The sequence below is a fragment of the Capillibacterium thermochitinicola genome, from assembly GCF_013664685.1.
Classification (GTDB): Bacteria; Bacillota; UBA4882; order UBA10575; family UBA10575; genus Capillibacterium; species Capillibacterium thermochitinicola.
Genome location: NZ_JAAKDE010000013.1, coordinates 1 through 57,671, shown reverse-complemented (window position 1 = coordinate 57,671; position 57,671 = coordinate 1). Strand labels below are relative to the sequence as shown.

The following is a 57,671-nucleotide window of genomic DNA, read 5'->3' as shown; positions in this document are numbered from 1 at the left end:
AGTCCACCGTATCATGGCACCGCAGACACTCGCGCTTGACCGATTGACGGCAATAGGGACAGAAAGCCAATACATTATGGATCTTTTTACCGCAGTGGGGACACTTCAATAGATCCCCTTTGGGCCGTGTGAGCCGGTACAGAACTAAAATAAGGAGCAAAGTCATGATGGAACCGGTAAAACCGGCGGTAAAGACGGCAATTATGGGAGTAAAAGTCCACATAAACCAGGTGTAATCCCGGGCGCGCGCATCCCGATAGAGCACAAACATTAACCCCCCAGTCAGCACCAGTTTTATGATAAACAGCACAATTGCAGTGGTATCCATAAAATCACTCCCTCTAGTCAAGTGTTTTATATATTCCCGTTTTACCTACCGTTTCCTGCCTCAAGAATCAATTTTTAACTGCTTCAAGATGGAAGCCAAGGCGATCTTGGCGTGGAGATAGGAAAGGCTGCCCTGAAAATAGAGGCTATACGGAGGTCTGAACGGAGCATCGGCCGTTAACTCACTGGTAGACCCATTAATAAAGGTTCCGGCGGCCATCACCACCCGATCCTGGTAACCAGGCATCGCGGCGGGCTCCGGAGTCAAATAACTGTCCACCGGCGAGATCGCTTGAATACTCCGGCAGACCGCCAGGAGCCGTTCGGGGGTGCCAAAGTCGATCCGTTGAATCACATCCGTCCGCGGTTCCGTCGCCGTCGGGGCCACCGTAAACCCCAGCTCGGCAAAGACCCAGGCAAACAGGGCGGCCGCCTTTAACATCTCATAGACGCGGTGGGGAGCATCAAAAAGTCCCTGGAAAAACAGCCGGAGATTCATCAACGACGGGCCAACCTCCCCACCCAGCCCGGGAGCGTAGAGCCGTGCAGCAACCAGGTCAATCAGTTCTTTTTTCCCCGCCAGATAACCGCCGGAGGGGACCCAACCGCCCCCCGGGTTTTTAATCAAAGACCCGGCGATCAGGTCTGCGCCCACCGCCAAAGGTTCTTCCTTCTCCACAAATTCACCGTAACAATTGTCCACAAAAATAATGGGCGCCTTGGGCAACTGGCGTAACGCCGCAAAGACAGGTGCCAGTTGCTTTATCATAAAGGAACGCCGGTTTTCGTAACCGCAGGACCGTTGGAAAGCCACCATCCGGGTCCGGTCGGTCAGGGCACCGAGCAAGCGTTCCTGGTCGATCTGTCCTTCCGGTAAAAGTGGGATTACCTTGATCTTAACCCCGTATTCCTGGAGATTGCCGGGAACGTTTCCTTCCAGTCCACAGACGGTGCGTAGGGTGGCGTAGGGCAGACCGGTGGCAAAAACCAATTCGTCCCCGGGGCGCAGGAGGCCGGAAAGACCAAGGTTGATGGCGTGGGTTCCGGAGACGATCTGCTGGCGGACCAAAGCCGCCTCCGCCCCGAAGGCGCGGGCAAAGACCCGTTCCAGCGTTTCCCGGCCAACGTCACCATAACCGTATCCGGTTGAGGTGGTAAAATGATGGGCACCAACCTTCTCGGCTTTGAAGGCCGCCAGCACCTTCTCCTGGTTGTAGAGGGCGAGCTCTTCAAAACGGGCAAAAACCGGGGCCAGACTTTCTTCTGCTTGTTTAATGAGGGCTAATCCTGATGTTTTGGTAATCGACAAAGAAGCGTGCCTCCTTTACTCCATCCACACAACATTAAAAAAAGGGCAGGCTATGCCACCCCTTTTTCCTTTTTTTCAAAACTCGTTAGAATCCGGAATTTACGCTAACTCCTCGTCCTTCGGATCGCCACTAAACTCACGTAACGGCCGGGACGGAATAATCGTTGAAATCGCGTGTTTATAGATGAGTTCCGGTTTTCCCTCGCTGTCCATGATCAAGGTAAAGTTGTCAAATCCCTTGATCAAACCCCGGACTTGAAAACCATTCACCAGGTAAACAGTGACCGGAACACTCTCTTTCCGTACCTGGTTTAAAAATCCATCCTGTAAATTGATGACGGGCTTAGTCATAACATTTCACCTCCATAATACAACAACAAACCCTTCTCCTGAAAAAAAGAATACTAGTTAAATCTATTCGACAAACAGTTAATTCTCCCTTCTAAAAATGCCAAGATCTTTTGGTAAGTTTTCTCCTCTTCCCCCGCCCGCAGGAGAAACCACTTCTCCACCGGTTCCCGGCGAAACCAGGTTTCTTGCCGCTTGGCATAATGGCGTGTTCTTTTCTTGAGCAGCTCGACGGCCTCGGCCAAGGAAGTACGCCCTTGCACCACCGGGATCAGTTCTTTATAACCCAAGCCCTGCATCGACTGTAAATCGGGGCCGTAACCCTGCGCCAAAAGGGAGGCTACTTCCTCAACCAAACCGGCGGCGATCATCCGGTCGACGCGGCGGTTAATCCGGTCGTACAGCTCGGCTCGTTCGCGGTGCAGACCAATGTATACAACATCGCGCGGAAGGGTGCGGCGCTCCGCCTGTTGTTGGGCGGAAAAGGGCCGTCCCGTGGCCAGAATCACTTCCAAAGCGCGCAGGGTTCGTTTCAGATCGTTGGGATGAATCTTCCGGGCCGCTTCCGGGTCCAGTGCTTGCAGCCGGCGGTAGACCGCTTCATGGCCGCGGCTTTCCGCTTCCTGTTTAAGCGCCGCCCGCAACTGCGGATCAGGGGGCGGGACCGGGAAAATAAAGCCTTGGGTGACCGCCCGGATGTAGAGCCCGGTTCCCCCGGTGAGCAGCGGGAGGATCCCTTCCTTCGCCAAACGGCTCCTAACCTGGTTGTAGTGTTCCTGGTAATCAACGACGGTAAACGGCTGGTCAGGAGGGACCAGATCGATTAAGTGGTGGGGAACACCCTTCCGCTCCTCAAGCGTGGGCTTGGCGGTCCCAATATCCATGCCCTGGTAAATCTGCATTGAATCGGCGGAAATGATCTGGGCTCCAAAGTGTAAAGCCAGATTGACAGCCAGTTCCGTCTTGCCAACGGCGGTTGGACCGACCAGCACAATCAGCGGTCCCATTTTTCTACCTCCGCTTAAACATCTTCTCCAACTCTGCTCTAGTGATCGCCACCATTGTCGGTCGCCCGTGGGGACAGGTCTGCGGCACTTTGGCCTGGCGCAGGTTCCGGATCAAAGCCGTTGCTTCCTGCAGTGAAAGCCGTTCTCCGGCTTTAACCGCCTGCCGGCAAGCCATCAATCTTAACAAACGCTCCTGCGGGTCAACTTGCCGCCCCTCGCCGCCCGCGCCCAGTTCATTAAGGAGACTAAGAAACAGGTCTTCAGCCTCTGCCGCCGAAAAATCCTGGGGCCCCGCCCGAAGAATAAGCGCTTCCCCGCCGAAGGCCTCAAATTCCCAACCGATCGCCCGGAGCAGATCCCCGGCTTCGTGAATCGTTTGCATCTGGGCCGGGGTCAGCTCGACCGTCAGCGGCGCCAAAAAATACTGCATATTCACCCGCGAACCCGAGCGCAGGCGGTCATAGAGAATACGCTCGTGGGCGGCATGCTGGTCCACCAGCACTAAAGCGTCGTTCTCCTCCCACAGGAGATAGGTATCAAAGAGGGAAAAGACCCGGAGACCGTCCACTTCCGGCGGGGCGGCCGGCGCCGGGTTCCCCGTTCCGGTCGAAGGCGCGGCGGCGGTCGATGCCGCAGTCCCCGTTTCAGCCGAAGGCGCCGCGGCCGGCGGCACTGCCGAAAAGGGCGCGGTGCTCTCCTTAACGTTAGTCACGAAAGGAGCCGCCTGGGTGCGCTCAATCCGGGTTGCCGCCGCTTCCTCCCCCTTGGCTTCGAACAAACTGGCGGGCATCGCCGGCTGTTTCCGGCCGATCACCGTGGCCGGCTTGTACTGCGGTCGCCATTGGGTGGTGAGCACATTTGCCTCCAAAGCCCCACGGATAATGTGGAGGATGCCACGGAAGATCTCGTTTTCGTCCCGGAATTTAACCTCCATCTTCGTCGGGTGGACATTGATATCCACCAGTTCCGGCGGTAACTCCAGATTGAGTAATAAAAAGGGAAAACGGGCCACCGGTAACAAGGTATCGTAAGCGCGTTCGGCGGCGGCCGCCACCAAACGGGAACGGAACAACCGGCGGTTTAAAAAGAAATACTGTTGTCCCCGGTTCCCCCGGGCGACATTGGGACGGCCCAAAAATCCGGTGATCTTGAGCGGTCCGTAACAGCCGTCCACCGGAAAGAGCTCCTGACAAATATTGGGGCTGAAGATCTGGGCCAAAGTTTGTTCATAATCGCCCGTCCCCAGGGTATGGACCAGCTTCATCTCGTGGTGGAGCAGGCGAAAGGAGATCTCCGGATACCCCAGGGCCATACTGGTGACTATCTCTTTCACCTGCGCCACTTCCGAGGGAATACTGCGCATAAACTTCAACCGGGCCGGCGTGTTAAAAAAAAAGATTCTCCACACTGATATTGGTTCCCCGCGGGGCCCCGACCGGTTCCACCGCCTGGACCACCCCGCCTTCCACCCGAACCCTTGTCCCCGGAACCGCCGGATCTACCGCCGTCTGTAAAGTCAGGCGGGATACCGCGGCGATACTGGCCAGCGCTTCCCCGCGAAACCCCAAGGTACTGCTGTGTTGCAAATCTTCGAACTTCCTGATTTTACTGGTCGCATGGCGCTCCACCGCCAGCAGGGCATCTTCCCGGTCCATCCCCGCGCCGTCATCCACCACCTGGATCTTCTGCCGGCCGCCGTTGGTCAAATAGATCTCAATCTTTTTCGCACCGGCATCGATCGCGTTCTCCACCAGTTCCTTCACGACGGACGACGGTCTTTCCACCACTTCACCGGCGGCAATTTGGTTGATGGTCATTTCATCAAGGTGAATGATCTTCCCCATCTTTACTCCCTCTTCTGCTTCAGGCTTCTTTTTTCTGTTTCAACCGCTGCTGCCACTGGAAGAGCAGTTTGAGCGCCTCCAGGGGCGAGATATTGTTCAAATCAAGCTGACGGAGCTCATCATAGATATGGGCTTCGTCAACCGTAAATAGCGTTAGTTGCATGGGTTTGGTCGGTAGCGCCACGGTTTGGGACCGTTCCTTTAACCCTTTCGCCTCAAGTTCGGCCAAGATCTCCGCCGCCCGCGCCAAAACCACTTCCGGGATCCCGGCCAAGCGCGCCACTTCAATCCCGTAGCTCCGATCACTGGCCCCGGGCAGGATCTTATGGAGAAAGATCACCCCGTCGCCTTCCTTTGCCACCGCCACATTCAGGTTCTCCACCCCGTCCAACCGAGCGGCTAAAGTGGTCAACTCGTGATAATGGGTGGCAAAAAGGGTGCGCGCCCCCATCTGCCGTGGATTCCAAAGGTATTCCAGGACCCCCCAGGCAATGCTTAACCCGTCAAAAGTGCTGGTCCCCCGGCCGATTTCGTCCAGGATCAACAGGCTGTCCGCGGTGGCATGGTGCAGGATGTTCGCCAGTTCGCTCATCTCCACCATAAAGGTGCTCTGCCCGCCGGCCAGATTATCGGCGGCGCCTACCCGCGTAAAGATCCGGTCCACTAAACCGATCCGGGCATAGCTGGCCGGCACGAAGGAACCAATCTGCGCCATAAGAACGATCAAAGCCACCTGCCGCATATAGGTAGATTTTCCGGCCATGTTCGGCCCGGTGATAATCTGCAGGCGGTGCTGGTCGTCATCGAGCAGGGTATCGTTCGGCACAAACTGACCGGGGGGTAAGACCCGTTCCACCACCGGATGGCGGCCTTCCCGGATCAAGATCTTCTTATCTTCATGGATCTCGGGGCGGACATAATGGTTCTGCACCGCCGTCTCGGCCAACGCAGCGTAAACATCCAACTGGGCCAGGATCTCGGCCAACCGTTTCAACTCCGGCAGCCGCGCGAGGACCTGCCCGCGCAGGTCTAAAAAGAGCTGGTACTCCAAGGCCGCCCGTTTTTCCTCCGCCCCCAGGATCAACTCTTCATACTTCTTTAATTCCGGGGTGACGTAGCGTTCCGCGTTGGCCAGGGTCTGTTTGCGGATATAATCCGCGGGCACCAGGGCCAAATTCGCTTTCGTCACCTCCAGGTAATAACCGAAAACTTGGTTGTAGCCGACCTTTAAGGATTTAATCCCCGTCCGCTCCCGCTCCGCTTGCTCGAGGCCGGCAATCCACTGTTTCCCTTCGCGTGTCGCGCGGATGAGCGTATCCAATTCCTGGTTATAGCCTTCCCGGAAGATATTCCCTTCCGTCACACTGACCGGCGGATCTTCCCGCAGCGCCGTGGTCAACAACGCCGTCAAATCCGGCAAGGGGTTAATCTCCGCCGCCAGCGCGGCCACCGGACCCAGCTCTTCATGCTGAAGCGCCTGGCGGATCTCGGGCAGGAGAGCCAGGGTTGTCCTGAGCGCCAACAAATCCCGGGGGTTCACCGTTTGGCAGGCCAGTTTGGCCAAAAGACGCTGAAGGTCACAGGTCCGCCGGAGTAAACCCCGGGTGGTCTGCCGGATCCCATGTTGATGAAAGAAACCGTCCACTTTCGCCAACCGGTCTTCAATCTCCGCCCGGCGGCGAAGCGGCTGCTCCAGCCATTTTTTGAGCAGCCTCCCCCCCGCCGCTGTCACCGTCCGGTCCAGCACCCAAAGCAAAGAACCCTGGGTTTTATGGTCCCGCAGCGTCGTTACCAATTCCAGATTGCGCCGGGTGTACTGGTCCAGATGCATGAAATCGCCGAGATGATAAGTACGGAGGGAGAGGATATGTTCGAGCTGGCTTTTTTGGGTTTCATAAAAATAGGCCAAAACAGCGCCGGCGGCACCAACGGCCGCCTTCAACTCCTGACAACCATAACCCTCCAAAGAAACAACCTGAAAGTGGGAAAGGAGCCGCTCCTGCGCCCTTGCCCACTGGAAATCATGGGGCGGCCGGGGAGTAAATAAAACGTTAATCCGCTGTTTAAGTACGGACCAGATGGCAAGCTGGTCCTCGGCCACTAAAATCTCCTTTGGCTGCCAATGGCAAAGCTCATCAAGGAGCAGGGCTTCATCCGCTGCAAACTGGGTCACCATAAAGTCCCCGGTGGAAAGATCGGCCACGGCCAAACCGTATTCGGCTTCCCTCTGCACCAAAGCCACCAAATAGTTGTTGACCTTTTCTTCCAGGTATTGCTCGTCAATCAAGGTACCGGGGGTAATGACCCGGACAACTTCCCGTTTGACCAGGCCCTTCGCCTTTTTCGGATCCTCCACCTGTTCACAGATGGCCACCTTAAAACCCTTGGCGAGCAGGCGGGCGATGTAACTGGTGGCGGCATGGTAAGGGATTCCGCACATCGGGATCCGCTTGCCCTTCCCCGCCTCCCGGGAAGTAAGGACAATTTCCAAGACTTCCGCGGCTTTTTCGGCATCCTCCAGAAACATCTCATAAAAATCGCCGAGACGAAAAAGGAGGATGGCATCAGCGTACTCCTGCTTAATCCGTTTATACTGCTTCAGCATGGGAGTATCCTGAACCAAATCAGAACACCTCCCGATCGACGACTTCCCCTTGTAAGGTGTAGGTTAAGCCCTTCTTGATTTTAACTTTGATCTCCGTCCCGATCAGGTCCGGACCGGAGGACGGCGGGGTAAAAAGCACCAGTTTATTACCACGGGTCCGCCCGCAAAAGATCTCCTTCCGCTTCGGGCTGGGACCTTCCACCAGAATTGTTTCGACCTTTCCCTCCAGGCGCTGGTTGGCCGCTTTGGCCTGCTTATTCACCACCTCGATCAACCGGTACAGGCGATCCATCTTTTCTTCCTCCGGTACCTGGTTCTCCATCTTGGCGGCCTGGGTACCGACTCGTGGCGAATAGGCAAAGGTAAAGGCGGCATCAAAGCCTACTTTTTCCACCATCTCCAGGGTGTCCTGGAAGTCCGCCTCTTCCTCCCCGGGAAAACCGACAATCAGGTCGGTGGTGAGCGCCAAATCGGGAATCCGGGTGCGTAACTTGTCCACCAGCCGTAAATAGTCATCCCGGGTGTATTTCCGGTTCATCATCCGCAAAATTTTATCGCTCCCGGCTTGAAGCGGCAGGTGAAGATGCTCGCAGACCTTTTCCGCCTCCGCCATCTGCCGGATTAGTTTATCTGAAAGGTCCTTGGGATGGGAGGTTTGGAACCGGATGCGGGTAATCCCTTCGACCTGATTGATCAGGCCTAAAAGATCGGCAAAATCCGTCCGCTCGGCCGCGGGAAAATCCAACCCGTAACTGTTGACGTTTTGCCCAAGGAGGGTAACCTCTTTGATCCCTTCGGCCGCCAGACGGCGGACCTCGGCCAGGATCTTCTCCGGACGACGGCTTTTTTCCCGGCCGCGAACATAAGGAACAATACAATATGTACAAAAATTATTACACCCGTAAATCACCGTGACCCAGGCACGGAAGGAACTTTCCCTGGTCACCGGGAGATCTTCTTGGATCTCGCCGTCCCCCGGCACCTCCAGGATCCGGCTACCGGTCTCCCTGATCCGCATGATTAGATCCGGAAGCTGGTGGAGGTTGAAGGCCCCAAAAAGCAGATCAATATGGGGGTGATACTCCGCAATCTTTTCCCGCACCGAAGGAAGCTGCGCCATACAACCGCCCACTCCGATAATCAGCTCCGGATTCTTTTGTTTTAAGGGTTTTAAATTACCAAGATGCCCGTATAAACGGTTCTCGGCATTTTCACGGACACAACAAGTAATCAAGAGAATCACATCGGCCTCTTCCGCTGTGTCCGCTTTCGTAAAACCCATTTTCTCCAGAATTCCGGCAGTTTTTTCCGCATCATGAAAGTTCATCTGGCACCCAAATATTTCCAGATGGTATTTTTGATTCCAGCAGTTTTCCAACATAATCACCCTTATTATAGGATAACGCAAAAAGAAACTTTTAGCAATTGTCTTTGGTAGCGGCGCATATAAAAAAGGCCGTTTCCGGCCTTACTGTAACCTATTGTTTGGCATCCTCCCGTTCCTGTTTGAGCGCTTCCTTCCCTTTCTCGACGAGCTTCTTTACCATATTACCGCCGATTTTTCCCGCTTCGCGCACCGACAGCTCGTCACCGCCTTGCGCGAGATCATCATCCAAACCAAAAAGATCAGCCACTTCCCATTTCAGGTTCTCCAACTCACTTTTTCTTTTATTGGGAGGCCGTTTCCGCTTGGCCACCGTGCCACCTCCAAATGTCTCCGGCAAGTCCGGGTTTTCGTCGTTCTTAGGTTACCCAAACCCGCTACAAAAAATAAATTCCATAAAAAAACCGGCGTGGCCGGTTTTAGAAGTATTTCTTGGAATCCAGATACTCCTGGACGATCTGGAGGGCTTCCCCAAAACGTTGGAAATGGACAATCTCCCTTTCCCGTAAAAACTTAAGCGTATCATTTAAGTCCGGATCATCGGAGAGGTTAATTAGCCAATCATAGGTCGCCCGGGCTTTCTCCTCCGCCGCCATATCTTCATGGAGATCGGCGATGGGATCGCCTTTCGATTGGATGTAAGCTGCCGTCCACGGCACCCCTTCCCCATTAACGTAATAGAGTCCCCGGTCATGATCCGCATAGTAAGCGCCCAAATCGGCGGCTTTAATCTCTTCGATGGATGCCCGGTCCATCAGTTTATACACCAAAGTTCCGATTATTTCCAGATGGGCCAGCTCTTCCGTGCCGATATCCGTTAAGATCCCTTTGGCTTGGGGGGTGGGCATATGGTAGCGTTGGGTCAGATAACGCATCGAAGCGGCCAATTCTCCATCAGGCCCACCATACTGGGTGATCAGGTATTTCGCCATTTTCACATTAGCCCGCCCAACCTTAGCCGGATACTGTAACTTTTTTTCATATATCCACATTTATGATTACCCCCTATTCGTAACAGATTTCCCAGGGCCAGGGCTCATTGATCCATTGCCAGGGATAAGCACTTGGTTCCTGCCAGGTCAAAGGGCCGTAACGGTCCTGATACTGTCGTTTAAGCACTGATAATTGCTGAACAAGGGAATTGTATTCCATCAACGCCCGCTGGTCGGTCGGGTGCGTATCCAGATAAAGATGGAATTCCAAGACCGCAAACTCAAGCGCCATTAACTCTTTAAGCATAGACAGCTGTTCCCGATCCATCGTGTAAGCTCCTTTCACCTTTTATCTTTTCGGTATGGAAAGTATAGCTCGGGGAAGATTGTTCCCTTCAGCAAACCCTCCATAGGCTCCCAGCGTTTGGAGAAGATTTGGAATGGAACATATGCCCTAGCCAAACGCATATGGTCATTGGATGTGTACATCTGCACAATCCCTCCTTTGTGTACTCCAGAACAAGCGCCAACTGTGGTTTTGGATTACTATATCCTATTCCTGACCGCGGTTAATGGCACCCCTTGTACCAGGAAAATGCCCGTGTCCTACGAACCGTCCCGGTCGTCCCGAATAATACAGAAATGCCTTTGTCTGTAACAGACAAAGGCATTTGGTCAACCCGTAATTTAAACAGTTTTATCGGGAGATTAAGGCGAATTTATGGGAAGGATTTCCAGCTTAAATGGATAACTAATATGTTTGTGTGTGGCAAACAGGATTTTTACGCTTCTTTTTGGGGCCCATAACAACAAGATACTTCTCAAGCCTTTGGGGCTCATCACGCTCGTCCACCCGGGCTCCCGCCGGCAAATGAAAATTCGTCGCCAGGTGGACGACCGACCCCAAAGGCGGACAGTAACAGGTCTTGGCCGTAGGAACCTATGGTTCCGCTTCCATGACCGATTAATATTTTCTTAGGGGAGAGGTGATCCCAAGTGTCCCGTTCCCGTTACAAGCACCGCCATTATCAATACGCGCTGGATTTGGTCCCCAGCACAATTACCCATCTCAACGCCAGGGTTAAACTGAACGAATTTGACGAGCTTTGGGTAAAGACCTTCTTTGCCGATCTGAACCGTTCAAAGAAAGATCCGTTCTGGGTCACCATCGCCAACGGGGATTTTATCTAGTCCGGCAATAAAAGGTTTTCCAGTGAGCGACCACCCAGAACCTTGTTTAAATAGATGGACAGAAGGGTAAAACGGTCGGTAAAAAGCAGAATCCCAACAACGATCAGGAGTAAGCCGGAGAGGAATGTAATTATCGCGGTATAGCGACTTATTTTTTTTGACCAAAGATAGAACCGGCGGTAGGCCAGTGCCATTAAGAAAAAGGGTGTCGCCAACCCCAGCGCGTAAACGAAGAGCAGTAGGACACCGGTGGTGATCTGCCCCGCACTCCCGGCCAGCGTCAAAATCATCCCGAGGATCGGCCCGACGCAGGGTGTCCACCCAAAAGCAAAAGTGATCCCCGCCAGCAACCAACCGGCAACCCCGGCCAGCGGTTTCTTCAGCTGAAAGCGGTATTCCTGTTGCAAAGGGAAGAAACGAAAGATTCCCCATTGCCACAGCCCCAGAAGAATGAGGAGCCCGCCGCCGACTTTAAGAAAGGCCACCCGTAACCCGGAAAGGTACTGCCCCAGAGCCGAAAAGGCCGCCCCCAACAACACAAAGACCAGGGAGAAGCCGAGGATAAAAGTGGCCGCCGCTTTCACCATCAACCGCTGATCATGCTTCTCATCGGTTGGAAGGGCTCCGGTTAACACGGCCAGGTAACCGGGGGCCATGGCCAGAACACACGGGGAGAAAAAGGAGAGTAAGCCCGCTATAAACGAAAGGAAAAAACCTGGGGTCTCCATAGCTGGTCCTCCTTTTATTATTTCTTTTGGCCTGCTCCGTTACGGCAGATAACGTTCAAGCCTGGTCTGTAGTTGTCCGTAACTGAGCGCCCCGACAAAGATCTCGTGAATACGTCCGTCGCGGTTGATAAAGACCGTCGTGGGTATCCCCCGGACCTGGTATTTGGCCGCAGCATCTTCCTTGACGTCCCGGAGAATCGGAAACTCCATCCCCGCCGCCGCCACGAAGTCCTGCAGTTGCTCCAGGGTACTGTTTTCCCATACGTTCACCGCCAAAATTTCCAAACCCCGCGCCCGGTATTCCCGGTAGATACGGACAAATTCAGGGATCTCTATTCGGCACGGCGGGCACCAAGTCGCCCAGAAATTAACCATTGTCAGTTGGTTTTTCCGGTAAATATCCTTTAATTCCACCATTTCCCCGGAGAGGTTTTCCAACTGGAAATTGGGGGCTAGTGCGCCTACCCGCGCCACTTCCCCTTCTTTTTTCCCACCCAGACTGAAACCAAAGCCCACCAGGAGGAGAGCCACCACCAGCAAACCCGCAATGAACAGACCTTTTTTCCGCATTAACCATAACCTCCCTTATATACGGTACTGGGTATACTATATATCAAATCAAATCCTTTGTCAATCTTTCCTTACAGGCACTCAAGGCCAGCTGAAATCATATCTATAACCCGGGAGGGGATAAAATTGAAAACAGGCCGCATCCGTCATTTTTTCGCCGGTGGAAATACCGGCGTTGGTTTCTATTCGTTTTATGATCAAGTAGTCGGTCCCGAGCCGTACCGTCGTTATATTCTAAAAGGTGGCCCGGGTACAGGGAAGTCAACTTTCATGAAGCAAATTGGCGAGGAACTGCTGACGCGCGGTTTTGACCTTGAGTATCTTCATTGTTCATCGGATCATAATTCCCTTGATGGACTGCTGATTCCTGCTTTAAAAACCGCTTTTCTTGATGGTACTGCGCCCCATACCATCGATCCGGTCTATCCGGGGGCGGTCGATGAAATTATCGACCTCGGTGCCTTCTGGAACCTTAAATCCTTAAAAGCAAAACAAAGCCCGATCATGGAAACCGGGAAAAAAAAGAAAGCCTGTTTCGAACGGGCTTATGTTTATTTAAATGCCGCCCTCGGTATTTACCGGCATTGGCGGAAAACCAACTATTCCCGTTTAGACCAGCAGGCTTGGTTGACGGCGCTGTATGAAATAAAGGCAGACCTCTTGTCCAACTGTCAACCAACAGGGCAAAAAGGACACCTTCGTCACCTTTTTGCCAGTGCCATTACCGCCGATGGCCCCGTTCATTTTTTAGAATCCCTTGGCAGTGCGGCAACACGCTTATATATCCTGGACGGGCCGCCGGGGACGGGCCGGGACGAAATCTTAAAGCGCCTGGTCACGGCCGCGGTTGACCTTGGCCTCGATGTTGAAGTTTTCCACTGCGCCCTTGATCCGACCAAATACGATCACCTGTGGCTCCCGGACTTGAAGACCGCCGTCTTCACCTCGACTTGGCCCCATCAATACAGGCCCAATGACGACCGCCGGTGCCGTTATATCGCAACCGATCCTTTCCTCAAGCCAGAACTGGGCCCGGACAGCGATACCCTGAAAGAATTCCGCCTTGTTTTCTCAACCCTTTGGGAAAGAGCCGTCGGATGGCTGCGCCAAGCAAAAAAATTTCACCAGGAACTGGAAGAGCTTTACGTCGACAGTATGGATTTTAACCAAATAACACAACTGCGCAACAGCATTTTATACCGCATAATCCCGCGTTGACCCGGTCCCCATCACTTCATATTTCCAAATAAAGAAAGAACAAGCAGGAAAAAGAAGATGACCCACGAATAAATTGCAGGATATTATTATGTACAGAACGAGGTGCATAGTTCATGGACTTATTTAAAAAATGTTATGATTATACTATGGCAAAAGAGGCGATGGCCGCCGGGTTGTATCCTTACTTCCATGCCCTCCAAACGGGCCAGGATACGATCGTAACGATGAGCAACAAAGAAAATGTCCTCATGATCGGTTCCAACAATTATCTGGGGCTGACCAACGATCCGCGGGTCATCCAAGCCGCCGTCGAGGCGACCACCAAATACGGCTCGGGCTGTTCCGGTTCCCGGTTCCTCAACGGGACCCTCGATCTCCATATCACGCTGGAAGAACGCCTGGCCAAATTTATGCGGAAGGAGAAAGCTCTCCTCTTCTCAGCCGGTTTTCTTGCGAATTTGGGGATCATCTCCGCCATTGCCGGGCGCGGCGACTATATCCTTTGCGACCGGGCAAACCACGCCAGTATCTATGACGGTTGTCGTTTATCCTTCGCCAAAATGTACAAATACGAACATAACGACATGGACGATCTGGAAAATCTCCTGAAAAAACTGGGAAAAGACGCGCCGAAACTGATTATCACCGATGGCGTCTTCAGTATGGAAGGCGATCTGGCCAACTTGCCGGAGATTGTCCGCTTGGCCCGGAAATACAACGCCCGTATTTTAGTGGACGACGCCCACGGCATTGGTGTCCTCGGTGCCAACGGGCGGGGTACTGCCGAGTATTTTGGCCTGGAAGACGAAGTGGACATGATTATGGGGACCTTCAGTAAATCCTTTGCTTCCCTCGGTGGTTTCCTTGTCGCTTCGGAGCCGGTCTGCCACTACGTGCAGCATGTCTCCCGGCCGCTGATCTTTACGGCCAGCATGACCCCGGCCGCCACCGGCGCCGCCCTGAAAGCCCTGGAGATCATCGAAACCGAACCCGAACGCCGCAAGCATCTGCTGTCCCTCGCCAATGACTTCCGGACCCGTCTGAAAGAGCATGGTTTTATCGTGCGTGACGGAGTGACCCCCATCATTCCCATCCTGGTTGGGGACATGCAAAAAACGTTCCTGTTCTGCAAGGTCCTTTTTGAGCACGGAGTCTACGTCAACCCGGTCGTCGCCCCCGCCGTCCCGGCGGATGCCACCTTGATCCGGACCAGCCTCACCGCCACCCACACCAAGGAACAGATCGACCGTGCCCTGCAGACCTTGGTCAAAGTCGGTAAAGAATTGGCGGTCATCCCCGCCTAACGAAGCCCCGCACCACAGCGCAAAAAAAGCCTCCTGACCGTTGGCGGTCAGGAGGCTTTTTTACTGATTAATTTTCGTTAATCACCCCGCGGTTCCAGAAGGGGCCTATGTAAACAGTTTTGTCCCCCACATTTACCCGTTTGTTATTCAAAATCAATTCCGTAAAATTTCCGGATTAACTTCTCCTTGAACCGTTGGGAGACTAACCGGGCCAGAAACGGGAATTTCGTCGACAGGAAATCGCCGGCCACGTAATACGGACGGGGGTTCTGCTGCCTGATGATCCTGAGCACCTGTGCCGCCACCACCCGGGGCGAGGGGGATTTTTCCATATTAACATCGATCACCCGCCAACAGGGTTCCGTCCATTTTTTGTATGGCGAGTCTTCCTTAAACCCGAATTCGGTAACGTTATTAAAGTTTGTTTTAATATCGCCCGGTTCAACCGCAACCACCTTCACCCCGAAGGGGCGCAGTTCCTGGCGCAACCCCTCGGTCAGCGCCGACAGGGCAAATTTGGTCGCCGAATAGTGAACCTGAAAGGGAATGACAAAACGGGCGGCCAGCGAAGTAATATTGATGATTAGCCCATTGCGTTGTTCCCGCATGACCGGCACCAATGCTTGAATCAAACGCAAGGCCCCGAAGTAGTTGGTTTCAAAGATCGCTTTCGCCTTGGCCAAGGGGAACTCCTCGAGCGGCCCGAAGACCCCAAACCCGGCGTTGTTAATCAGGACGTCGATGCCCCCGGCTTCCGCCAGAAAGCGGTCTACGCCGGCCCGGACCGAATGGTCGTCGTTGACATCCATGGCCAGGAATTTCACCTTCCGGCGCAACGGTTCGGGGAGAGACGCCACCTTGTCGAGATTACGGGTCGTCCCCCAAACCTGACACCCCGCGTCCGCCAGTGCTTCTGCAATGGCGGCACCAATTCCGGAAGAAGCTCCGGTAATAAGAACCTTTTTCCCTGACAAGCTCATTGCCATCAAAAAAACGCTCCTTTACGTTTACTGTCCATCGCCGGACCCTTCCGCCAGCGGATCCGGCCGGGGATCCTTCCCGCCTAAAAAGATCCAAACCCGCTGCCAAAAAGTCAATCCCCACTTGTCCCAGGTTTTAAGGACTTGATCGGTGACATCTTCCCCACCCACCTGGAAACCGCCTTTGAGGAGAATACAATCGTACTTTTCCTTCTTCGCCACATGGGCGACAACCGCCTTCAACTCCTCCAGCACGGCCTCTTCTTGCCGCCGGTAACTTTCCTCCAACTCCTGCCTCTTCTGATCAAGGCGGGCCTGGGTGGCCAGGGCTAGTTCCCGGCTGCGGCTAAAATCATCCGGACTTAACGTCTGAATCTGCTGTTGGTGTTCGGCTAAAACCTGGGCGGTAAACTCCTCCAGGATCCGGCGGTTGTTTTTTGCCCGTTGCTCCAACGCAATAAAGTGGGGAGCCTTCTTTTTAATCCTGTCCAGATCTAGAAGCCCGATTTTGGGTTCGGGTACTTTTGTATTCGCTTCAACCGTCCGGTGTGGCCCGGCATACGCTAAGACCAGAAGGAGTAGGCCAACGGTTAAAGTCAAAAAGAGGAAAAATCGTTTTGCCATCTTCTACTGCTCCTCCCCGGAAGTATTAAAGACCGAGACAAATGGTCGGTCCGGCGCTAACACAGGAGATATTCAACCCGCCGTGGCAATCTCCTGCCGGGAATAATTAACGTCCCGGCTAAAGAATAACCCGCCACCCGGCGGGTCTGTTTTGCAACGGACAAAAGGTAGTGAAGTTAGTATTTTACCCTTTTTCCGGTATGGAGCAGGATTGTTTCTTCCCCAATATTGGTGGCGTGGTCGGCAATCCGTTCCAAAAAACGGGCGATCATGTTAAACCGGACCGTTTGCCGGATGGAACGGGGTTGTCCTTCGGCCAATTCCCCGCTGGTCAACTCCTTATAAATGATGTCACAAAGATTATCGGCCTCTTCGTCTTTACGGCAGACCGCTTCGGCCAGATCGGGATTACCATCAACAAAAGCCCTTAATGCCACTTCAAGCATATTAAGGGCTAAAGAGGCCAGTTTGGGGATATGGGTTAAAGGTTCTATGTATTCTTCATTTTTGAACTCCAGAACGATCTCCGCAATGTTCGTCGCGTAATCGGCGATCCGTTCCAGATCTTTAGCCATCTTAAAAATGGAAAGACTGTTACGCAGTTCTTTCCCGTGGGGGTTCTTTTCCGCAAGAAACCGGGTAATCTTGTCTTCAAAGACGATCAGTTCGTTATCAAAAAGGTCATCCTCTCTGATAATCTCCAAGGCGGTCTCCGGATTTTTTTCCACCAAGGCATTGATCGACCGCTGGACCCGCTCTTTAACTGCATCCCCCATCTTCTTGATCTCCGACATCAACTGTTCAAGCTGGTTCAAAGCAACCACACCTTTCTCGTAAATATACTTGGCCCTCTACCTTTTACTAACGTCCGGTTTCGCAAAAAATTCCCGGTAACATTAATATTAGTTACAAAAGGGTAAAATCCTCCTGCCACTTGTCATACACTTTCTTTCGCCCTCTTCCCGCTCACCACCAAAGAGCGGGGAGGATTTAACCTGAAATTAGCGAAGTTATTAGTGACTGGCCAATCGTGACTTAAAACAAGGAGGTGACCATAAAGGATCCCGACGGACCTCTTAACCCCGGTATCATCATTTGATTTATCTTCTTTTCCTTACTGAACAACTTGCTACAAGATACGGAAAATTACCCTTTGGGAGGAGTTTTGCAATGTCGATCAAAATCGTCACCGATTCCACGGCTGACCTCTCACCGGAATTAAAAAGCCGCTACGGTATTGAGGTGATTCCCCTTACGGTCCATTTTGGCGAGGAGGTTTACTATGATGGGATCGACCTTACGCAGGACGAGTTCTTAGAAAAAGTCAACACTTCCCCCCATTTCCCCAAGACCGGCCAGGCCACACCGGCCGCCTTTCTAGAACTTTTCCGGCGCCTCCTCGCGGAAGGTCATGAAATTTTGTATGTCGGAATCTCGTCCGACCTGTCCGGTACTTACGCCTCCGCCTGTCTGGCGGCGCAAGAATTGGCCGACGCCCCCATTGCCACCGTCGATTCCCGTAATCTATCAATGGGCATCGGGGTTTTGGCTTTGCATGCGGCCGAAATGGCCGAGCAAGGTACCTCTCTCCAAGCGATTGCCGACCGGCTCAGGGCCATGACCGCACGGGTAAGAACCTCCTTTATCGTCGATACGCTAGACTTTTTATATAAAGGAGGAAGACTAACCCGGGCGCAAGCGCTGATCGGCAACGTTCTCCAGATTCATCCGCGTATTGAGGTTGTCGACGGCAAGATGTGCGTCCCGGAAAAAATCCGGGGAAGTAAAAGCAAAGCCAAAACCCGCCTCTTAGAATGGGCCACCGCCAACAAAGAACGGATCGACGACAACTGGATCGCCGTAACCCACTGTCGTGACGAAGAGGCGGCCAATGATCTCGCCGCGCAGTTCCGGGAGATGGAGCTGGCCCGCAATGTCGTTATTACCAAAGCCGGGGCCGTGATCTCAACCCACTGCGGACCGGGAACCGTGGGCATTATTTATGTGGAAAAAGAAGCATAAATGAAGAAAGGGGACCGCAAAGGTCCCCTTGGCGTTTATAGATTTATCGATTCCAAACGCGCACCACTTGCCATGATCTCCAGAAAAACCTGGACAATCTCCGGATCCAGTTTCTTCCCGGCTTCCTCCTTGAGGGCTGCCAGGGCGGCGTCCGGGGAAAGCGGTTCTCGGCCGAAAGCCCCGTAGCGCAATTTATCGTAGTAATTGGCCACGGCAATAATCCTGGCCGTCCTTGGGATCTCCCGCCCCCGCAGGCCTTTGGGATAACCACTCCCATCCCAGTTTTCATGGTGGCTGAGCAGATACCTGGCTACCTCCATCGTCTGGGGCGAAGCGTTGGCAATCCGGTACCCGGCCACCGGGTGCTCCTTTAACTTTCGCCATTTCTCTTCGGTCAGCGGCTCCTCCGTCGCCAGTAAGGCCTCCTCCAAGACGATTTTCCCCAAGTCGTGAAGGTAACCCGCCTGTTTTAGCCGGTTCAAGTTCGACGGGGACAGCTTCATCGCCTTCCCGAGTTCTACACATAGTTTACTTACCCTTTGGGCGTGCTCCTCCTCCCGGGGGAATCGTTCGTGAAAGGATTTGACAATTCTTTGGATCGCATCGTTGTTAAACCGTTCGCTGTCGATCGCTTTTTCCAAATACATCCGCTCTTCGGCATTACGGATGGTTTGGGCGAGGTCTTCCGTCGTAACGGTTTTGGTGTCAACACCCAAGGAGATACTTCCCGGCAGGCCATTGATCCGTTCTTGGGCAAACTGCTCTTTGACCGCCATCCGGAGTTTTTCCCCCTCTTCCCCGGTGGTGCGGGGTAAAAACAGAATAAACTCATCCCCGCCCCAACGCGCGATAACCGCATCTCCTTTTTGACAAACCATCCTTAAAATTTCCGCCACCTTCTTTAGCAGAAGATCGCCCGCCTGATGCCCGAAGATATCATTGGTGATTTTCAGTCCGTTGACATCACCAATGATCACTGTAAGGGGAAGATTGGCCTCCACATCCAGCTTTGTATACTCATTTTCGACGTATCGCCGGTTATACAGTCCGGTTAAAGGATCATGAAAACTGAGGTAAATCAGCTCCTTTTTGTTGTTGTATTCTTCGGTGATATCCCGTACGTAGGCACCGACGCCGTACCGGCCGCTGACGAGTTTAACCGGAAACCTGGTGGCGGCAAAAACCCGGTTGCGCCAGACTAATTCTTCCTCGACTACCGTTTTGGTGGCCAAAACCTTTAGCTCGGTCCTCGTGCTGAGAGCAGCAAACCCCGGATCGGCAAAGGCGAAATCATCCCGCCCAATAATTTCACGCACTTCTTTGTTGTAGAAATCAGCCAAGGCTTTGTTAACCAGAAGATAGCGGAGATTTTCGTCTTTTAAGTATATATAACTCTGGTTGGCGTTGATATAAGTCTCCCATATCTCGTTTAAAATGATATTCTCCTGATAATTTGCTTTTAACCGGCGGTAGCTTAGGAACAAGATTAGACTAAGCACGAACAACAAAAGCACAGCCGCAGAAAGGACCAGAATAAGACCGTGGTAATACTGGCCGGTATTGGCACGGTCCGGAGAAAAGAATAAAAGGACAACGAGGATCATAATGGTAATAATGGCTTTTCGCATTTAAGATCCCTCTCCGCACATCTTGACCTTTTGGTGCTTAACTGATCAATAAAGGATGATAAAAAAACAACACCCTTCGGCAGCCCGGCTGTCTTGGTTTAAACGTGAGTTAAACTTTAGACCCGCAGCTTTGCGCCCCCGGCTTTCGCCGGATTTGCCTTTTCGCGATCCGTTGTTTCGCCAGATTTCAATTAAAAAGACAGATTATTATAAGAATAGTAACATGATCCAGACACTAAAGCAACTATTAAATCATGTTTTTGCCGGTTTTTGCCCTTTTTTGCCCTTTTTTCTTGGTTTTTATTCTAATTCATTTGTTGCATTTGTAAATGTAAATATAAAATGTGAAAAAGAGGAAATTGGCGGGATGTCAAAAATTAGTACTACATAGATCACTTATGTCAAGGAGGGTCCAAGATGTACAACTTAGACCAACTCCTCTCTTATCTTGTGTTTATTGCCGTGATTACCTTCATTGTCGAACGAATCATTGAGAATTTACTCATGCCGTTGCTTCCCCCGGTGCCGAAGAAAGGGGAGCATCCGGACCAAAACATCGCCAAAATAGTTGCCTTCCGTACTTATCTGACTTTGCTTCTGACCTTTGCCTTCGGTTTTGGGTTGGCCCTGGCGAATCCCCGCTTCCGTCTCCTGGCGGGCGGATTGGGAATGGAAACAGCACCCTTGATCGACAGCCTTTTTACGGCGGCGCTGATGGCAGGGGGCTCGCAACCGCTCCACTCCATCATTGAGCAGGCCAGAACCAAAAAAAAGTAATGTTTTTATCGCCACAAAAACTTGTAAAAAACTTAATCCAGATTGCTTTTTCCGTCAAAACCTAGTACTTTATAATTAAGCCACATGTAATACACTGATTCGGAAATAGAGGATCTTTAACCAAAGGAGAAGAAGTATGAAGTACAAATTAGTAGCAGTCGATGTCGACGGCACCCTCCTGGACAGCAATAGCAACCTTACACCGGAGACCATAAAAGCAATCCAAGAAACCATCGCGGCCGGGGTGATCGTGACCATCTGCACCGGCCGGCCAATCCAAGGAGTCGAACCGTTGATTGAGCAACTGGGTCTGGATCTGCCCTTTATCACCTACAACGGTGCCATGATCGTAATGGGAAAATCAAGAAAGATCCTTTACGCCCAAACAATGCGGGGCGAAGACGTGAAAACCGTGTACAAACTCGGCACAAACCTCAAAACCACGGTTGTCATTTGGGCCGACAACAAACTCTATGTCCAGCCGTTTGGCCCGGAAGCAACCGCCTACTCCGACCTGTCAAGGACGAAACCGGAGCCCATTACCGATCTGGAAGCGCTCATCGCCCAAGGGGTGACAAAAGTCCTTTTTTACGACACAGTAGAAGCGATCCGCCATTTTGAAAAACAGGTTGCGCCCGCGGTCCCCCCGACGGTGAATTACTGTACTTCCCAGCCGTTCCTTCTGGAATTTTTCGACCAAAAAGTCTCGAAAGCCAATGCTTTGGCCCAATTGAGCGCTTATTACGGCTTCTCCCGGGAGGAAATCATCGCGATCGGGGACGGGTTTAATGATCTGTCAATGATCAAATATGCCGGACTCGGCATTGCCATGGCCAATGCCGATGCGGCAATCAAACAACACGCCGACTATGTGACGCTCTCCAATGACGAAAACGGTGTCGCCCATGCCCTCTACCGCTTCTGTTTGAATAAAGCACTGTAAGCTTATGATGCCATCTTGTCTTTGTTTCCGGGGAAACAAGGACAGTTACTTTTACCGTTCAGATGAAAATAAGGAGGGGAAATTTTGAACATCACAAAGATACCCTATGGAATGGTTGGCGGGAAGGAAGTCTTTCAGTTTACCCTCAAAAACAAACATGATATGACAGTGAAGATCATTAATTTCGGGGGGATTGTCACATCGCTTCTGGTCCCGGATAAAACCGGCAAACTTGACGATGTGGTCCTCGGTTTTGACAATTTAGCCGACTATTTAGCCGAGCACCCCTATTTCGGCGCGCTCATCGGTCGTTACGCAAACCGCATTGCCAAGGGCCGCTTTGTTCTGAACGGTAAAGAGTACCAGTTGGCCCTGAATGACGGTAAAAACCACCTTCACGGCGGGAATATCGGTTTCAACAAGGTGGTCTGGGATGCTGTCGAGTTTTGTAACGCAGAAGGGGCTGGGGTGGAGCTCAATTATTTATCCAAAGACGGGGAGGAAAACTACCCGGGGAACTTATCCACCACTGTCCGTTACCTCCTGAATGACCAAAATGAACTGGTCATTAAATATCTGGCTACCACCGATCAGCCAACCATCGTCAACCTCACCCACCACGGTTACTTCAATTTAAAGGGGGAAGGTTGTGGCGATATCCTGGACCATGAAATCATGATCAACGCCGACCGTTATACGGCCGTTGATGAAGAATTGATTCCCACCGGGGAATTAATTCCGGTGCACAATACCCCCTTGGACTTCACCACTTGGCAACCGATTGGAGCGCGGATCAAAAAGCTCCCCGGCGGCTATGACCATAATTATGTTTTAAACCGCAAGGGACCTGAACTAACTTTGGCCGCCAGCGTCCGCGAACCGAAAAGTGGCCGGGTAATGACGGTCTACACCACTGAACCGGGAATGCAGTTTTACACCGGAAATTTCCTCGACGGGACCTTGACCGGAAAACGCGGTGTAAAATACGGAAAACACAGCGGGTTCTGTCTGGAAACCCAACACTTCCCCGATTCCCCCAATCACCCCGCGTTTCCTTCCACAGTCTTAAACCCGGGGGAAGTTTACCAACAGACCACCATATACCAGTTTACCATTGAACAATAAAAACCAGTGGTCATAAAAACAAGTGGTCCGGGTCATTTCATGACCCGGACCACTTTTAATTGACCATTTTCAATCACAAGCCGGTCGATATTTACTTTCCGGTCGCCACTAGGCTGCTCCGGATTGGTATGGGTATGGTAAACAATCAAAAGGCTCCCGTCGGGGGAACGGGTTACACAGTTATGTCCCGGGCCGGAAAACCCCGCCGCTAAATCTTTGGCCAGGAGCGGATTGCCGTCCGCCTTTTGCCAAGGCCCCAACGGGGAAGTGGCCACGGCATACCCGATGGCGTAGTCACTGGAAGCATAGCAATTGGCGGAATACATTAAATAGTACACCCCGCGGTCCTTCAGGACAAAAGGGCCTTCATTCCACTGCCAATCCCGGTCAATCCCCTCCCAGGGTTGGCTGGGCTCGACCGCTAAAACCGGTTCCCCCAACAAAGTCAGAAGGTCGGCACTGACTTCTTGCACAAAAATTTGGCTGATATGTTTACCATCGATTATATTTTCCGAACAATCCTGAACATAATAGAGATAAATTTTCCCGTCGTCATCAAAAAAGAAATGCCCGTCGATAAAGGACTTGCCCCGGTCGAAGAGGGGTGCTTTCCGGTTGCGAAAAGGGCCCAAGGGGTGTGTCGCCGTGGCCAAGGCCAGCTTCAGCGAACCGTCCCGGTCCCGGGCGCTGTAAATCATATAGTAATTCCCCTGGTAATAAGTGACTTCGGGCGCCCAAAAATCGCCGACGCCCCATTGGTTACCCTCTTCCCGTGCATCCAAAGCTAATCCCCGTTCTTGCCAGGCGGCCAGATCGGGAGATTCCCACACCTTAAACCCATAGGGGGAGGAAGTGGCATACAGGTAATATTTTCCCCGGTCCCGCAGGACATAAGGGTCACCGATCTGGGTGATCTCCCCGCATTTTAAGGTTCGGGTCAACTCCATCCTCTCCCCGCTCTTAGCATTAATTGGTTTAACATTAAAGTCCCGATCGGTTGTTGGTTATAGCTGGCACCCAAACGTAAGGTGGTAATCCATATACGCCCGGACTCCAGTGGAAGCTCGACCAAAAAACCGTCAAGGTTTCCCAACCAGCCTTGGAACATCCCGCCATACACCCTTACCCCTGGTAAGGTATCCAGGTTGGTGACAAGCGTAGCCGGATAAAGACCGGCCATTTCCCAACCGGGTACTTTTGCCACCGGTACCCCGGGGAAAAGTGAGGGGTCAAGAAAATTAACCGCTGCCGCCCGGTCCCAGTTTTCCCCTTCCACCAGTTTCTTGAGGGTGAATCCATCTCCCGTCATCTGGCTTTCCGCCAGCCAAAGCACGTGCCCCCCGGCCTCCAAGTGGGCCCTAACCTCCGGCGTCAAGGCCGTAGTCAGGCAAAGTCCCGCCGCTTTCCCGTCCGGAGCGAGCTTAAATCCGTTTTTAACCAATTCGGTGATAAAGGCCGGAGGCAGACCCACCGGATAAACAACCGGGCCGTTGACCACCCGGGCGGCCGGCGGGGTAATGGTGAGTTCTTCTTCATTTTGGCAAATAACCCGCTCCCCACAGCGCAATTCATAGCGGAGGCAAAGCCGCTGCGGCGTATCGACGTTGGGCAACGGAAGCAAAACTTCATGGCCGGGGGTAACCGCAGAGGCAAGAACGGTAAGGGGCGTCTTCTCCGAAAGCCTTGTCCCGTTCAGGTTCCAAACGATTTCCCCTTGAAAATCTTGATCCGTGTTATTGACCACCACCGGCCGGACCCGGAGCGTTTCCCCGCACCAAAAGTTTCTTTTGTTCAGGTCGGCGCTGATGATGGTTTCCCCGTTAAAATAAGGGGCTTTCGCAAAACCGGCCTTCAGCTGGCGGTTATAGGTCAAGAACCCATTGGTTTCCCATTCGATATCGGTTAGTTCTGTGACCACGTAACCGGCAAGCTCCGGCCTTTTCCGGATCTCCTCGATGATAAATTTTACACCCCGGAATTCCCGTTCTTGCGCTGCCCGTGCCAATTCATTCAAGTTGGAAAAAATCCGGTCCAAACCGTATTTCCGGAAATTGCGGGCGGCCGTCGCCGGAATCTTAAACTCCTCCTTAAAGATTCGGGCACTTCCCTGCCACCACGGAACCGCATCCAAATCTTCACCGGTAATCTGATCGGTCTCCGGAAGCCCCCACATTCCGAATTCGGAGATCAAAATCGGCTCCCCCCAGTGATTGGCGGGCAGGGCGTAATTCTCTTCCGGATGCTCGACAATGCGGGTCAAATCAGCCCGCCACTCCTCGGCGAGCTCGGGAACGGCAAAGTAACGGTGATAGTCATTCAGATCGGTGCAGACATGGGCCCAGCCTGAATTATCACAAACCAGACGGGTTGGATCGGCCTTTTTTACCTCCCGGTATAATTCATTCACCCACAGCTGTTTTTCCCGGTCATTGCGGAGTCGCCATTCCAATCCCCATTCTTCATTATAGATACTCCAGATAATAATGGAAGGGTGATTATAATCCCGCTCAATTAAAGCAAACAATTCCTTTTTAAACCGGGCCTTGGCCAGTTCCGACCATTTGGCGCAGTTGGGTGGTTCCGCCCAGATGAGCATCCCCATGCGGTCAGCCCAGTACAGGTAACGGGGATCTTCTGTTTTGATGTGTTTCCGGAGCAGGTTAAAACCCATGTCCCTTGCTTTTTTGATCTCCTCCTGAATCAGGCTTTCGCTGGGGGCATAATAGATCGTTTCCGGCCAGAACCCCTGGTCCAAGGCACCGCGGAGATAGAAAGGCCGGTTGTTCAAAAAGAGGCGCCCCGCTTCCCAATGAATTTTACGTAACCCGAAATAAGTAACCATCCGGTCTCTGGGAATGGTCCCGTCTTTAAGAATAATCTCGGTATGGTAGAGCCAGGGCGAGGACGGGCTCCAGTAGCACGGGTCCGTCAGGCCGAGACTGTAAGTATGGTCGTCCCGGTAAGGAAAGGACCGTTTTTCGATCATCCGGCCGCGGTCTTCTGCGGCATAGATCATAATCTCCACGTTTGGATCAATTAGGTTATTCACTCCATCACATAGCACCGTAAAATGGACGGTGTCCTGATCCAGATCGGGCGTGATCTTGACCTTTTCAATAAAGGCTTCGTTATAGATCAGCAGCCTGACATCCTGCCAAATACCGCTGACCCGGCTGTACCAGCTCCCCTGTTTGCCGTGGGGAAGCTCTTGATTCTCCTCCGGGTCAAAGACACACACGACCAATAAATTGGCCTCTCCGCCACGGACCAGATCGGTGACCTCAAAGCGGAACGGGGTATATCCACCTTCGTGCATACCCAATTTTTTCCCGTTCAGCCAAACATCCGCCCGGAAATCAACGGCGGCAAACTCTATAAATATGCGTTTGCCACGGAGCTCCGGCTCAAGCGTGAATTCCCGGCTGTACCAGGTATATCCCGTATAGCTGTATAACTCTTTACGGTAGGTTTGCCATACCCCCGGCACCGGATACCGGTCACCGGCGGGCAGACCGCAATACCATTTTTCTTCCTCGCCCCGCCCCCGGGGATCGATGGTGAAGGTCCATAATCCGTTCAGGGTCCGGATCTCACCCATGCCCATCCCTCCCCTTGGCTAGCCTTGCCCCGTTCTCATCTTTTACCTTTGGTATGACGATCATCTTTGTTCTTCCTCCGTTCGTAAGGTCATGACGATAATAAGATCCTTTTCAAAGGCGGGGGTTTGGATGGTAACCCCCTCGGTCCAGGTCAGGCGTTCCTCCTGCAACCAACATGAACGCCACGGATCCCAGTACTTCACTTCATACTCCCCGGGCTCCAGCCCTTCAATGGTGAGTTTCTCCCGTTCTTCCCCCTTCCGGGCTTCCGCTTTCCGGACCAACCATGCCATCATCCTCCGCCCGTCCCCAATGGCGCACGCGAGGATCCCCTCCTCCGTTCCCAGGTCGCCGGAGATATGATCAGGAACAAACCCTTGCCAGTCAACGGCGGCAATAAATTTACTCACCCGCTGTAAAGCTTCAAGCATCCCGGTGGATAAGATATGGGGTACCCGGTACGGCCAGCGCATGCCCGTCCCGGCTCCCCCGCTGAAGAGATGGGCGAAGGAGACATTATGTAAAAATTCCGCATCCATTCGGGGATCGCACTACCGTCGGGTTATAAGTGCCGAGCGGATCTTCAAGCAAACCCAGGGGGGTCTCGGCATACTCAATCATCACGCGGACGGTGTTTACCCCGTGGGCGACCAAATTTTCAAGGTAAGCTTCGACCGCCCCGGGGGAAAGCCCATTCAAGAGCGGAGAAAGTCCCGGCCAGGTCAGCGCATCATTCAACCCGACAACCAGGAAAGGCTGACCATCCTTCTCAAAGTAGCGACCATGTTCCGCCACCTTAATATAGCCGGCTTCCACCGGTGACCTTTGACCCGAAATGACAAGGAGGACCAAAAGACAAAGCGGAAACCGGAGAAATTTACGCCAGTTTTTTCCTTTCATTACCATCTGCCTTCCCACCTTCACGTTTTCATCCCAGTCATGACGATGCCTTTCACAAAGTAACGCTGGACCGCCACAAACAGAATAATCGCCGGTAAAGCGGTTAAGAAGGCTCCGGCCATCATCTTCCCGTAATAATGGATATACCGTCCCTGCAAGGTCAGAATCCCCACCGGGAGGGTCCGCATTCTCGGCGCGTACGTAACAATCAAAGCCCACAGATAATCATTCCAGTTGGCCAGGAAACTCATCAGGCCGTAGGTTAATAAAACCGGCTTTGATAAGGGAAGCACAATTTTGAGGAAGACCCAGAAACGGCCGGCCCCGTCCATCCAGGCCGCCTCCTGGAGAGATTTGGGGATGGTCAGGAAAAACTGGCGCATTAAAAAGACCCCGGTTGCGCCAGACAGCCCCGGTAAGATTAGGGCCAGATAGGTATCAACCCATCCTAATCGATTCACCAATAAATAGTTGGGGATCAGAAAGATAATCCCGGGGATGATGAATGAGGTAATCAGGGCCCAAAAATAAACTTCCCGTCCCGGAAAATCCAGGCAAGCCAAAGCATAAGCCGCCAAAGAACATACAAATACAGGAAAGAATGGTATAACCCGACGCGGCGACCAAACTATTGAAAAACCAGCGGAAGACCGGAGTATCGACGGTATTGCTCACAATGGCCTTATAATTCTCCAAGGTCAAATCGGTGGGAAATAGTTTGGGCGGCCAAACCGTGGTCATCACTTCCGGCCGGAGGGAAGTGATGAACATCCAGTAAATGGGGAACAAGAAAATAACCGCCAGGATCGACGCGATCACAAACTGGAGATTCAGCCGGAATTTATGTTCCGTTTTCAACTTTCGCCCCCCCTTCTAATCATCAGCCCGCTGGGCAAAGAGTTTGCTTTGGAAGACGGTGAAAACAATCATAATCAAGGCGGTGAGATAGGACATGGCGCCCGCCGGTCCCATCCGGTAGTTCGCCCAGGCCTCCGTATAAATCTGCATCATGACAGGCAAGGTTGACCGGGCAGGACCGCCGCCGGTCATCAGTTGGGGTTGACCGAAAAGATTAAAGGAGGCAATCACGGTGGTAATACAGACAAACAAGAGCACCGGCCGTAAACACGGCAAGGTGATATAAAGTAGACGTTGCCATGCATTGGCCCCGTCAATCTTACTGGCCTCATAGATCTCCTCCGGTACCCCGTTAATCCCGTTGATCAAGAGGATCATATTCCACCCAACAGTCCACCAAACCGTGGCGATGGTAATGGAAATCCAAGCCCAAGGTTGGCTGGTCAACCAAGGTACACCCTTGATTCCCACCTTTTCAAGGAGAAAATTGACAAATCCATGGTCCACATTGAGGAGCCACCGCCAGATTACCGCCACCACCGAGACGGTTAAGGCGGTTGGCATGAAAAAAATCGTCCGAAAAACACTCCGCCCGGAAAGCCTGGAAGTTAAGAGTAAAGCCAAACCCAAAGCCACTAACACCAAGAGCGGTACACTAATTACGACAAAAATTAGGGTATTCCTTAATGCTTGCCAAAAATAGACATTTTGAATGGCGGCCGGATCAAAGAGGAGACGGTAATTTCCCAGACCGATAAAACGTCCGGAGTTGGCGAAAATGTCCCATTCGGTCAAGCTAATGTAAAAGCCTTTAAAGATCGGATAAACGAGAAACATAAAGAAAAAAACGGCATGGGGTAACAAATAAAAGTAGGGACGGAGCAGTCCGTTACTTCCGAACCACCGACGGAATCTCCCTTTGGGCTTCTCTTTCATTACTAAAGTAGCCACCTCTTCACCTTCCCTCGTCATGGATGGAAGAGGGGGAATCCCCCTCTTCCTTACGCAAGAGAACTAGTTTCCGGCCAAAATCTTGTTGGACAGATCCTTTGCCCGGTCCAAGGCTTCCTTCGGAGTACTTTTCCTGAGTAAAGCAGCATTAACCGCATCCCAGATCGGGCCAACCGCTTCACCGTACTTGGCAAAGAAGGGCGGGAAGTAAACGTAATCAGCCATCTCCGCAATACGGCCGAAATAGGGATCTTGCCTGAATTCGGGACTGTTCAAAACGGACAGTTTCGCCGGTAATTGACCGCCGAAGCCCCAGTCGAGGCTATGATCACCAAACCATTTGATGAACTCAATAGCGGCATTAATCCGGTTGCGGTCAACCCGCCGTTGTTTGGGGAGGACAAACTGGTGGGAACCACCCCATACCGCTTTTTGGCTGCCAAACTGCGGAACCGGCCCGGCGCCAAATTCGAGGTTCGGTTGATTAAGGTAATCGGCCATCATCCAGATCCCGTTAAAGGTGATGCCCAATTCTCCCCGTTTAAAGGCTTCATGTTCCGAGTCAACCTGAACGTTATCGGGGGAGATTTTATGTACATAGATACAGTCCACCAGGAATTGGAGGGCGTCGACCCCGGCTTTACTGTTGAACAATGCTTGGCTATTGTCAGCGTTAAATAGGGTCCCGCCGTTTTGGTGGAAAATAGTGTACCAGTACTGGAAGTTAGGCCAACCGACCGAAAGCATCGTCCCCCACTGGTCAATCTTGCCATCACCGTTTTTATCCTTAGTCAAGGCTTTACAGACTTTGATAAAGCTTTCTGCGTCCGTAGGCGGTTTTTCCGGATCAAGGCCCGCTTCACGGAAGAGTTTTTTGTTCCAGTACATGACCAAGGGATGGGTATCAAGGGGAATGGCGTAACGTTTTCCTTGCCAAATACCCCCGTTCCACAGAGGTTCGGCATAATCCGAACCTTTGAGGCCCAATGCTTCAACGTATTCATCAAGGGGTAATAAAATCCCCCGTGAGGTAAACTCGGCTAAACGGTCCACATGCATGATACAAAAATCCGGAGCTTGATTGCTGACCACCGCGGAAATAATTTTTTCGTAGAAGTTGCCCGCAGGCATGACCGACATTTGGACCTCGATTTTGCCTTTGTATTCCTGGTTAAAACGATCAACCAGCCTCTGCATGGTCTGTCCGTTGGGACCGGTAAAGATCGTCCAATACTCCAACTTTATCGGAGCGGCCTCCAGAGTGAGGCTAAAGAAGCAGCAAACCAGGAGCAGGCCAAGTAAGACATAACGAAAACGTTTCATGGCTTTCTCTCCTCCTTTTATAAACTAAATAGGGTTGTAATAAGGAATTTATCTCCGCCGCGCTACCACCTCCTAACCCCGGGCTTTCAGGGGTTTAAATGACTAATGGATGGCAATATGGATTACGTATTAATTTAACTATTAAGATAAGTTGTTATTATTTCTTTTCCTTTGCGTGTCATTTTCGTTATTTAGGCCCTTATAAATAAATTATTCAACTATTGGACACTAATTCCTTCTAAGTTTCCTTAATTATTAAATTAAGTTTTTAAAAAATTTTTAGCTAATGGGCGTGACCCACTCGATGCCCGAAATGGTAAATAAACCTTCAATCACTAAGGCCGCCCCGCCTAAAGGTCCTGCCATATCTCCCAACTCGGAGACTTCAACCTTGACCGGGACCAAAAGTTGCTTTTCGGTTACTTCTCTAATCACCGGCAACAGAATGGGATGGGCATTGCTGACCCCGCCATTAAGAATGATAATATCGGGATTAAACAAAGTAGCTAAAATCGCAATTCCTTGTCCAAGATAACGGCCGGCTTGGGTCAGAACTTCCCGGGCAACTTCATCCCCTTCCCAGGCGGCCTGGTCGATCATTTCCCCGGTGATTGCATTTAAGTCTCCTTGGCACATATCGATCAGTTTGGTGCTGACTCCTTGCTGAATCAACCGGCTGGCATGGCGGACGATGGCCGGACCGGAAGCCACCGCTTCCAAACATCCATACTTCCCGCAACTACAACGTTGCCCCGTATCGGCGACCATAATGTGGCCAATTTCCCCGGCGGCTTCATCGGTTCCCCGGTACAGTTTGTCACCTAAGATTAAGCCGGCGCCCACCCCGGTCCCGATATACATCGTAATCACGTTTTCTTTTCCCTGGCCTTTCCCCCACCATTTCTCCCCGAGGGTACCCAGGCGAACGGAATTTTCAAGCAAAACGGGAAGCCCAACCCGGGCTTGGATTAACTCTCTGACCGGGAGATCTTTCCACCCAAGATTTGGGGAAAAGACAGCTTTTCCAGCTTTCGTATTGACAAATCCCGGTACGCCGACGCCAATGCCGAGGAAAGAATGGCGGGGAAGGCCCGATTCGGCAATGGCCTTTTCGATCAAGCGGCAAACCTCCGCCACCTGTTGCTCGGCATCCCATGCCCTGTTTAATTTACCATCAACCCGGCAAGCCACTTTGGCTTCCAAATCAGTAACCACCGATACCACTTTGGTGTTCCCGATATTAACCCCCACCACGTGCCAGGCATTGGAATTAATCGCAAGATAAAGGGGACGACGCCCGCCAATGGATTTTCCGGTCCCCACTTCTTTGATTATATTGGCTTTCAGTAGTTCCGCCGTTAAATTTGAGATGGTTCCGGAGGTCAATTTCGTCAATTTAACCAAGTCGGTCCGGGTAACCGGCCCGTGTTTCCGGATGGCTTGCAAAATCAGGGAGCGGTTGATTATTTTAATGGTTTTCGCATTACCTGTTAATTTATTCACAAGCTACCCTCCAATAAACGTTTCTGTCGTTCTTTTCTTATTCATTAATAAAAGTACTAAGTAAACCTCTTAAAAATATTCGAAACGGAGACCGTAAATCCTCTTTTCTCCGCTCCTCTCAGTTATTAACCGGAGCTTGTTCTTGAGCCGATTTGGCCGCCGGTGTTAAGGGGTCCCCATAATTCAGGTGATAAAAGAAGGGCCAGCATTAAAGCTGGCCACAGAGGAGTGATTAACAGTTGGCGTCAAGGCCACCGGTAACGCTGGGTGCCATTCACTGGCGCAGGCAATTATCCATTGGCTTGATTTATGATGCTGGTCTCCAACAAAACAATCTGCATCCTGATTTTATCCAGCAATTCCACAATAACGGCTTCTTTCGTCACGAACCGGACAATCCCATAGCAGTGCTCATCAAAAGTATCATAGATCCGACCGGCACTATGGCAGCCCCGGGGGACGGTCGCCGTACTGTTGGCCACATAACCGACTTGGCCAACCGGCTCCAGCTCAACCCGGATTGCTTCATCATCATAAGCATTCTCGGGTTCTTTGACCAGTTTTACGATCTGATCCGGTTTAAAAATCTTCCGGCCGTAAAATTGACCAAACCCGACCACCGCAACATATCTTTCCGCCGGCACCCCCATAACCGCCTTTCCTTTTTCTTAATTTTATTTTACCACAGGGACAGGACCAAAGGTAGTTGTTTTCTTCTTAAATTCCTGAATCAACTCCCCATAGCGCGCCGCCACCTCGTCAATAATCTGTTCCCAGTGCCGGTAAATCGTACGTTGGGCTTCCTCGCCCACCTTGACTAACCGCTCCGGGTCGCGGATAATGTCCTGGATCCGCTGGGCCAGACTTTCCGGATCATTCTCCGTGAGAAAACCGTTCACATTATCAATGATTCCTTCCGCGCTGTTCGAACCGGCCACCACCACGGCCGGACACTTCGCCGCCGCCGCCTCCCGGATCACAATCGGAGCATTGTCGTACACCGAAGGGAACAAAAGCAGATCGGCCCGGGCATAAAGGGATTTCAACCGGTCGCGGTCCAGGACACACCCCAGAAAATTAACCTTTTCCGCCAGGCCAACCTCCTCGACCAGCTCTTTCATCTCCGCTTCGGCATATCCCGTCCCGGCAAAGATCATCCGGAAGGCAACCCCCCGTTGGTGCAATAACTGTAACGCTTGGATAATCATCCGCACGTTTTTTTGCCAAATATGCTGCCCGACAAAGAGAAAGACCGGTTCCGTCGGGACAAGGCCAAGCTGCTGATTGATGGCCTCCCGGCGCGCCTCCCGGTCCGCCGGAGGTTCAAACTCGGTCCCATTGTGGACAATATCGACCCGTCCCCGGTATCCATACTCCCGCAACGTTTTTGCGGTTCCCTCGTTCACCGTCCAGACGGCGTCAACTTGGGAAAAAAACTTGATTACTTGTTTTACCCCGAACCAGGCGAGGTTTTCTGCTTTGACCACCGCTTTAAAATCATCATAGAACTTGGAATGAAAGGTCGCCACCAGTGGAATTCCCTTTTGCCGGGCAATCTTTAGGGCCAGCTGTCCCGAAGAGAACGGCGAATGGGTATGGATCAGGTCGAAGGGGATCTCCTTCAAGCGCCGTTGCACTTTAAGATCGATCTGGGGACAGCCCAGCCGGTATGGCGGGCGGAAGACCAGCGGTAAAGAGGAATAGCGAATCACCGGGAAAGGATCTTGGTCACGATAACCAGGAAACGCTGGGGTTACGACATAACATTGGCCGTATTTTTTGTGTAACCAGTAGGCGTAATTCTTGGTCACATTAGCGACTCCGTCCATCACCGGAGGGTAGGAGTCGTTAAACTGCCCAATGACCATCTGCTGCTCCATGTAAACACCCCCAAATCTAGAAAATACGATTCGTCATTCGTTACTGGTCACGCACGGGTATATTACCTCGGCCCGCAATTGCCCGGCCGGGTAGAGGCGCGCACCACGGCAACCCCCCCACCCATAAAAAAAAGCCAAGCGTCGAGAAGAAGCTTCACTCTTGAACATAATTATATATCAAATCGCAGCAAACGCAATCGGTTTGCGCCAAATTTCGCTTCGCCCTCGTTACACTTGACTATTTTAAAAATAAGATAGAATTTGGCTATAGGGTTGAAATCCCCCTCCTAGTCTAATAACGCGGCAGCCTCTTGGTCCAGGAGCAAGGTGACATCCGGATGGGTTTGAAGGAAAGAGGAAGGACACTCGGTCGTCACCATTCCCTGCACGGTCTTTTTGATGGCTTCCGCCTTACTATTCCCGCTGGCCAACAAGATAATCCGGCGGGCTTTTAAAATCGTCCCCATCCCCATGGTCAACGCCTGCCGGGGTACCTCGGCCTCCGACTGGAAAAAGCGGCTGTTGGCCTTGATGGTTTCTTGCTTTAAATCCACCAAATGCGTGCGGGAACTAAGGCCCGGATTCGGTTCATTAAACCCGATATGCCCATTGACGCCGATCCCCAACACCTGGAGATCGATCCCGCCCGCCTCCGCAATCAGCCGTTCGTAATTGTTGCATTCTTCTTCAACCGGATCGGCCATTCCGTTTGGGAGATGAATCCTGTTCGGATCAATATTAATATGGTTGAACAAGTTCTGGTACATAAAGTAGTGGTAACTTTGGGGATGATCCGGCATGATCGGATAATACTCATCCAAATTAAAGGTGGTTACCTTGGAAAAATCAACTTCTCCCCGTTCGTACATGGCGATCAGTTCACGGTACAGCCCCAAGGGCGTACTACCCGTCGCCAAACCCAAAACACAGTCAGGTTTCAATACTACTTGAGCAGCAACGATTAATGCCGCCTTTTTGCTGATTTCCGCATAGTCTTTTCCAATTATAATCCGCATTGTTGCCCGTGTCCCCTTTTATGCCAATAATGCCAAACAAATTGATGTTCTTCTATAGTTTATTGCAAACTCCTGCTTCACAGTAAAGATTTTTCGCAGCCAAACAAAAACCTCATCCTTTAACGGCACCCGCCGATACACCTTCGGTGATCTTATTCCGGAACGCCAGATAGAAGAGGAGCAAGGGAAGCAAACCGATTACTAAGGCCGCGAACTGTTTTCCATAGTCCGACGATAAAGCACTGGAAAACTTCATAATCCCCACCGGTAACGATTTAAGGGCTTCGCGGGAGACAAGAATATTGATCATCATAAATTCATTCCAAACACTTAAGACATTCAAGATCGCCAGGGTTGAAATGACCGGTTTCGACATGGGGAAAACAATCCTTGCCAAGATCTGGAAATAACCGGCCCCGTCGATCCGTGCCGATTCGATAATCGAATCATGAATGCCTTTAATAAATTCCGTACACAGATAAATCCCGATGGGAAGGCCCAGACCGGTATAGGGAATCAAAACACCTAAACGGGTATCAAGCAAATGTACCGTGTTGGCCATTAAAAACAAAGGCACCATAATCGATTGGATCGTCAGCAAAATCCCAATGACAAAACTGCCATATAAAATGGGTGTGGCTTTCGATTTAATCTTGGCAAAGGCAAAAGCGGCCGCCACCGACAGGACAATGACCGCAAGGGTGGAAACCGTAGTGTAAATTACGCTGTTGACAATCAAGGTCCCCATGTTGCCAATCTCCCACGCCATGGGATAGTTTTTGAAAAACCACCTGGCGGGCAGCCACAACCGGTTCATCTGAAACTCCTGCGTCGTCTTGAAGGAGCTTAGGGTGACCCAGACCAACGGTGCGATGGACAATACCGCAAAAAGGAAAAGGATCAGGCGAAAGAAGAGACGGGAAATCAAGCCGGTTTCTTCTTGTAGCGAGTTGCGATAGCCATTTTTTTTCATTCTTGGCTTCTTACGCATTGGGTCCTCAATCGTCAGCGGAATATTCTTCATTCTTCTTTCCCCCCAAATCTCTTCTCCACAAGTTTAGTAATGATGATCAGAAGGAAACTAAAGGCCATCATAAAGGTGGAAACAGCATTCGCCCGCGGATAATTGGGCGCGCCCCGGAATGCGGTATCATACATGTAAAGCGCTAAAACCGATGTGCGCCGCGCCGGGTTACCTTGGGTCATGGCAAAGATTAAATCAAAACTCTTCAGTGAACCGGAGATCGCCAGAATTGACGAGGTGACAATGACCCCGGACAAGGCCGGAAGAATCACATGGCGCAGGCTTTGCCATTCCGTGGCTCCATCAATCTTCGCCGCTTCAATTATTTCTTTATCAATTTTTTGCAGGTTGGCAAGGAAAATGATAAAATAGGTTCCGGTGTAATACCAAAGCATTACTAAAAGCACAGGAACGATTGCCGTCCGCGGATTTACCATCAGGGTGTTTTGCCAGTCCGGTTTAAAGAAACGCATGATCTCGGTAATCGGCCCGTAGGGCGAAAAAATGGTCTGCCAAAGGATACCGACGATAACCGATGAAATAACGCATGGCAAGTAAATAACGGTTTGGAAAAATCCTTTCCCTCGGATCATATTACGGTGCAGGGCATAGGCCAGAATAAAGCCAAGCGGAATCTGGCCAAAAATTGAGATCAAGACAATATACACGTTATTCGTTAAAGAGATCCAAAAATAGCGGTCATTCCACATCCGGACGTAGTTCGAAAAACCGGCAAATTTGACTGGTGTCGTACCACCAAAAATTTGACCCCCGGAATAATCACTCACGCTGATCCAGAGTGAAAAGACCATTGGAAAGGCAACCACGGCAATGTAAATAAGGACTGCGGGCAAAACCATAAGAAGGTAGGCGCGGCGTTCTTCAGAAAAGATACGGCGTGTTTTCATCTATACTACCTCCCAAAATAAAGTGGCCAGGGGTATTTACTGGTGCATCTTCGCGCGTCTAACCGGCCGATCCACACGAAGGTTTTTCATGACAGGACGGGGAGAAACCTTGCGGGGCACGCCGAAACGTGCCCGCAAGGTTACAAGTATGTTCCGTTAAGGTTTACTTATTGCTCTTCGCCCACTCTTCATAGGCGGCTTGGACGCTCCGGGCTACCTCAACCGGAGTAGCTAAGCCGAGACCGATCTCTTGCAAACCGATGTTGATCTTGGTGAAGATTTCCGGCGGAAGCTTGTCGTCCAAGACATAGGTGCCGGTAACTTTGCCGTAGAACTCCGCTCTTTCTTGGGCGATGGGCTCAAGTTTGTCACTGGTGACGCCTTTCCGGGAGGGGAAGGCCGCGCCGGATTCTAACCGGATCCTTTGCACCTCGGCCGAGTTCAGCCAGGAGATCAGGCGCCAGGCGGCTTTTTCCTCAGGAGAATTGTCTTTCACATGCGAGCTGATGGCAAAACCGGTTGCCGGAACGATCGAAGTGGTCCCCTTGTTGACCTCGCCCGGAATCTGCGGGAACACCGTCAACACGATATCCTTCTGTTTTTCCGGCGGGATGAGGGCAACCCCGGTCGACTGGTCGGTAATGAAAGCACCGGTTCTCCAGTCACCGTCGATCATGAACGGCGCCTTCCCGGCGGCAAACAAGGCCGGCGCTTCACCGTACGGTGTCTGCATGGCGTTCCGGTTGATCACACCGTCTTTGAAGAGTTGTTCGTAGAACCGCAGCGAATCAACGAATTCTTTATCGGTAAATTTGGCTTTACCATCGAGGAAGGCAAGCAGTTTTTCGTCGCCGACCATACGGCCGAAGATCATGCTGTACAGAACAGACTGCATTACCCAGTCATCCTGGGCACCGACGATGATGCAATCTTTGCCGGCCTTCTTTAACGGTTCAACCATCGCCTTGAGGTCGGCATAGGTCTTCGGCATTTCAAGGCCAAGTTCTTTCAACAGGGCCGTGTTTACGAACATAACATGGGTAGCGGTCAGCCCAATCGGCACCATTGCGAGATACCCACCCGCCTGGGGTTGCAGGGCAGCCTCGCTAAACTCATTCCGCTCATCCCCTAACAGCCGGGTGATATCTTTCAGCAGGCCTTTCTGATGGAGGGTAGCCGAACGCCCGCCAGGCCAGACATAGAGCACTTCGGGGAGTTTGCCGGCCGCGGCGTAGGCTTCGGTTTTTTGGTGGAAAGGCTCGCCAAATTGATCTTCCCTGATCACGAGGATGTCCGGATTTTCTTGCTCAAAGCGCTGCCAGATCTGCGTGACCTCGGCAGCGGCATTCGGGCTGCTGGCATCCAGGTAATTCAAAACCCGGATGGTGACCGGCTCCGCCGCAATCAGCGTCGGGACTAACGCAAACAACAGAAGCAAAGCCATCCACATTGTCGACTTCCGAAAACTCATCCTACAAAAAACCTCCTTTGAATATTAAATTTTCATTTGTGACATTCTGCTGCCCTCTCGAGACGGGAAAACCTTGTTGCCGAAAGAAAATATTACGCTTTTCCTGTCGTCCAATCGGCAACAGCTGATTTTTTAGCCGATAACCACCTCCTTTTGTCTTGCCATACCCCGTTTATGTAAGGATGGACACCGCGGGAATTTTGTTTCACATTGAAATTATGTCCCGAAAAAAGAACCTTGTTAGGGCTCGCGGTACAAAAACCCGGGGTAAAGTGGATTTTTGTTAATCTATTTTTTACAGTTTTATCTTAACACATTAAATTTCACCTGTCAATAGCAAGGTCAAATCCTTATCTTTCACGCCGTTCAGTATGGCGGTTTTTCCTTCTTTAAGCTGGTATTTTGGTTGAGGAAGATTATGTATCTTGACAATTTGTATTGAACTATAGTAAGCTAAAGATGAATATTTCATAGTGTAATAAAGCAAATGATAATGAGGGCGAGTCAATGGAGAGAGAAAGACGCGGTTTAAGCAGTACAAGTTTAATACGATCCTACAATGTGGTTTCCGTTTTGCAAACCCTTTACCGCGAAGGTGCTTGTTCGCGGGCCAGGTTGGCAAAGGTAACCAAAATGAGCCCGGCCACGATCACCCGTATTGTCAGTGAGCTCCTGAGCCAAGGCATCATTACCGAACACGGCATTGGTAAATCAAACGGTGGTCGTAAACCGATCCTTTTAAAACTCAGTTACGAAAAACTCTTCATTATTGGGATCCAAATTCGCCGGGATCAAGTGGCGCTGGGTTTGGCCGACCTTAAAGGAAAGTTAATGCGGAAAACCAGCTACTCGCCCTATTCTCTCGAACCCGACACCTTAATCCGCGAATTGGTCCAGGAATTACAAAACCTCATGCAAAACGCCAACGTGAAAAAGGAACACATCCTGGGCGTCGGAGTGGCGATCTCCGGCATCGTCGAGAGTGAACGCGGAATCCTTTTACAGTCGGTTAACCTCGGGTGGCGTGATGTTCCCGTTGCGGAGATGCTCGAGAAGTACTTGGACTTTCCTGTTGTGGTGGAAAACGACGCCAACGCCGCCGCCCTTGCCGAGTTGTGGTTTGGCAATCCCAAGAACGTGGCGAATTTTCTTTTACTAAAAACCAGTACCGGCGTTGGCGCCGGAATTATTTATAACCGAAAACTCCTCACCGGTCCGCGCGGGATGGCCGGGGAGATTGGGCATATCCCTTTGAAAAAGGACGGACAACCTTGCCGGTGCGGTCAGCAAGGATGCCTTGAAACCTATTTGTACTTTCCGGACGTCCTCAAACGTTACCAAAGTGAGACCGGCAAAGAGCTCAAAGACTGGCTTGAGCTTTATACCAAAGTCTTGAACCGCGACCCGGTCGCCTGCCAAATCCTGGAGGACCTAATCGAAATCCTGTCCATCGCCATTTCCCTCTGCGGCGGACTGCTGGACTTAGACATGGTAATTATCAGCGGAATCTGGGCCAATTTCAAAGAGCTGTTGATTGAACGCCTTGAACGGAAGTTCCAGACCACCTTGGAACTAAGCGGGCTGAAAAAGAAAATCTCGGTCCACTGCTCCACCTTGGGGGAAGACTCGGATCTCTTAGGCGCGGTCGGTCTCTTCACCCAAAAATGGTTCACCCCTCCGATTTAACTGTTAACAATTATAAGTAAAAAAAGAAGGACGCAACAACCAAAGACTAGATATCCGGTAAATAGCCAAAGACTGACCCAATCTGTAAAGGAGGAAGAGCATGATTAAATTTGGAACCGGCGGCTGGCGCGCGATCATCGGTGAGGATTTTACCAAGGACAATGTTTGCCTTTTGGCACAGGGGATTGCCGATCTGGTAAGAGAAAATGCCACCAGGACTGGAAAGGACAATCCCTATTTTGTCCTCGGTTACGACCGTAGATTTTTATCGGACAAAGCCGCAAAATGGCTGGCCGAAGTATTAGCCGGTAATGATATAAAAGTTTACTTTATTAAACAGGTCGCCCCCACCCCTCTGGTAATGTACACCGTGAAAAAGATGGAGGCGCCCTTTGGGGCAACCATTACCGCCAGCCACAATCCGGCCGATTACAACGGGGTTAAACTTTTTACCGCCGGCGGGCGGGATGCCAAGGAAGAAGTAACCAGTCACCTCGAAAGCCTGGTCGCGAAGGTCGATCCCGCGGCTATCCGCCGTCTAGCTTTTGAAGAAGCCCTCAATCAGAACCGGATTGAAATCATCGATCCATTTAATGACTATATCGATACCATCCTGGGCATGATCGACACCGAAGCGATCAAAAGGAGAAAACTCCGCATCGTCCTTGATCCCATGTACGGGGTTTCAAAAACCTCCCTCCAAACCATTCTCGTCACCACCCGTTGCGAGGTGATGGTAATCCACGACCGCCACGACACCTTGTTCGGCGGCCGCTTACCCTCCCCGACCACCCACACCCTTCACCGTTTAAGAAATACGGTTGTAGAAAACGGTTTCGACCTGGGGATTGGTACCGACGGCGATGCCGACCGGATCGGGATCATTAATGAACAGGGCGATTTTATCGCGCCCAACCAGATCCTCGCCCTCCTCTATTATTATTTACTGCGTTACAAAGGTTGGACCGGGCCGGTCGTCCGAAACCTCTCCACCACCCATCTGCTGGACGCGATCGCCCGTGATTTTGGCGAAGAATGCTACGAAGTTCCGGTGGGCTTCAAGTACATCAGCGCCAAAATGGAAGAGACCAACGCCCTGATCGGCGGGGAAAGCAGCGGCGGTTTAACCATCCGGGGCCATATCCCCGGTAAAGACGGGATCTTTGCCGCCAGTCTCCTCATCGAAGCCCTTAGTATTACCGGAAAAAGCATTTCCGAATTGTTGGCGGAAATTGAAACGAAATATGGTACCTATCGCATGGCCGAAAAGAACATCTCCTTCCCCCCGGCCCAAAAAACCGCCCTCACCGAGAAGATCTTTAGCCGGCAAAATTGGCCTGATTTCGGCTTGAAAATCGCCCGCGTCGGTGATTTCGACGGCTTGAAGATCTACTTCGCAACGGGCGAATGGCTGAGCGTCCGCTTCTCCGGGACGGAGCCCCTTTTACGCATCTATGCCGAGGCCACCAGCGAAAAAGCGGCCACCGACCTTTGTGAAATCATGGCCACTTACTTGGGAGTCAAATAATTAACCACAATAAACTAATAAAAAAGGAGAAATGAAATTGCGATACGGATACTTTGATAACCAAAATCGGGAATATGTAATTGAACGCCCGGACACACCGGTCTCATGGACTAATTACTTAGGTGTCAAAGATCTATGCACTGTGATCTCCAACAATGCCGGCGGTTACTCCTTTTACCGCCAGGCTCAACACCACCGGATCACCCGTTTTCGCCCCAATGGTGTCCCCATGGATCGGCCTGGCCACTACGTTTACCTGCGGGACGATGAAACGGGCGACTACTGGTCCGTCTCGTGGCAACCGGTGGGCAAAGATTTAAATAAAGCGAATTACCAGTGCCGGCACGGCCTTTCCTATTCCAAGTTCCTCTGTACATACCAAGGGATTGAAGCGGAACAACTCCTGTTCATCCCCATCAATGATGATGTGGAGCTCTGGGATGTGCGGATTAAAAACAGCTCCAACCAGCCCCGGAAGCTCAGTGTCTTCTCTTATGTTGAATTCTCCTTCCACCACATTGACATCGACAACCAAAATTTCCAAATGAGTCTCTACGCCAGTGGTTCCAGTTACCAGGATGGGGTAATCGAATATGACTTCTTCTATGAACCATGGACTTTCCACTATTTCACCGCCAGTTTTGAGCCGGACAGCTATGATAGTCTCCGTGACCGTTTCCTCGGGGCCTACCGCACGGAAACCAATCCGATCGCCGTGGAACGCGGCTATTGTTCCAACATGAGCGAACTTGGGGGCAATCATTGCGGCGCCCTCCATAAGCGGATCACTTTAGCCCCGGGTGAAGAAAAACGCCTCATCTTTCTGCTCGGGGTGGGCAACCGGGAAGCCGGCCAGCAAATGCGGGCCAAATACAAAGACTTTACTAATGTGGATGCCGCCTTCCGGGAACTGAAGGAGTACTGGGAACGTAAATTGGCCAAACTGCAGTGTCGCACCCCGCATGAAGGGTTCAACACCATGATCAACACCTGGAACCCTTACCAGGCCGAGACCTGCGTCGTCTGGTCCCGGTTCGCCTCCTTTATTGAAGTGGGTGGCCGCACCGGACTGGGTTACCGCGACACCGCCCAGGATGTGATGAGCGTTCCCCATACCAACCCGGAAAAAGTACGCCAACGCATCATCGAGCTTTTGCGGGCCCAAGTGAGTAGCGGATATGGTTTGCACCTGTTCGAACCCGAACACTTTGACCCTAACCGTCCACCGGCCCCGAAATTCAAATCTCCAACGGTCGTGCCGGAACCGAAACCGGAATCGCTCATCCACGGGCTGGAGGACACCTGTTCCGATGACCACCTATGGCTGGTTCCTTCCGTCTGCCAATATGTAAAAGAGACCGGTGACCTCGCTTTCCTCGATGAAATCGTTACCTTTGCCGATGGCGGCGAAGCTTCCGTCTACGAACACCTGAAACGTGCTTTGGATTTCTCCACGGAACATGTCGGGCCCCATGGAATCTGCAAAGGGCTGCGGGCCGACTGGAATGACTGCCTTAACCTCGGCGGCGGCGAGAGCGCCATGGTTTCGTTCCTGCACTACTGGGCCTTACAAGCCTTTATTGAAGCCGCTGCTTTCCTGGGGCGCCAGGAAGACGTGGAAAAATACAGCGCCATCGCCGAAAAAGTGCGCAATGCTTGTGAATCGGTCCTTTGGGATGGCCGCTGGTACATCCGGGGGATTACCGCCAACGGCCGGAAGATTGGCTCCCATGAGAATGAGGAAGGCAAAGTCCATCTGGAGTCGAACAGTCTGGCGGTCCTCTCCGGAGCCGCCTCCGCCGAACGAGGCCGGCTCTGTATGGACGCGGTTGACCAATACCTTTACTCCGAATGGGGTATCCACCTGGTCTGGCCTTGTTACACCAAGCCCGATGATGAGATCGGGTTTGTCACCCGTGTCTACCCGGGCCTCAAAGAAAACGGGGCTATTTTCAGCCACCCCAACCCTTGGGCCATTGTGGCCGAATGCCGGTTGGGCCGGGGTAACCGCGCAATGAAATACTATGATGCCCTCCTGCCTTACAACCAAAACGATAAAATCCATATCCGGGAAGCCGAACCCTACTCCTACTGTCAGTTTATCGTCGGCCGGGACCACACGGCTTTCGGCCGGGCCCGCCATCCGTGGCTGACCGGAAGCTCCGGTTGGATGTACACGGCGGCCACCCAGTGGATCTTGGGCATCCGGCTTACTTTTGACGGCCTCATCATTGATCCCTGTATCCCGGAGGACTGGGAGGAATTCCAGGTCACCCGCCAGTGGCGGGGTGCCACCTTCCACATTACCGTCAAGAACCCGGACCGGGTGCAAAAAGGGGTTAAAAGCATCACTTTAAATGGAAAGCCGGTCCAAGGGACAATCCCGCCGCAAGCACCCGGCACCACCCACGATGTGGTCGTAATCATGGGTTAGGGAGGAACGACTCCAACTCCTCACGGCGGACCAAAACGGCCCCTTTTTCCCGGCGGTCCGGATTGCTGACCAACCCCGCTTTCCCTGGCGGGGCTTATTAATCGACTGCGCCCGGCACTTTCAGCCGGTCAATGTGATCAAACGCAATCTGGACGGCATGGCCGCCGTCAAGTTAAACGTCTTACATTGGCATTTAACCGACGATCAGGGCTTCCGGGTGGAAAGCAAGGTCTTCCCCCGCCTTCACCAGGAAGGGGCCAACGGGCAGTATTATACCCAGGAGCAGATCCGGGAAATAATCGCTTACGCCGACCGGCGCGGGATCAGGGTGGTTCCCGAATTTGACCTCCCCGGCCACACCAGCAGTTGGGTCCTGGGCTACCCGGAACTGGCAAGCGCTCCTGGTCCCCACCACCCTGAAATCGGCTTCGGCGTGAAAGATACCGTCCTGAATCCGGTACGGGAGGAAACCTATGCTTTTTTGGAAGCCTTTTTCCAGGAAATGGCCGCCCTCTTCCCCGACGAGTATATTCATATCGGCGGTGATGAGAACAACGGAAAACAATGGGCGGCCAACCCTGAGATCCAGGCGTTTATGCACGCCCGCGGCCTTCCGGACACCCATTCCTTGCAAGCATATTTTAACCGCCGGTTACACGCGATTTTAACCAAGCTCAAAAAGAAGATGGTGGGTTGGGACGAGATCCTCGCCCCTGACCTGCCCGCCTCCACCATTGTCATCCAGGCCTGGCGGAACAAGGAAAGCCTGTGGCAAGCCGCCAAAATGGGCTACAAAAGAATTCTCTCCCACAATTACTACCTTGACCTCATGCTGCCCGCCGCTTTCCATTACCAGAACGACCCGCTGGCCCAAGCGGACCACATTACAAAATTAAGCCCCTTTCTTTCATTTTTGTTGCATCTTCCCCATTCACCACAATTCTGTACTATAATTATAACGATTGATACCCACCACACTCGCCATTGGTGATGTAAGGAGGAAACAAGATGAAGAAAGAGCGAACACCTACCCCGTCCATGTTCTCCGGGGCTCGCAACCGGGTCAGTTTTCGGGTCCGGTACGCCGAAACGGACGCCATGGGGGTGGTGCACCATTCGCGTTATTTGCCCTGGATGGAGCTGGGACGCACCGAATTTCTTCGGCAATACGGCTTTTCCTACCGGCAGTGTGAAGAAGAAGGGTATTTCTTCCCCCTGCTCTCCGCCACCTGCCATTACCACGCCCCGGCCAGATATGATGATTTGGTCACGGTGGAGACCTGGATCAAAGCGATCCACCCGCCCTATTTAGAGTTTGCCTATAAAATCACCCGCGAACCCGATGGCCTGCTGCTGGTCACCGGGGAAACAAAACAGATCTGTATCACGAAGGACGGCAAACCCCGCCGCGAACCGGTCAAACGATTGGAGGCCTTCTTTAAAGAACAGGCCTGATCCCCGAAATCCATCCCTTCTCCACGGCAAACCTCCTTTCCCGTGGAGAAAATCCCTCTCAAGAAGAGAAAAAGAAAGCCGGAGTTTCTTCCTCCGGCTCCTTTTCACTTTTCAATCATTAAACTCAATATCCGGCACGTCCCAATCCCCCTTGAGCTCGGGGGTTTTAATAATTTTCGCCTGATTAAACGGCCAATAGACGAGAATCGCTCTCCCCACCACATTTTCCAACGGGACGAAGCCCACATTGCGCTCGTCCCGGCTGTCCATACTCCGGTTGCGGTTATCGCCCATGACAAAAACAGTGCCCCGGGGAATGATCGTCCACTCGAAATCATCGTACATCTCTTCCATGATATAGGGTTCATGGACGGGCAGGCCGTTAATCCGTAAAGTTCCGTTGCTGATCTGGAGGTTCTGCCCTTCGGTGGCGATCACCCGTTTGACAAATTTCTTGGTCGGATCCTTCGGTTTAATCACCACCACTTCGCCGGGCTTCGGCGGGCGAAAACGATAGGTTATCTTGTCCACGATCAGCCTTTGCCCTTCGTACAGGTTAGGCTCCATGGACTTACCTTCCACTTTGTAGGTTTGAAAGATAAAGACCATAATAAAGAGGGCGGTCAACACCGAACTGGCGATTGATTCGATCCACTCCCTGAGTTCTGACTTGTTAAACTCCAATGGACTAACCTCCTCAACGACTGTCTTTCTTCCCCTGATTCTTCTCCCGACTCTAACTTTAACGCTTTAAAATGGTTAAAGTTCCCTTTGGTTCTCCCGGTCGAAAATCCGCCAAAATCCGCCGGCGGCCAAGCCATTATGGCTTCGCCCCGGCGGACAGTTTTGCATAGCAGGTTAGTCCTCCCTGGAGAGTTCCGCCAGGCGGTTTTGGATTTTTTCGTAGTCGATTTCAAGAGCAGCCAGTTTCTTCCGCTCCTTCTCCACCACCGCCGGGGGCGCTTTGCTGACAAACTGTTCATTCGCCAGTTTCGCCGTGAGCCGTTTTCTCTCCTCTTCCAAAGTTGACAACTCTTTCTGCAACCGTTTCAGCTCCAACTCGAAGTCAACCATCCCGGCCAGTGGTAAAAAGACCTCCACCCCTTCCACCACGGCGGTCATCGCCTTGGCCGGCTTTGCGCTGGCACTGTCGTGCACCTCCATCTTGCTTAAGCCCGCCAGTGTCTCCAGATACAAACGGTTTGCGTTTAGGACGGCCTGTTTGGCAGCGTCCGTTAAGAAGATGGCCTCCACCTTCCGGCCCGGTTCGACCCCGACTTCGGCGCGGATATTCCGGATCGCCCGGGTCAGATTCATGATCAAGCTCATCTCCGCTTCCGCCTGTTCGTCCAGGAGCCTTTCGTCCACTGCCGGCCACGGGGCCAACATGAGGGTTTCGCCCTGGTGGGGCAGGGCCTGCCAGATCTCCTCCGTAATAAAGGGCATATAGGGGTGGAGTAAAGCCATGGTCTGCCGCAATACGGTTACCAAGACCGTCTGAGTGGTACGCCTGACCTCCCCTTCCAGGCGGAGCGCGGGTTTGGCCATCTCAATATACCAATCGCAGAATTCGCTCCAGATGAAATCATAGAGCACGTTGGCAAAACCACCCAAGTCATACCGGTTCAACATGGTTTCGGCGGCCGCGATCACCCGCTGCAGACGGGACAAGATGTACCGGTCGGCCAGGGAAAGGGCGGAGAGATTCAGTTCTTCCTCCTCCGCCGGGTAATCCTCCAGGTTCATCAGGACAAAGCGAGCCGCGTTCCAGATCTTATTGGAAAAATTGCGGATCCCGTCGATCTTTTCCATCTGGAACCGCTGGTCTTGGCCGAGGGTCGTCCCGGTCGCCAGGGTGAAACGTAAAGTATCGGCCCCGTATTTCTCGATCACGTCCAAAGGATCAACATTCGTCTCGGGCCGGGACTTACTCATCTTTTTCCCGTCCTTATCCAGGACCAGACCATGGATCAGCACTTCATGGAAGGGTTTCTCCCCCATAAACTCCAGGCCCATGAAGATCATGCGGGCGACCCAGAAGAAGATAATGTCCCGGGCCGTCACCAGCACAGCCGTGGGATAAAAATGCTTGAGCTCCGCCGTCTCTTCCGGCCAGCCCATGGTCGAGAAGGGCCACAAAGCCGAAGAAAACCAAGTGTCAAGGACATCCGGATCCTGTTCCAGGTGGGAATGGCCGCATTTCGGACAGGTCTGCGGTTCCTCCCGGGCCGCGAACTCAGCCCCGCAGTCCTGGCAATACCAGATGGGAATCCGGTGTCCCCACCAGAGCTGCCGGGAGATACACCAGTCACGGATATTCTCCATCCAGTTCAAATAGATCTTGGTGAAGCGCTCGGGGACAAAACGGATCTTCCCGTCTTGGACCGCTTTAATCGCCGGGGCGGCCAGCGGTTTCATCTTGACAAACCACTGTTTGGAGATGAGCGGTTCGATCACCGTGTCACAGCGGTAACAGGTCCCGACCGCATGGGTGATAGTCTCTTCCCCGGCCAGGTAACCCCCGGCCTCCAGTTCCGCGAGGATTTGTTTCCGGCATTCATCCCGGTCCATCCCGGCATACTTCCCGGCGGCCTTGGTCATCTTGGCGTCAAAACCGATCACGGTAATCTGTTCCAAATTATGGCGTAAACCGACTTCAAAGTCGTTGATATCGTGGGCAGGGGTGACTTTCACCGCGCCGGTGCCAAACTCGGGATCAACCATCTCGTCGGCGATAATCGGAATCTCCCGGTTCACGATGGGCAGGATCACCGTTTTCCCGACCAAATGCCGGTAGCGTTCATCTTCCGGGTGGACGGCCACCGCCGTATCCCCCAGCATGGTCTCCGGGCGGGTGGTGGCCACCTGAATGTACCCGTCGCCGCTGGACAGCGGGTAGCGCAGATGCCACAGGCGTCCGGTTAGCTCCTCGTGTTCCACTTCGATGTCGGAGAGGGTGGTCGCACACTGCGGACACCAGTTGATCAAATAACTCCCCCGGTAGATCAGGCCCTTTTCGTAAAGGCGGATAAAGACCTCCCGCACCGCTTGGGAACACTTTTCATCCATGGTGAAACGCTCCCGCTGCCAATCACAGGAGGAGCCCAGCTTCTTTAACTGGCGGATAATCGTCCCGCCGTATTCTTCCTTCCACTGCCAAACCCGCTCCAGGAACTTCTCCCGCCCGAGTTGGTGCCGGTTAAGCCCTTCTTTCGCCAACTCCTCTTCCACGCGAACCTGGGTCGCGATGCCGGCATGGTCGGTCCCGGGGATCCACATCGTGTTATCCCCTTTCATGCGGTGGTAACGAACGAGGATATCCTGGAGCGTGTTGTTGAGCGCGTGGCCCAAATGGAGCCGCCCCGTGACGTTCGGCGGCGGAATGACAATGGCGTAAGGTTTCCGGTCCGGATCCACCTCAGCATGGAAACAGTTGTGCTCCAGCCAGAAACGGTACCATTTCTCTTCGACCGTCTTCGGGTCATAGGCCTTTGGTAACAGACGATTCATGGCAATTCCTCTCCTTTGTCTCTTCAACCTGGTTAAGGGCTAGCCGTCAGGCAAGGCCCTATCCTATAAAGAAAAACCTTTCATCCTTAAGGACGAAAGGTTTCTTTTCGTGGTACCACCTTATTTCCCCTGCCGACAAAATGGCAGGGGCACTCAAAGGCGATAACGGGCACACCGCTGCGCTCTATTAAGGCAAACGCCTTTTCGACCGCAGAACTCACGGACGACCTTCACCATGGAAGTGTCCGCGGGGTCTTCCAGCCTCCGAACCCCTTCTCTGTCGGCGTTCCATGGTTACTCCTTCCGCTCATCGTTTCGATCAAATGCTTTTTCCCTATAATACCTGTTTTCTTTTACGCTTGTCAAGACATATAGAGCTTTTTCATCTCTTCGAGACCCCAGTTGGGAACATCGGCCGCGCGCCCCGCCGCCCCGAAGGCTTCAATCTTCTTCTTGACTTCAGCGGCAATGGCTTCACGGGCTTTGGTGTTATACTCCCGCGGGTCAAAGGCAGCGGGGTGCTCCACAAAGAACTTCCGGATCGCGCCGGTGGCGGCCAGACGGCTGTCGGTATCGACGTTGATCTTGTTTATCCCACAAGTGATCGCTTTCTGCAGCGCGGGGATGGGCACACCTTTCGCCGCCTCCATTTTTCCACCGTACTGGTTGATGATGTCAATGAGTTCCTGTGGTACACTGGAGGAACCATGAGAGACCAGATAGGTGTTGGGGAGTTTTTTCCGGATCTCTTCAATAATATCGAAGGCTAATTTCGGTTCGCCCTTAAATTTGTAGGCCCCGTGGGAGGTTCCGATCGAGATCGCCAGGGCATCCACACCGGTCTTTTCCACAAACTCAACCGCCTGGTCCGGATCGGTCAAGACCGTCTTCCCGGAACCGACCCCGTCTTCAATCCCGCCAAGGGTCCCCAGTTCACCTTCGACCGTCACGCCACGGTCGTGGGCATACTTGACCACTTCCGCGGTAACCTTCACGTTATACTCAAAAGTGGAAGGAGTCTTCCCGTCTTCCATTAACGAACCGTCGATCATGACCGAGGTGAAACCTAAATCGATTGCCCGTTTCACCGTCTCAAAACTGTTCCCATGGTCCAGATGGATGGCCAACGGCACCTCCGGGTTGAGTTCGGCTCCGGCTTTAATAATATTGACAAGGTACAGATCCTGGGCATACTTTAAGGCCCCTCTACTGACCTGCACAATAACGGGGGCTTTGGTCTCCTGGGCCGCCATCATAATACCCTGCATCTGCTCCATGTTATTCACGTTAAAAGCACCGACGGCAAAAGGCTTACCTTCTTTGTAAGCTTTAAGACTTGTTTCCAAGATCGCCTTCATCGTAACAATCATTGCACTCTCTCCTCTTCTCCTGTAATTTTAATCGACACCGTCCACCAAGGCGTGAACGTTGGTTTTAATTATCATCCCTCATTTTTTACCGCAACTATCACCCACCTTCTTCCCCATCCTCATTTAGTTCGGCTGGACGGTCAGGTGTATTTTCTTCCGCGCTTGCTTCTTCTGTTTCGCCTTCTTCTGCTATGCTTTCTGCTTCCGTGCTTTCCCCAATATGTACTTCCGTTTCTTGGCTAAAATCAGTGTCAAGTCTATCTAGACGGTTCTGAAGGGCAGTCACTGCTTCCTCCAGCCGCTTGAGGCGGTATTCACAGTCGCTTTTCAGGAGCAGGGTGTACCCCCACGCGTAGATCAGAAAATAAGCCAGAAAATTCTGCGGCTCAAAACCATCAAAGAAAAAAGCATATATTATTGAAGCCGACGCCGCAACCAGCAGTAACAAGCCAAAATAATAATTGCCGTCCCGCTCAAACTTAAAGTTAAATTTCATCCGTTTTCCCCTCCTCATTACTCCTCAATCGGCGGTTAAATCAATCTGCAATTGCTGATTAAGAATCCAGTCATCGACAATGGGCAATTCATCCAGACTTTTCAAACCGAAATACTTGAGAAATTTCTTGGTGGTTCCATAAAGAATCGGGCGGCCGGGACCGTCTTTCCGCCCCGCTTCCTCAATCAGCCCGCGCTCCAAAAGCGTCGTCAGCGAGCTGTCCACTCGCACCCCGCGGATGGTTTCAATCTCCGCGCGGGTAATCGGTTGCTTATAGGCAATAATCGCCAACGTCTCGAGGGCAGCCTGTGAAAGGGGGGACGGCCGGGGGACCTTCTTCAATTTTTCCAGGTAGTCGGCGTACTCCGGCTTGGTGACAAACTGGAAACCACCGGCCACTTCCTTTATTTGAATCCCCCGCTGCTCGTCGAGGTATTCCTCGTTTAACTCCGCCAAAAGCTGCTCGACCGTCTCGTAGTTCAGCGCCAGGATCATACTCAATTCCTTCACGGTGACGGGTTCCGAAGAAGCAAAGATCACCGCCTCCAGCACTGCTTTGGCCTTCCGCCAGTTCACGTTCACCCCTCCCACCGGACAATCACGATCTCACCAAAGGTCATCTCCTGCTGGACTAGGACTTTTCGCATCCGGATCAGCTCAAGTAAGGCCAGGAAGGAAGCCACCACCGCTTTGCGCGAAGCCAAACCGGAAAAGAGGGTGCGGAAAGAAACCCGGGATCCCCGGGCCAATCCGTTCATAATCTTATCCATCATCTCCTGGATCGAATACTCTTCCTCCGGCATTCCTTCCAACTCGAGGCGGGGCAGTAAACTTTCGAGCAAAGCACTGAAGGCCTGCACCAAATCCCACAGGGTCACCTGCCCGACCGTTTCGGCAGCGGCGGCCACTTCCAGGTCGGGGAAATACCCGCCCGTCCGCGGGAGGAACCGGCTGGCTTCCGCTTCCCGTTCCTGGAGCCGAGCGGCCACTTCCTTCACCTTTTTATACTCCATCAATCTTTCAACCAGTTCGAGACGGGGATCTTCTTCTTCCAGGGTTTCCTCTTCCGTCTCCACCAACGGCCGGGGCAACAGCATCCTGGCCTTGATCTGCATTAAAGTAGCCGCCATCAACAGAAAGTCAGCGGCGACGTGCAAGTCAAAAAACTCCATGGTTTGCAGGTAAGCCAAAAACTGGTCGGTAATCTCCACAATCGGTATGTTATAAATATCAATCTCCGCCCGTTCGATTAAGTGGAGTAAAAGATCCAGGGGCCCGGTAAAAACCGCCAGTTTAACCTGGTAACTTGCCTGCTGGTCCGTTCGTCTTTTAATTTTTCGCATCGGCACTCCGGAGCAGGGCCAGTTCGATGCTGGCCGGTTCCCCTGTTTCATCATGGTGGTGTTTAATCAGCGAAACAACGGACGGATCAATCCCCAAACTTTGGGCCATATAAGCCCCCCGGTCCGGATGGTGCAGATCGACATAGAGGGCATGACTTAAACCGGCTTCCCCTCTTTTCGCCCATTTCACACGTAAACTCGGTAGAAACCGGCGAATCAGTCCGACCTGAATCCGGTTCCACCAGGAGATTTCGCCTTTTACTTTTCCGACATCGTGAAGTAAGGCCCCCTGGATTAGCAGGGACAGATTGGCCTTACTGGTATCAACCTTTTCCGATAATAAGTATCTCGCCACGGTAACGGCATGTTTTTGGTCAGCATAACTCATTTGGTTAAAGAGAAAAAGGCCCGCTTCATCCAGATAACTTTCGACAAATTGACGGTCGGTCTTGTTCAGTTTACGCCGAAAAAGATCAATCGCTCTGCGCCAAGCAGCCAAAAACATCCCTCCTTCCTTCGTGCATTCCTTACAACAGATTGGAGGTTAAATCCAAAACCCCGTGATCAGGAAGGACCCAAAGTTCATCAGGATTGAGAAAAAACGGTTAAACGGCCGGTTAAAGATGAATAAAAGAGCAAACAGGATGATAAAACCATGCCGTTCAAGCTGTGTGTAAAAGTGAAAAGCTTGTCCCCGCAGGAAGTAACGGACCAGTCTGGACCCATCCAGCGGCGGGATGGGCAGCAAATTAAAAAAAGCCAGACTTAAATTTAATAACATTCCCGCATAAAAAAACTGGAACAACAAAAAACCAAGCGCCGAATCGAACGCAAGCGGCCAAAAACCCAGATTAAGGAGGCGCAGCGGTAAACCGAAAAGGCAAGCCAGGACGAGATTGGCCGCGGGTCCGGCCAACGCCACCAAGACGAACCCTTTGGCCGGGTTCCGATAATAACGGGAATCAACCGGCACCGGTTTTGCCCAACCGAAGCCAAAACCGCGCAGGTTTGTGATAATAATCATGATCGTCCCCAGGGGATCCAGGTGAGCAAGAGGACTCAGGGTTAAACGGCCCATGAGCTTCGGCGTTGGATCACCTAATTTATAAGAAACCATGCCGTGGGCAAATTCATGAATCACCAAGGAGAACAGGATAATGGGGACGGTCAAAATCAAGCGGTAAAGTTCGGGCATTGGTTATCCTCCAACTAGCAAAAACAACCATAAAGTATTATAACACAATTTACCCACTGACACCAAGTCTTCAAAAGCTCTTTTAGCGGTCTATAACCGCAAAAACAGACGGAAAGCCATCTTTCCGTCTGTGGGCAAAAGGCAATTTATTTTGCAATAGGTTCTACTTCCGACTTCACCTTTAACCGTTCGGGGATCAGATCATTCTGGATCAACTGCTCATAGGTCTCCCGCCGGACGATCAGTTCGGCTTCCCCCTCCGCAACCAGGACTACCGCCGGCCGCGGCAGGCGGTTGTAATTGCTCGCCATCGAATAATTGTAAGCACCCGTATCGAAGACCGCCAGCAGGTCACCGGGTTCAGGGGTAGCCAGCGGCAGATCCCAGATCAACATGTCGCCCGATTCACAACATTTCCCCGTCACGGTGACGACTTCGGTCAGGGGCTCGTTCATCTTATTGGCAAGGGCTCCTTCATAGACCGCCTGGTATAGGGCGACCCGCGGGTTATCGGTCATTCCGCCGTCCACCGCCAGGTAAGTACGGACCCCGGGAATCCGTTTAATATTTCCCACCGTGTAAATGGTTGTTCCGGCAGACCCTACAATCGAACGGCCCGGCTCCAAAACCAGGAGCGGAAGAGGATATTGTAATGCGGTTAAACGTTCCCGGGCATAGCGGCCGATTTTGCTCACGATCTCCAGCAGGGCACGGGGTTTTTCCTGCTTATTATGGGCGATCCCAATCCCGCCGCCCAGATCCAGGACTTCGGCAACAAAACCGGTTTGAGTCCGGGCCTCCGCCATAAAAGCCGTCAACACATCAATTGCGGCCTTAAACGGCTCAACCTCAAAAATCTGCGATCCGATGTGGCAATGAAAACCCAACAGCTTAATCTGGGGAGAAGCAAGCGCGATCTTGACCGCCTTCAAAGCAACGCCGTCGTTGAGCCCCATCCCGAACTTGGAATCTTCCTGTCCCGTCTGGGTATAGGTATGGGTATGGGCGGTAACTCCGGGTTTTAAACGGAAGACGACCCGCGGTTGGGTCTTCGTCTCCATCGCCAGCTGGATTAAGGTCTCCAGTTCCATCAGGTTGTCGACCATAATCCGGCCAACCCCGTTTTTCAGGGCCATCACCAGCTCCGCCCGGGACTTGTTATTCCCGTGAAAATTAATATTCTCCGCCGGGAAACCTGCCCGCAAGGCGGTATAAAGTTCCCCGCCGGAGACCACATCCAGGCCAAAACCTTCCTGATAGACCAAGCCGCACATGGCCTGGGTCAAGAAGGCTTTTCCAGCGTAAACCAACTCATAATTCGGGTAAACGCCCTTCAAAGCCTCGTGGTAGGCCCGGCAATTCGCCCGGATCTTTGCTTCGTCCAAAACGTAGAGCGGTGTCCCAAACGCTTTGGCAAGTTCAACCACATCACACCCGCCGATCTCCAAATGACCTGAGGAGTTGATGGTCAAATCCCGTTCGAAATATTCCCTGGCGAGCATCCTATTCCTCCTCAAAAACGCTTCAAGTCCGTAGCCATCTAAAAAGCGGTTTTCCCCGTGTTTATTCTTTTTATTCTAGCACTACCGGAAGGAAGAAGTCAAGAAACAAGGCATTAAAAGGCATCCCCGCTTAGACAAAGCAACTGCCACCGATAAACTCGCGCAGGATTGAATTGGACGGGACCTCCGTCTCATCCAGCGGCAGGAAATAGGCGGTGAATTTCAAGAGCCGCTTTGCTTCGGCATACTCCGACACCTCCGGCGGGATCGCCTGTAGGAGGGGCTCCACATACTTTTTCAAAATAGCCAGTTCGTAGATGAGGGCGGAGTTAAACATGATATCGGCTTCCTCCTGGAAGGGGAAAATATTCTTCTCTTCCCCCTGGCGGACCGCCGGCCAGAGGCGTAAAGTCATCAGGGCATCGTGACCGCGGAACTGGCTGTCCCGGACGATCCGGCGGATTAGACGGTTGTCGGTGGTGGGGATCCGGTTATGGTTATCCATGTTCAACTGGGTCAAAGCGCTGATATAAACCTTGAACTTGCGGTCCTTCGGTACCGACTGGGTCAGTTTTTCGTTCAGTCCGTGGATCCCCTCGATCAGGATCGGTTGGTCCGGTTTGATCTGAAGAACTTCCCCCCGGTATTCGCGCTCTCCCTTCATAAAATTGAACCTGGGAATCTCAACCTTTTTCCCCATAATCAAATCGGCCAGTTGTTCGTTGAAGAGATCCAGATCGATCGCTTCCAAAGCTTCAAAGTCGGGTTCACCCTTTTCATTGCGGGGAGTCCGGTTCCGGCTGACAAAATAATCATCCAAGGAAAGCGAGACCGGCCGGACTCCGTTGACCCGGAGCTGAATCGCCAACCGCTGGGTAAAAGTGGTCTTCCCCGACGAAGAGGGGCCGGCAATCATCACCAGACGGATCCTTTCCCGGTCGCGGGTAATTTCGTCGGCGATGTGGGCAATCTTCTTTTCCTGCAGCGCTTCGGCCAGCCGGATCAGTTCATGCCCCTTTCCCGCCTCGATCATCCGGTTCAATGACCCGATGTCATTGACTTCCAATACCTCGCCCCATTTTTCGTATTCATAAAAGATCTGGGACAGTTTGCGTTGCTCCACATAGGGCGGGACCTTCTCCGGCGAAGTTTGGGACGGATAACGCAAAAGAAAGCCGGGCAGGTGAAACAACAACTCAAACTCCTTTAAAAAACCGGTGCTCGGCAACATGTATCCGTAATAATAGTCATAATAGTCGCCACAGCGGTAAATGGAGACTTCCTGCGTTTGCTTGTAAGACAAAAGCTGAGCTTTATCGGTCAAGCCCTCGGCTTTGAAGAGCCGGATCGCCTCTTCCAATGGCATCTTCTGCTTCTCGATTTTTTCGTCGGCGGCAATGATCGCCCGCATCCGCTCTTCCACCAGCCGGAGATCTTTCTCCATCACCGGCCGTCCAATATAGAGTTCGCCGTACAAGCCCTTGCTTAAAGAGTACATGATCCGCACCTGACAGCCGGGGAAGACTTCCTTCGCCGCCCGGATCATCACCATGATCAGGCTGCGGCTGTAGATCCGGACCCCGTCCGCATGGGTAAGATCAACCGGCTTCACCACTGTATCCTCAGTCACCCGGTAGGAAAGCTCCCGGAGATCCTTACCGACCATCGCCGCCATAATTTGAGGATGACTTTGCCCGGGCCACGCACCCAAAATCTCCTGCACGGTCGTTCCTTTCGGCACAACTTTCGTTTCACCGTTCAGTTCTACGCGGACTGTTTCCATGACCATCCTCCTTTTTATCTGCAAATTATCACTTATCACTATGCTTTTATCCTGCCCCAAAAGCACCTCGGGAAAAGAACTCTTCGAATTTAGGATTGTACTTTCCCAACGAATATGGTATTATAATTAATGATTTGCGTCTGTAGCTCAGCAGGATAGAGCAACGGACTTCTAATCCGTAGGCCGCAGGTTCGAATCCTGCCAGACGCGCCATTTTGGGCAAAGATTTCCCGGTTCCGAGGAGCCGGGTTTTTTATTGCACCTAGACATTTAAGGCCACTATCCAGACTGTCTAAGATTACTATGTAATATCTTACTTTTTCGCGCAGTTATTGTCAACACAAAGGCGGGCGCTGGCAGGGCAGACTTTTTGTATACTTGTTCTTGTAGGTTCCTCGCCTTTTAATTCTTGGCTTTAAAAAATAAAGTAACCCCCGGAACTCTGACAACGCCAGTAAGGCCCACCGACAAAGGATTATGTTCCTGACCCAAACAGATTAGTTCATTGATTTCTTTCATAATTTGCGCATTGAAGCGTTTCCGGAAATGGACCATCATTGAAGGATCGAAAGGGGCATCCTTTTGAAATTCGGTTAATCCGATAAAATATTGAAGGTACGGGTTTTCCTTAATCTGTTCTCCGACCTCTTCATCTGAGAACCCGCCCTTTTCCTTAATAATCAAAGCACCAAGAGCCATACGGACAGGTTTAGCGGGAGCACCCATGTTCTTCTTGTCAAATAAGGAAGCATATTTGTCTTCAATGACGTCCCAAGGGATAAGCTTCGCCAACTTCACCCAGCGGTTTTCAGGTCAAGCTTTCCTCCAAATGGAAAATAAAAATTTTCCAAGGGGAGTTGTCGTTCTTTTTTGCGGTACGTAGCAGTCACTCCTAAAGGCAAGGATTTGAGAGAATATTTCTCGTTTTCCGTGCATTTCCCCTGTCGTAAAATCGGCGCTTTCTTAGATTTTATAAGGGTTTGCGACTTTTTCAGGAAACCCTAATTTAAGCGACTTGGCGTCAATGACGAAACATTTTAAAAGTATTCCGCGTATTTCGGTCAATTCGA

Annotated in this window: 53 protein-coding genes, 1 tRNA gene, 2 pseudogenes, 1 riboswitch and 1 other annotated feature (1 of these 58 running past the window's edge); of the genes and pseudogenes, 13 read left to right on the top strand and 43 right to left on the bottom strand. The window is 52.0% G+C overall.

The features are described from left to right. The 11 genes and pseudogenes from G5B42_RS07035 to G5B42_RS06980 form a co-directional block, all read right to left on the bottom strand. Positions 1-328, bottom strand: the 5' portion of a protein-coding gene (locus tag G5B42_RS07035; protein WP_181339746.1) for a zinc ribbon domain-containing protein. Its footprint begins 53 nt before the window's first position; 328 of the gene's 381 nt are visible here — the first part of the coding sequence; it begins with the start codon at positions 326-328; its stop codon lies beyond the left edge, outside the window. Between the two features lie 60 nt (positions 329-388). Beyond that, positions 389-1,636, bottom strand: coding sequence for a methionine gamma-lyase family protein (locus tag G5B42_RS07030; protein ID WP_187350972.1), 1,248 nt, complete (start codon positions 1,634-1,636; stop codon positions 389-391). Between the two features lie 99 nt (positions 1,637-1,735). Beyond that, positions 1,736-1,987: an RNA chaperone Hfq gene (gene hfq / locus G5B42_RS07025; RefSeq protein WP_181339745.1), complete on the bottom strand. Its 252-nt coding sequence runs from the start codon at positions 1,985-1,987 to the stop codon at positions 1,736-1,738. Between the two features lie 53 nt (positions 1,988-2,040). Continuing rightward, entirely contained in the window at positions 2,041-2,991 is a 951-nt protein-coding gene (gene miaA, locus G5B42_RS07020; protein ID WP_181339744.1) for a tRNA (adenosine(37)-N6)-dimethylallyltransferase MiaA, read from the bottom strand. Between the two features lie 4 nt (positions 2,992-2,995). Continuing rightward, positions 2,996-4,808: pseudogene (gene mutL, locus G5B42_RS07015) on the bottom strand (DNA mismatch repair endonuclease MutL). A gap of 46 nt (positions 4,809-4,854) precedes the next feature. Next, on the bottom strand, positions 4,855-7,440 hold the full coding sequence (mutS, locus tag G5B42_RS07005; RefSeq protein WP_181339797.1) for a DNA mismatch repair protein MutS: 2,586 nt from the start codon (positions 7,438-7,440) through the stop codon (positions 4,855-4,857). A gap of 19 nt (positions 7,441-7,459) precedes the next feature. Next, complete coding sequence (gene miaB, locus G5B42_RS07000) at positions 7,460-8,821, bottom strand: tRNA (N6-isopentenyl adenosine(37)-C2)-methylthiotransferase MiaB (protein ID WP_181339741.1); 1,362 nt, start codon at positions 8,819-8,821, stop codon at positions 7,460-7,462. Between the two features lie 97 nt (positions 8,822-8,918). Then, entirely contained in the window at positions 8,919-9,137 is a 219-nt protein-coding gene (locus G5B42_RS06995; RefSeq protein ID WP_181339740.1) for a small, acid-soluble spore protein, alpha/beta type, read from the bottom strand. 106 nt (positions 9,138-9,243) lie between these two features. Continuing rightward, on the bottom strand, positions 9,244-9,816 hold the full coding sequence (locus G5B42_RS06990; RefSeq protein WP_181339739.1) for a manganese catalase family protein: 573 nt from the start codon (positions 9,814-9,816) through the stop codon (positions 9,244-9,246). Positions 9,817-9,829: 13 nt separating this feature from the next. After that, entirely contained in the window at positions 9,830-10,084 is a 255-nt protein-coding gene (locus G5B42_RS06985) for a spore coat protein CotJB (RefSeq protein ID WP_181339738.1), read from the bottom strand. 14 nt (positions 10,085-10,098) lie between these two features. After that, positions 10,099-10,224, bottom strand: a complete 126-nt coding sequence (locus G5B42_RS06980; RefSeq protein ID WP_231133337.1) for a spore coat associated protein CotJA — start codon at positions 10,222-10,224, stop codon at positions 10,099-10,101. Between the two features lie 528 nt (positions 10,225-10,752). Between G5B42_RS06980 and G5B42_RS06975 the strand changes: the two genes are divergently transcribed. After that, the gene (locus G5B42_RS06975; RefSeq protein ID WP_181339736.1) at positions 10,753-10,947 is read left to right on the top strand and encodes a hypothetical protein; all 195 of its coding nucleotides are present in this window, start codon (positions 10,753-10,755) and stop codon (positions 10,945-10,947) included. Here G5B42_RS06975 and G5B42_RS06970 read toward each other — a convergent pair. Together G5B42_RS06970 and G5B42_RS06965 are read right to left on the bottom strand one after the other, a co-directional pair. After that, a complete protein-coding gene (locus G5B42_RS06970) occupies positions 10,944-11,675 on the bottom strand; it encodes a cytochrome c biogenesis CcdA family protein (RefSeq protein WP_181339735.1) in 732 nt (243 codons plus the stop codon). The two genes, G5B42_RS06975 and G5B42_RS06970, sit on opposite strands and share 4 nt — an antisense overlap. A gap of 39 nt (positions 11,676-11,714) precedes the next feature. Continuing rightward, the gene (locus G5B42_RS06965) at positions 11,715-12,245 is read right to left on the bottom strand and encodes a TlpA family protein disulfide reductase (protein ID WP_181339734.1); all 531 of its coding nucleotides are present in this window, start codon (positions 12,243-12,245) and stop codon (positions 11,715-11,717) included. Positions 12,246-12,371: 126 nt separating this feature from the next. Here G5B42_RS06965 and G5B42_RS06960 point away from each other — a divergent pair, with 126 nt between their 5' ends. Then, positions 12,372-13,463: a PRK06851 family protein gene (locus tag G5B42_RS06960; protein WP_181339733.1), complete on the top strand. Its 1,092-nt coding sequence runs from the start codon at positions 12,372-12,374 to the stop codon at positions 13,461-13,463. A 113-nt stretch (positions 13,464-13,576) separates the two neighbouring features. Then, a complete protein-coding gene (locus G5B42_RS06955; protein ID WP_181339732.1) occupies positions 13,577-14,767 on the top strand; it encodes an aminotransferase class I/II-fold pyridoxal phosphate-dependent enzyme in 1,191 nt (396 codons plus the stop codon). A 143-nt stretch (positions 14,768-14,910) separates the two neighbouring features. Here the strand turns inward: G5B42_RS06955 and G5B42_RS06950 are convergent, their stop codons facing one another. The 3 genes from G5B42_RS06950 to phoU form a co-directional block, all read right to left on the bottom strand. After that, entirely contained in the window at positions 14,911-15,753 is an 843-nt protein-coding gene (locus G5B42_RS06950) for an SDR family oxidoreductase (RefSeq protein WP_181339731.1), read from the bottom strand. 21 nt (positions 15,754-15,774) lie between these two features. Then, a complete protein-coding gene (locus G5B42_RS06945; protein WP_181339730.1) occupies positions 15,775-16,371 on the bottom strand; it encodes an OmpH family outer membrane protein in 597 nt (198 codons plus the stop codon). 176 nt (positions 16,372-16,547) lie between these two features. Beyond that, positions 16,548-17,186: a phosphate signaling complex protein PhoU gene (gene phoU / locus G5B42_RS06940; RefSeq protein WP_181339729.1), complete on the bottom strand. Its 639-nt coding sequence runs from the start codon at positions 17,184-17,186 to the stop codon at positions 16,548-16,550. Between the two features lie 355 nt (positions 17,187-17,541). Here phoU and G5B42_RS06935 point away from each other — a divergent pair, with 355 nt between their 5' ends. Further along, entirely contained in the window at positions 17,542-18,393 is an 852-nt protein-coding gene (locus G5B42_RS06935) for a DegV family protein (RefSeq protein WP_181339728.1), read from the top strand. Positions 18,394-18,428: 35 nt separating this feature from the next. On the opposite strand, the gene G5B42_RS06930 is transcribed toward G5B42_RS06935, so the two are convergent. Further along, positions 18,429-20,021 carry a bifunctional diguanylate cyclase/phosphohydrolase gene (locus tag G5B42_RS06930; protein WP_181339727.1) on the bottom strand — a complete coding sequence of 531 codons (1,593 nt, stop codon included), beginning with the start codon at positions 20,019-20,021 and terminating at the stop codon, positions 18,429-18,431. A 75-nt stretch (positions 20,022-20,096) separates the two neighbouring features. Continuing rightward, a riboswitch (cyclic di-GMP riboswitch) is annotated at positions 20,097-20,190 on the bottom strand. 248 nt (positions 20,191-20,438) lie between these two features. Here G5B42_RS06930 and G5B42_RS06925 point away from each other — a divergent pair. From G5B42_RS06925 to G5B42_RS06915, 3 genes are all read left to right on the top strand, one after another. Then, the gene (locus G5B42_RS06925; protein WP_181339726.1) at positions 20,439-20,798 is read left to right on the top strand and encodes a hypothetical protein; all 360 of its coding nucleotides are present in this window, start codon (positions 20,439-20,441) and stop codon (positions 20,796-20,798) included. Between the two features lie 136 nt (positions 20,799-20,934). Beyond that, the gene (locus G5B42_RS06920) at positions 20,935-21,741 is read left to right on the top strand and encodes a Cof-type HAD-IIB family hydrolase (protein ID WP_181339725.1); all 807 of its coding nucleotides are present in this window, start codon (positions 20,935-20,937) and stop codon (positions 21,739-21,741) included. Positions 21,742-21,825: 84 nt separating this feature from the next. Further along, positions 21,826-22,866: an aldose epimerase family protein gene (locus G5B42_RS06915; RefSeq protein WP_231133325.1), complete on the top strand. Its 1,041-nt coding sequence runs from the start codon at positions 21,826-21,828 to the stop codon at positions 22,864-22,866. A 32-nt stretch (positions 22,867-22,898) separates the two neighbouring features. Here G5B42_RS06915 and G5B42_RS06910 read toward each other — a convergent pair whose 3' ends face one another. The 15 genes from G5B42_RS06910 to G5B42_RS06845 form a co-directional block, all read right to left on the bottom strand. Continuing rightward, a complete protein-coding gene (locus tag G5B42_RS06910; protein ID WP_181339724.1) occupies positions 22,899-23,813 on the bottom strand; it encodes a glycoside hydrolase family 43 protein in 915 nt (304 codons plus the stop codon). Continuing rightward, positions 23,804-26,464, bottom strand: coding sequence for a glycoside hydrolase family 2 protein (locus G5B42_RS06905; protein ID WP_181339723.1), 2,661 nt, complete (start codon positions 26,462-26,464; stop codon positions 23,804-23,806). Before G5B42_RS06905 ends, G5B42_RS06910 begins: the two co-directional genes overlap by 10 nt. A gap of 60 nt (positions 26,465-26,524) precedes the next feature. Continuing rightward, positions 26,525-27,004, bottom strand: a complete 480-nt coding sequence (locus tag G5B42_RS06900) for a hypothetical protein (protein WP_181339722.1) — start codon at positions 27,002-27,004, stop codon at positions 26,525-26,527. Beyond that, a complete protein-coding gene (locus tag G5B42_RS06895; protein ID WP_181339721.1) occupies positions 26,982-27,371 on the bottom strand; it encodes a hypothetical protein in 390 nt (129 codons plus the stop codon). Before G5B42_RS06895 ends, G5B42_RS06900 begins: the two co-directional genes overlap by 23 nt. Positions 27,372-27,385: 14 nt before the next feature. Then, positions 27,386-27,853 carry a carbohydrate ABC transporter permease gene (locus tag G5B42_RS06890; RefSeq protein ID WP_331274072.1) on the bottom strand — a complete coding sequence of 156 codons (468 nt, stop codon included), beginning with the start codon at positions 27,851-27,853 and terminating at the stop codon, positions 27,386-27,388. Further along, positions 27,804-28,223 carry an ABC transporter permease family protein gene (locus tag G5B42_RS11865; protein WP_231133324.1) on the bottom strand — a complete coding sequence of 140 codons (420 nt, stop codon included), beginning with the start codon at positions 28,221-28,223 and terminating at the stop codon, positions 27,804-27,806. Before G5B42_RS11865 ends, G5B42_RS06890 begins: the two co-directional genes overlap by 50 nt. Before the next feature lie 15 nt (positions 28,224-28,238). Further along, entirely contained in the window at positions 28,239-29,195 is a 957-nt protein-coding gene (locus tag G5B42_RS06885; RefSeq protein ID WP_231133323.1) for a carbohydrate ABC transporter permease, read from the bottom strand. A gap of 42 nt (positions 29,196-29,237) precedes the next feature. Beyond that, positions 29,238-30,497 (bottom strand): ABC transporter substrate-binding protein, encoded by a 1,260-nt coding sequence (locus G5B42_RS06880; RefSeq protein ID WP_181339718.1) that lies wholly within the window; start codon positions 30,495-30,497, stop codon positions 29,238-29,240. Between the two features lie 279 nt (positions 30,498-30,776). Beyond that, positions 30,777-32,000, bottom strand: a complete 1,224-nt coding sequence (locus tag G5B42_RS06875) for an ROK family protein (protein WP_181339717.1) — start codon at positions 31,998-32,000, stop codon at positions 30,777-30,779. A 290-nt stretch (positions 32,001-32,290) separates the two neighbouring features. Continuing rightward, positions 32,291-32,644: an HIRAN domain-containing protein gene (locus G5B42_RS06870; RefSeq protein ID WP_331274068.1), complete on the bottom strand. Its 354-nt coding sequence runs from the start codon at positions 32,642-32,644 to the stop codon at positions 32,291-32,293. Positions 32,645-32,674: 30 nt separating this feature from the next. After that, positions 32,675-33,880 carry a glycosyltransferase gene (locus G5B42_RS06865; protein WP_181339715.1) on the bottom strand — a complete coding sequence of 402 codons (1,206 nt, stop codon included), beginning with the start codon at positions 33,878-33,880 and terminating at the stop codon, positions 32,675-32,677. 287 nt (positions 33,881-34,167) lie between these two features. Then, on the bottom strand, positions 34,168-34,896 hold the full coding sequence (gene nagB / locus G5B42_RS06860; RefSeq protein ID WP_181339714.1) for a glucosamine-6-phosphate deaminase: 729 nt from the start codon (positions 34,894-34,896) through the stop codon (positions 34,168-34,170). A 112-nt stretch (positions 34,897-35,008) separates the two neighbouring features. Continuing rightward, positions 35,009-35,920, bottom strand: coding sequence for a carbohydrate ABC transporter permease (locus G5B42_RS06855; protein WP_231133322.1), 912 nt, complete (start codon positions 35,918-35,920; stop codon positions 35,009-35,011). Then, positions 35,917-36,828, bottom strand: coding sequence for a carbohydrate ABC transporter permease (locus tag G5B42_RS06850; RefSeq protein ID WP_181339713.1), 912 nt, complete (start codon positions 36,826-36,828; stop codon positions 35,917-35,919). Before G5B42_RS06850 ends, G5B42_RS06855 begins: the two co-directional genes overlap by 4 nt. Positions 36,829-36,991: 163 nt before the next feature. Then, positions 36,992-38,299: an ABC transporter substrate-binding protein gene (locus G5B42_RS06845; RefSeq protein WP_231133321.1), complete on the bottom strand. Its 1,308-nt coding sequence runs from the start codon at positions 38,297-38,299 to the stop codon at positions 36,992-36,994. 507 nt (positions 38,300-38,806) lie between these two features. On the opposite strand from G5B42_RS06845, the gene G5B42_RS06840 reads away from it, so the two are divergent. From G5B42_RS06840 to G5B42_RS06820, 5 genes are all read left to right on the top strand, one after another. Further along, positions 38,807-39,985, top strand: a complete 1,179-nt coding sequence (locus G5B42_RS06840) for an ROK family transcriptional regulator (RefSeq protein WP_181339712.1) — start codon at positions 38,807-38,809, stop codon at positions 39,983-39,985. A gap of 100 nt (positions 39,986-40,085) precedes the next feature. After that, entirely contained in the window at positions 40,086-41,513 is a 1,428-nt protein-coding gene (locus G5B42_RS06835; RefSeq protein ID WP_181339711.1) for a phosphoglucomutase/phosphomannomutase family protein, read from the top strand. A gap of 37 nt (positions 41,514-41,550) precedes the next feature. After that, a complete protein-coding gene (locus G5B42_RS06830; protein ID WP_181339710.1) occupies positions 41,551-43,947 on the top strand; it encodes a GH36-type glycosyl hydrolase domain-containing protein in 2,397 nt (798 codons plus the stop codon). Positions 43,948-44,008: 61 nt separating this feature from the next. Continuing rightward, positions 44,009-44,938 carry a family 20 glycosylhydrolase gene (locus G5B42_RS06825; protein ID WP_181339792.1) on the top strand — a complete coding sequence of 310 codons (930 nt, stop codon included), beginning with the start codon at positions 44,009-44,011 and terminating at the stop codon, positions 44,936-44,938. A 17-nt stretch (positions 44,939-44,955) separates the two neighbouring features. Continuing rightward, complete coding sequence (locus G5B42_RS06820) at positions 44,956-45,402, top strand: acyl-CoA thioesterase (RefSeq protein WP_231133320.1); 447 nt, start codon at positions 44,956-44,958, stop codon at positions 45,400-45,402. 111 nt (positions 45,403-45,513) lie between these two features. Here the strand turns inward: G5B42_RS06820 and lepB are convergent, their stop codons facing one another. From lepB to G5B42_RS06770, 10 genes are all read right to left on the bottom strand, one after another. Next, positions 45,514-46,086, bottom strand: coding sequence for a signal peptidase I (gene lepB, locus G5B42_RS06815; RefSeq protein ID WP_231133319.1), 573 nt, complete (start codon positions 46,084-46,086; stop codon positions 45,514-45,516). A gap of 174 nt (positions 46,087-46,260) precedes the next feature. Next, complete coding sequence (locus G5B42_RS06810; RefSeq protein WP_181339709.1) at positions 46,261-48,912, bottom strand: valine--tRNA ligase; 2,652 nt, start codon at positions 48,910-48,912, stop codon at positions 46,261-46,263. A gap of 85 nt (positions 48,913-48,997) precedes the next feature. After that, positions 48,998-49,232 (bottom strand) — a binding site (T-box leader). Between the two features lie 42 nt (positions 49,233-49,274). Beyond that, positions 49,275-50,270: a ketose-bisphosphate aldolase gene (locus tag G5B42_RS06805; protein ID WP_231133334.1), complete on the bottom strand. Its 996-nt coding sequence runs from the start codon at positions 50,268-50,270 to the stop codon at positions 49,275-49,277. Positions 50,271-50,379: 109 nt separating this feature from the next. Further along, positions 50,380-50,778, bottom strand: a complete 399-nt coding sequence (locus tag G5B42_RS06800) for a hypothetical protein (protein WP_181339707.1) — start codon at positions 50,776-50,778, stop codon at positions 50,380-50,382. A gap of 24 nt (positions 50,779-50,802) precedes the next feature. Then, positions 50,803-51,360 (bottom strand): SMC-Scp complex subunit ScpB, encoded by a 558-nt coding sequence (gene scpB, locus G5B42_RS06795; RefSeq protein ID WP_181339706.1) that lies wholly within the window; start codon positions 51,358-51,360, stop codon positions 50,803-50,805. Further along, the gene (locus G5B42_RS06790) at positions 51,357-52,121 is read right to left on the bottom strand and encodes a segregation and condensation protein A (protein WP_181339705.1); all 765 of its coding nucleotides are present in this window, start codon (positions 52,119-52,121) and stop codon (positions 51,357-51,359) included. Before G5B42_RS06790 ends, scpB begins: the two co-directional genes overlap by 4 nt. Beyond that, positions 52,108-52,620, bottom strand: a complete 513-nt coding sequence (locus tag G5B42_RS06785) for an HDIG domain-containing metalloprotein (protein ID WP_181339704.1) — start codon at positions 52,618-52,620, stop codon at positions 52,108-52,110. The genes G5B42_RS06790 and G5B42_RS06785 overlap by 14 nt, the downstream gene beginning before the upstream one ends. A gap of 45 nt (positions 52,621-52,665) precedes the next feature. Beyond that, positions 52,666-53,316, bottom strand: a complete 651-nt coding sequence (locus tag G5B42_RS06780) for a site-2 protease family protein (RefSeq protein WP_181339703.1) — start codon at positions 53,314-53,316, stop codon at positions 52,666-52,668. A gap of 146 nt (positions 53,317-53,462) precedes the next feature. Next, entirely contained in the window at positions 53,463-54,818 is a 1,356-nt protein-coding gene (gene lysA, locus G5B42_RS06775; RefSeq protein WP_181339702.1) for a diaminopimelate decarboxylase, read from the bottom strand. A gap of 130 nt (positions 54,819-54,948) precedes the next feature. Then, positions 54,949-56,601, bottom strand: coding sequence for a nucleoside kinase (locus G5B42_RS06770; protein ID WP_181339701.1), 1,653 nt, complete (start codon positions 56,599-56,601; stop codon positions 54,949-54,951). Positions 56,602-56,737: 136 nt separating this feature from the next. On the opposite strand from G5B42_RS06770, the gene G5B42_RS06765 reads away from it, so the two are divergent. Beyond that, positions 56,738-56,814 (top strand) — tRNA-Arg (locus tag G5B42_RS06765). A gap of 282 nt (positions 56,815-57,096) precedes the next feature. Here the strand turns inward: G5B42_RS06765 and G5B42_RS06760 are convergent. Beyond that, positions 57,097-57,491: pseudogene (locus G5B42_RS06760) on the bottom strand (transposase); the annotation flags it as partial. Between the last annotated feature and the right edge of the window lie 180 nt (positions 57,492-57,671).

Bases quoted from the DNA above. Each gene is read 5' to 3' on its own strand.
- hfq (WP_181339745.1), bottom strand. From the start codon at position 1,987: ATGACTAAGCCCGTCATCAATTTACAGGATGGATTTTTAAACCAGGTA.
- miaA (WP_181339744.1), bottom strand. From the start codon at position 2,991: ATGGGACCGCTGATTGTGCTGGTCGGTCCAACCGCCGTTGGCAAGACG.
- mutS (WP_181339797.1), bottom strand. From the start codon at position 7,440: ATGCTGAAGCAGTATAAACGGATTAAGCAGGAGTACGCTGATGCCATC.
- miaB (WP_181339741.1), bottom strand. From the start codon at position 8,821: ATGTTGGAAAACTGCTGGAATCAAAAATACCATCTGGAAATATTTGGG.
- G5B42_RS06990 (WP_181339739.1), bottom strand. From the start codon at position 9,816: ATGTGGATATATGAAAAAAAGTTACAGTATCCGGCTAAGGTTGGGCGG.
- G5B42_RS06985 (WP_181339738.1), bottom strand. From the start codon at position 10,084: ATGGATCGGGAACAGCTGTCTATGCTTAAAGAGTTAATGGCGCTTGAG.
- G5B42_RS06980 (WP_231133337.1), bottom strand. From the start codon at position 10,224: ATGCGTTTGGCTAGGGCATATGTTCCATTCCAAATCTTCTCCAAACGC.
- G5B42_RS06970 (WP_181339735.1), bottom strand. From the start codon at position 11,675: ATGGAGACCCCAGGTTTTTTCCTTTCGTTTATAGCGGGCTTACTCTCC.
- G5B42_RS06965 (WP_181339734.1), bottom strand. From the start codon at position 12,245: ATGCGGAAAAAAGGTCTGTTCATTGCGGGTTTGCTGGTGGTGGCTCTC.
- G5B42_RS06955 (WP_181339732.1), top strand. From the start codon at position 13,577: ATGGACTTATTTAAAAAATGTTATGATTATACTATGGCAAAAGAGGCG.
- G5B42_RS06950 (WP_181339731.1), bottom strand. From the start codon at position 15,753: ATGGCAATGAGCTTGTCAGGGAAAAAGGTTCTTATTACCGGAGCTTCT.
- G5B42_RS06945 (WP_181339730.1), bottom strand. From the start codon at position 16,371: ATGGCAAAACGATTTTTCCTCTTTTTGACTTTAACCGTTGGCCTACTC.
- G5B42_RS06935 (WP_181339728.1), top strand. From the start codon at position 17,542: ATGTCGATCAAAATCGTCACCGATTCCACGGCTGACCTCTCACCGGAA.
- G5B42_RS06930 (WP_181339727.1), bottom strand. From the start codon at position 20,021: ATGCGAAAAGCCATTATTACCATTATGATCCTCGTTGTCCTTTTATTC.
- G5B42_RS06925 (WP_181339726.1), top strand. From the start codon at position 20,439: ATGTACAACTTAGACCAACTCCTCTCTTATCTTGTGTTTATTGCCGTG.
- G5B42_RS06920 (WP_181339725.1), top strand. From the start codon at position 20,935: ATGAAGTACAAATTAGTAGCAGTCGATGTCGACGGCACCCTCCTGGAC.
- G5B42_RS06910 (WP_181339724.1), bottom strand. From the start codon at position 23,813: ATGGAGTTGACCCGAACCTTAAAATGCGGGGAGATCACCCAGATCGGT.
- G5B42_RS06905 (WP_181339723.1), bottom strand. From the start codon at position 26,464: ATGGGTGAGATCCGGACCCTGAACGGATTATGGACCTTCACCATCGAT.
- G5B42_RS06900 (WP_181339722.1), bottom strand. From the start codon at position 27,004: ATGGATGCGGAATTTTTACATAATGTCTCCTTCGCCCATCTCTTCAGC.
- G5B42_RS06895 (WP_181339721.1), bottom strand. From the start codon at position 27,371: ATGGTAATGAAAGGAAAAAACTGGCGTAAATTTCTCCGGTTTCCGCTT.
- G5B42_RS06885 (WP_231133323.1), bottom strand. From the start codon at position 29,195: ATGACGAGGGAAGGTGAAGAGGTGGCTACTTTAGTAATGAAAGAGAAG.
- G5B42_RS06880 (WP_181339718.1), bottom strand. From the start codon at position 30,497: ATGAAACGTTTTCGTTATGTCTTACTTGGCCTGCTCCTGGTTTGCTGC.
- G5B42_RS06865 (WP_181339715.1), bottom strand. From the start codon at position 33,880: ATGGAGCAGCAGATGGTCATTGGGCAGTTTAACGACTCCTACCCTCCG.
- nagB (WP_181339714.1), bottom strand. From the start codon at position 34,896: ATGCGGATTATAATTGGAAAAGACTATGCGGAAATCAGCAAAAAGGCG.
- G5B42_RS06855 (WP_231133322.1), bottom strand. From the start codon at position 35,920: ATGAAGAATATTCCGCTGACGATTGAGGACCCAATGCGTAAGAAGCCA.
- G5B42_RS06850 (WP_181339713.1), bottom strand. From the start codon at position 36,828: ATGAAAACACGCCGTATCTTTTCTGAAGAACGCCGCGCCTACCTTCTT.
- G5B42_RS06845 (WP_231133321.1), bottom strand. From the start codon at position 38,299: ATGAGTTTTCGGAAGTCGACAATGTGGATGGCTTTGCTTCTGTTGTTT.
- G5B42_RS06840 (WP_181339712.1), top strand. From the start codon at position 38,807: ATGGAGAGAGAAAGACGCGGTTTAAGCAGTACAAGTTTAATACGATCC.
- G5B42_RS06835 (WP_181339711.1), top strand. From the start codon at position 40,086: ATGATTAAATTTGGAACCGGCGGCTGGCGCGCGATCATCGGTGAGGAT.
- G5B42_RS06820 (WP_231133320.1), top strand. From the start codon at position 44,956: ATGAAGAAAGAGCGAACACCTACCCCGTCCATGTTCTCCGGGGCTCGC.
- G5B42_RS06810 (WP_181339709.1), bottom strand. From the start codon at position 48,912: ATGAATCGTCTGTTACCAAAGGCCTATGACCCGAAGACGGTCGAAGAG.
- G5B42_RS06805 (WP_231133334.1), bottom strand. From the start codon at position 50,270: ATGAAGGCGATCTTGGAAACAAGTCTTAAAGCTTACAAAGAAGGTAAG.
- G5B42_RS06800 (WP_181339707.1), bottom strand. From the start codon at position 50,778: ATGAAATTTAACTTTAAGTTTGAGCGGGACGGCAATTATTATTTTGGC.
- G5B42_RS06790 (WP_181339705.1), bottom strand. From the start codon at position 52,121: ATGCGAAAAATTAAAAGACGAACGGACCAGCAGGCAAGTTACCAGGTT.
- G5B42_RS06780 (WP_181339703.1), bottom strand. From the start codon at position 53,316: ATGCCCGAACTTTACCGCTTGATTTTGACCGTCCCCATTATCCTGTTC.
- lysA (WP_181339702.1), bottom strand. From the start codon at position 54,818: ATGCTCGCCAGGGAATATTTCGAACGGGATTTGACCATCAACTCCTCA.
- G5B42_RS06770 (WP_181339701.1), bottom strand. From the start codon at position 56,601: ATGGAAACAGTCCGCGTAGAACTGAACGGTGAAACGAAAGTTGTGCCG.